Origin of the sequence: Moraxella sp. CTOTU48717 (genome assembly GCF_032057165.1) — a bacterium.
Lineage (GTDB): Bacteria > Pseudomonadota > Gammaproteobacteria > Pseudomonadales > Moraxellaceae > Faucicola > Faucicola tetraodonis.
Window position 1 is genome coordinate 1 of sequence record NZ_DAMBBC010000009.1, and the last position, 57,671, is coordinate 57,671.

Below are 57,671 nucleotides of genomic sequence, written 5' to 3' on the forward strand. Positions count from 1 at the left end.
GGCATGGTGGTATTGGTTTAAAATGCTTATTATATTACAGTTTTAACTATAAGTTAAAAGGCAGGTTAAAAGATAAGTTAAAATTTAGGTTAAAAGTTAGGCTAACAGGCAGTGGGTAAGCGAATCTCAAGAAAATTTTTATATCCAACAAGGCTTTTGACGGGTTTAGACTTCTTTGTCGACACAAAAATCGCTACAATGGCATCTTTTGAAAATTGAACACAAGATGTACCTCATGAGCCAACTAGCTACTGCAACTTTATTGATTAAATGCCAAGACCGCGCAGGTATTGTGCAAGCTGTATCCGAATTTTTTTATCGTTATGGCGCCAATATTATCAGCCTTGACCAATACTCGACTGAACCCGAAGGTGGTCAATATTTTATGCGCCTTGAAATGGCTATCAATGATTTAGACAATATCATCGACAACATGAAAGGCAGTTTTGAGCATACCGTCGCTCGCATCTATCAAATGGAATGGAAACTATTTGACAACAGCAAACGTAAAAAAGTGGCAATTTTGGTGTCCAAATACGACCATGCGCTACTTGATTTGCTATGGCGCTGGCAACAAGGGCAACTAGATTGTGAGATTACCTGTGTCGTCAGTAATCACCATGATTTGCGCCAAGCGGTAGAAAATTTTGGTGTGCCATTTCATCAAGTGACTGTAAGCAAAGACAACAAAGTACAAGCAGAAGCCGAGATTCAAGCGCTGGTAAAAGACTGTGATTTGTTGGTGCTGGCGCGCTATATGCAGATTTTGTCCGCTGAATTTACCGCCGCTTGGCACATGAAAATTATCAATATTCACCACTCATTCTTGCCAGCCTTTGTCGGTGCTGATCCATACCGCCAAGCGTATGAAAAAGGCGTCAAACTGATTGGCGCCACCGCGCATTATGTCACAGCTGACCTTGACCAAGGACCGATTATTGAGCAAGACGTGCACCGTGTCAGCCATCGCCACCATGTGGCAGAATTGCGGGCGATTGGACAAGATGTCGAGCGTAGCGTGCTGACCCGTGCCGTGCGTTGGCATCTACAAAACCGGGTGATTGTCACAGGCAATAAAACGGTGGTATTTAACTAATTTTTCATCTGTTATTTGTTGTCATTGCAACTTATCTTGTTATTAGGGCGTAGGTTTTACGCCCTTCTCATTATAAAAATAATCTACCTGTGGTAGTCCTATGCCGTTATCAAAGTCGCCAGCGCCACGATCCAACACTCGTATGACCCACTATAAAACCTTGGGCTTACTGCTCACCTTATACTTGGCTCAAGGCTTGCCCGCAGGATTTATCACCCAAGCCTTGCCAGCGATTTTACGTGAATACAAAGTCTCACTGGTTGCCATTGGTTGGTCAGGGCTGATTTTGGTACCTTGGGGGCTTAAATTCCTGTGGGCTACTGTCGTGGACGGCTATTATTCACAGAAAATCGGACGCGCCAAAAGTTGGATTTTGCCGATGCAAGGGCTGTCAATCGTCATCCTAATTGCGGTGGCGTTTTTTGAACCGCATAATTTGGCACAAACCAGTTCGGTGATGACGTTGTACGGGATGTTATTTACCTTAAGCCTCATTGGGGCGACACACGATGTGGCGACGGATGGGCTAGCAACCCGTTTGCTTAAAACGGCTATTGCGCCCAAAGAACCGCTGACCCATGATATGCCTGCACCTACTCTTGATTCGGTGAATCAAACGACCAATCACCATCATCGCCAAAGCCAAGGCAATGCCGTACAAGTCATCGGCTATCGGCTGGGGCTGATTATCGGTGGCGGTGTTTTACTGATGCTGTTAGAACAATGGGGCTGGCGTAATAGTTTTCTTGCCATGGCGGCTTTGGTGGCAATGAATACCGTGCCCATTGTGTTTTTTAAAGAGCACGCCAACACCTCGGTTATACCTTCCAAAAAACAAGTACAGGCAGAAAAATCTGGCAGTTTTAAGGCACTAAAAAATTACCTGAGCCACCATTATCAATATTTTTGGTCATCGCGGGAGATGCTGGCTTGGCTAGGGGTGTTATTGACCTATAAAATTGCTGATGGCATTTCAAGCGGCATGGTCAAACCGATGATGGTCGATGTCGGACTCAACTTGCAGCAAATTGGCTTTTGGGCAACTATTTTGGGCTCGGCTGCCTCAGTCGCTGGGGCAGGGGTCGCCACAATTTTGATGAAACGACTCACTCGCTTTACGTCCCTGCTGTATTTTAATCTTGCCCAAGCGCTGACCACAGGGTTATATGGCTTGGTGGCTTATGGGTTTTATCATCAGTTACTGACGGATTTTTTGTGGCTCTATGTCGTCAATGCACTGGAGCATTTTTGTGCATCGTTGGCGCTGATTGCGATGCTCACGACCATTATGCATTATTCACGCCCTGCCAATGCGGGGAGTGATTTTACCGTGCAGGTTTGTCTATTGACGGTGTTGGGCGGCTCAGCGCATTTTGCCAGCGGCTATATGGCGCATTTTTTGGGCTATCAATGGCATTTTTGGGTGAGTATGCTAATTGGTTTTGTTTGTCTTACACCAATAATTTACTGGCATAAATTACAAAGTAATGAGAAATAATTTCATTTTTAATTGATTTTTGATATTTTTGACCATATTATCTATTTATATGATAAATTAGAAAATATAGATAGAGCGGAGGGGATATGGCAAAAACATTTTGGCTGAACCAAAAATTTAATATCAATTTACCCATTTGGACGTTATTGTCGCCAAGTATCGCCGCTTTAGTGCTTGCGGTGCATTTGATTTGGCATCCTTCGGGTATCATCATGAATACCGTGACGGCGATTTTTTTGATGGGGTCAGTTTTTGCTGCCGTACATCACGCTGAGGTGATTGCTCACAAAGTGGGGGAGCCTTTTGGTACGTTGGTTTTGGCATTGGCGGTCACTGTGATTGAAGTGGCACTTATTTTGGCACTCATGAGTAGTAGCACACCCACCGATGCCGCGGTGCTTGCCCGTGATACGGTATTTGCAGCAGTGATGCTGATTTGTAACGGGATTATTGGTATTTGCCTGTTGATTGGTGGTATCAAAAATTACGTACAGCGTTATAGTTTGCATGGCAGTAAAGCGGCAATTAGTGTGTTATTGGCGATTGCATTAATCGTATTTATTTTACCCAATTTTACCACCTCTGCCGCAGGCGGTTTTATGATTGGCGCTCAGCTGCTGTTTGTAGCGATTTGCTGTTTGATTTTGTATGCCGCCTTTATCTTTACCCAAACCATTCGTCACCGTGATTATTTTATTGCCGACGGGGAAGAAGACCTGCATCACAGTGATAATGCGCTAACCACGGCGATGAGTGTAGGATTTTTGTTTTTCAGTTTGGTGACGGTCGTGGGTCTTGCTAAGATGTTGTCGCCTGCGATGGAAGCGGCGCTGCTGGCGATGGGTATGCCAAAAATCGTGTTAGGGATTATCATTGCTGCTTTGGTACTGTTGCCTGAATCTATTGCTGCGGTAAAAGCTGCCTACAACGACCAACTGCAAAACAGTTTAAATTTGGCGTTAGGCTCGGCTTTGGCGTCCATTTCGTTGACAATTCCTGTTATCGCGCTTTATTCAATGTTCACAGCAACGCCCGTCATGTTTGGGTTGTCCGCCAAAGAAGGGCTAATGCTGGTTATTACGCTGATGATAACCATCAATACTTTAAGTACCGGGCGCACCACTTTTTTACATGGCATCATCCATTTGGTCATGTTAGCCACTTTTGTGTTTTTCTCCATTATTCCCTAACCCTAAAGGAATAAATGGCATAGAAAATTGGCGTAATAAATGACGTAATAAATAAATGAAAGGATACTTGCAATTAGTAACATTCCTTTACTAAATACTTATGCTCATTAATTTAAGTTTTTGATAATCTAGAGGGCAACTAGAATAACGCCATACTTAACACGATTATCGTTGTAGTGATTAGAGGTCATTCTATTCATTTGAGGTGTTGAAACGATCATTTAAGAGTTTCAACGAACCATACATTAAAAATTGTGCATTAAAATATTACAACATAAGGAAAAACAAATGGGACTATTTAGCTTTGCAAAAGACATCGGTGATAAAATCTTTCATCGTAACAAAGACGCTGCGCCAGCATCGACACCCGCATCAAACGTTGCACCAACCGCAACGCCTGCAGCTTCTACTGAGCCATCTGCACAAGAGATTGCAAACTTATTGATTCAGCGCATCCAACAAAATGCCAAAATTGACAATCTATCAGTCAACTATGACGGTAACACTGACAAAGTAACTATTAATGGTTCTGCTGCTAACCAAGCAGAGCGCGAAAAAGCCATTCTAGCGGCAGGTAATGTACAGTATGTTGCACAAGTGGAAGACAACATCACGGTTGCGACGCAAGAGCCAGAATCTCGTATGTACACAGTGAAATCAGGCGATACGCTGTCAAAAATTTCAAAAGAAGTGTATGGCGATACCAACCAATACAACAAAATCTTTGAAGCCAACAAACCATTACTCTCTGACCCAAACAAAATCTATCCAGGTCAAGTGCTTCGTATCCCAGCTTAATTTTTACCTTAAGCCTTTTAAAAAACCAGTGACTCCTGTCGCTGGTTTTTTTATAAAAAAATTTGCATATCGATAAATAAAGTTTTAAGGATAAACCATGAAAAACCAAAAACAATTAATTAAATTGGGCGAGCAACTGGAGAAAAATCCGTCAATCGCTCAATCCAATTTGGCTGTTAAACCCCGTAATTACTTGGCGTTAAATCCGCTTTTGCAAAAAGGCGGACTGCATGAAAAAGACGATGTCGAAATCGCCCGCAAAAAACAGCGGCGACAAACCAAGCAGGATTTGCGAAAACAAGTTTGGCGACAGGAAGCGTAATAACCAAACACCCCAGATTTTGGGGTGTTTAGTTGACGCCTATACAATATAAACTTATTCAAATACCACGTCTGCGCCATCGGCTATCGTGCCATACAGACTTAGCGCATCCCAATTGGTCAAACGCACACAACCGTGTGATTTTTGCGCGCTGATTAACTCAGGCTCAGGCGAGCCATGAATACCATAACTCCGTTTTGATAACCCAATCCAAGCACGCCCCACAGGGTTGTTGGGTCCTGGTGGTAGCCACTTTTCTTTGGAAGAAAAATCAGTATTATAGGTGGGGTTTAATACCCGATTTTTAACTTTTAAGGTGCCAGAGGGTGAGGGGGTGTAATTAGAGCCGACTGTTGTCGGGTAGCTTGCAACAAGCTCACCACTAGCAGCATAGGCGTACAAGATATTTTTCTTTTTATCGCTCACAACCTTAGTCACTTCCGTCATATTGGGCTGATAAGGATTGTAGACGGTGATAATATTACCCGCTTTGAGTGGCGTGGTGGGGTTTAATCGACTTACCAGCTTTTGGCTCATATGAAATTTTTCAGCTACCGCTTCACGCGCTGATTTGTATTGCATGTCTCTGGGCACTTTGGTAATCACCAAATCATCGCGCGTTAGCTGATAATTGATAAAAATCGGCTGCTTATTTAACGTCTCGTTGCTGGTTAACGCTGACCAAGTGGCTTCATTCATCGTGGTGGTTACGGGCAGATTGTGTTTTTGCTGAAAAATCTGCATCGCTTTGATGGTATTTTTATTCATTATTCCTGTCAGTGCACCCACACTATGCCCATGCCAGTTAAGCAGGGCTTGGGTCTTAAATACCAGCAGTTCATCAGGTTTAATGGACACTTGTTTTGATGGTAACGCGTCTTTGTTAGCCACGGATGACGGATTGTCATTAGCCGATTGTTTGAGCGCAGCATAGTCAATAGTTGATTGAAAACCCGTCACAGATGGGGTCGCTGAGGCAGGCGGGGTTGATGCGGCTTGTGACGCCACCACCGCAGAGGCAGGCATGGTTTTTAATTCAATAGCGCCTTTGGGTGACCAACTCACTTGGTTTACTTGCTGGGCAATCATCGGTAAATTATCAGTGGTATAGGCAATCTCTGGCAAGGCTTGTTTCAGTCGTTGCTGCACCAAGCTTGTGCCAATAAACTGTTGACTGACATTGGCTTTTAGCGTTGGGGCAGGCGAAGAGGCAGCGACACTTGCGGTTGTACTGGCTGCAGTACTAGCTGTAGTACTTGCTGTCGCAACTGTGGGTACATCCATAGCTTGATTGGGTGACTGTTGACAGGCAGATAAACTGATAGCAAGTAGTAGGCTTGTAAAGCAAGGTAATATTTTATGATAAGAAGACATAGTCATTGAAATTTAAGAAAAATTTAGCAAGGGAGGATGGAAGGTCATCGAGGTTTTAGAGAAACGATAATGGCATACTATAGCAAAACTCGGTTGAAGATAAGCAGGATTTTACAAATTTTTCAAAAAAATGTTGGTAAAAATGCCATAGAAAAAGGCAGGTTAGACCAGCTAACACTGCCTTTCACGCAAGATAAAAATTAGGCTAATCAAAGATTATAAGTTAGCGATGACCGCATCACCCATGTCTGAACAAGAAACCAGCGTGGTGCCTTGTTCAAAGATATCGCCTGTGCGTAACCCTTGCTGTAATACTTTTTGCACCGCTTGCTCAACTTGCGTGGCACGGGCTTCATCATTGAGGCTATAACGTAACAGCATCGCCAATGACAAAATGGTTGCCAATGGATTGGCTTTATTTTGACCGGCGATATCAGGGGCAGAACCATGCGATGGTTCATATAGCCCTTTACCTGTGTCATTTAAGCTCGCGGATGGTAGCATACCAATAGAGCCAGTCAGCATTGAGGCTTGATCTGACAAAATATCGCCAAAAATATTGCCTGTGGCAATCACATCAAACTGTTTTGGGGCTTTGACCAGCTGCATCGCTGCATTGTCGACATACATGTGAGTCAATTCAACATCTGGGTATTCGGCAGCGACTTCGGTGAAAATCTGCTTCCAAAACTCTGTGGTCTCAAGTACGTTGGCTTTATCAACTGAGCAGAGTTTTTTACCGCGTTTTTGTGCCGCTTCAAAAGCGACTTTGGCAATACGGCGAATTTCTGATTCGCTGTATTTCATGGTGTTATAGCCTTCTTTCTCGCCGTTTTCAAGCGTGCGAATACCGCGTGGTTCACCAAAATAAATATCGCCGGTGAGCTCACGGACAATCAAAATATCTAAGCCAGATACCACCTCAGGTTTTAAAGTTGAGGCATTGGCAAGCTCTGGATAAAGAATGGCTGGGCGAAGATTGGCAAATAGATTTAAGTCTTTACGAATCGCCAGTAATCCACGCTCTGGGCGCACTGAGCGTTCAAGGCTATCATACTGTGGGCCGCCGACAGCACCGAGCAATACCGCATCAGCCTTGCGGCACAGGGTTTGGGTAGCTTCTGGATAGGGTGAGCCATGCGCATCATACGCTGAGCCACCTAACAGCCCATACTCATAGCGAGCGTCTAAGCCTTGCTCGATTAATTTGTCCAATACTTTGACAGCTTGTCCAATGATTTCAGGACCAATACCATCACCTTGTAATACGGCGATCTGTTTTGTCATGTTACTTCCTTCACGTTAATCCACAACTTTTTGCTGACAACGCAGCTTTTAAAATTTTGTTAGTTTCTAAAAAATAATCGAATCAGGCATTATTGAATGACGCTTTTTTGCGTCACGCTTTAAGGCGCATCTATAAAGCAATCTTTACAAATTCATTCGATAAAGCGCCTTGCTGATTAGGTTTTTTACACCATTGATTGGTAAGTTTGGCATTTTCATACAAATCAATACACAGGGGCGTTGGGGCAGACTGCGCTAGCAAACTATAATCGGTCTTTTGAATTTGGCGGTAGGCTTTGAGCTCATAGCGTTTACCGCTTTCAAAACGATGGATAAAACTAAAACTTTCAACCGTCGTCAAATCCTCATCCAAATAAAAACGGGTGGCAACCACGTGCTGACCACTGGGAAAACTTACCAAGTAATTTGGTATAGTAGATTTGCTCTGCGGCTTACTCATCAAAGGTGTGACGGTCACTGGGCTAGTCTCTTGGCTATGGTTGCCAAGTGTAGCGCTCGGGGTGTGAGTCGATTGATTAATAACTGACAACGTGCCAATACGATTGATTTCACAGGCATAAATGCCGGTACATTTTAGGGTGCTTTTGCCTGCAGCAATCGGTTGCGGCGCTGTTACCACTGAGGGTTTGGCGCGTGCGCTTGGCTGCTTTGTCATTGATTGACAGCCAGATAGCGCCACTGCCGAACAAATCGCAATGGCTATACCTACAACAGGCAAACAGTCAGGGCGAAAAAAGCGCTTCGTAAACATCATGGTCGTTATTCCCTCAAATCAAAAAAGGCAACTAAAATATTGCAGTAACAGGGTGGCTGCCATAGTTAGACGATGATAATTATGGCGGATGATGCCATGATTTAAACACAGTCATAGGCACGCTAAAATGTGACTAACATAACCAATATGCCAACCTTTGTCAAAAAATGCCTTTTTAGACACGGCTTATACGCAGGATGGGATACATGATGGATAAACTATCAATGATAAATCATCAATGATGAAACGCTACTAACAGTGGACATTTACCTAACCAAGCAGCATTTTAAGCCGCGCCTGTGCCAAATACCCAAGGGCGTGATTGTTTGGCGTTCTCTTCATACGCTTTGATGCTATCAGCTTGCTGTAAGGTAAGACCAATATCGTCTAAACCGTTGAGCAGACAGTGCTTACGAAATTCATCGACGTCAAACGCATAGCTTTTACCTGAGGGTGAAATCACTTGCTGTTTTTCTAAATCCACGGTTAATTGGTAGCCATCTTGGGCAAAACATTCGGCAAACAATTCACTGACCGCATCTTCGCTTAAAATCACTGGCAACATGCCGTTTTTAAAGCAGTTGTTGTAGAAAATATCGGCAAAACTTGGCGCAATCACCGTGCGAAAACCGTATTCTTCGAGCGCCCAAGGGGCATGCTCACGGCTTGAACCACAACCAAAGTTTTTACGCGCAAGCAAAATGTTAGCACCTTGATAACGGGGCTGATTCAAAATAAAATCAGGGTTAATGGGGCGTTTGCTATTGTCTTGACCAGGATAGCCTTCGTCCAAATAACGCCATTCATCAAATAAATTGGCACCAAACCCCGTGCGTTTGATAGATTTCAAAAACTGTTTTGGAATGATTTGGTCAGTGTCCACGTTTGAGCGATCTAGTGGGCAGACAATGCCCTGCTCAAGGGTATATTTTTTCATAGTTCTACCTTAATAATTTCTCACGTCAACAAAATGACCGGCTAATGCGGCAGCGGCGGCCATGGCAGGGCTGACCAAATGGGTGCGTCCGCCATTGCCTTGACGACCTTCAAAGTTACGATTCGAGGTACTGGCGCAATGTTCTTTTGGCTGCAATTTATCCGCGTTCATGGCGAGGCACATCGAGCAGCCTGGCTCCCGCCATTCAAAACCCGCTGCGGTAAAGATTTTATCTAGCCCTTCGCTTTCTGCTTGTTGTTTAACCAACCCAGAACCAGCTACCACAATCGCTTCTTTGACGCTATCTGCGACTCTGCGACCTTTGATAACCGCCGCCGCCGCGCGAATATCTTCAATACGTGAGTTGGTACAAGAGCCGATAAACACCCGATCGACTTTGATGTCAGTGACCGGTTGGCCTGCGGTCAAACCCATATACTCATAAGCGCGTGTCCAAGCGTCTTTTTGGACGTCATCTTTTGCCGCATCTAGGGTAGGGACGTGCGCGCTGATATCCACCACCATCTCAGGGGAAGTGCCCCATGATACTTGGGGGGCGATGTCCGCGCCTGCCATCTCAATGACGGTATCAAACACGGCATCAGCATCTGAATGTAGGGTTTGCCAGTAAGCCACGGCTTTATCCCACATTTCACCGGTAGGCGCATAGGGACGACCTTTGACGTATTCAATCGTGGTGTCATCAACGGCCACCATACCAACGCGCGCGCCCGCTTCAATCGCCATATTACACACGGTCATACGTCCTTCCATGCTCATGTCACGGAACACATCGCCTGCAAATTCAATGGCGTAACCTGTCCCGCCCGCGGTGCCGATTTTTGCAATAATCGCTAGTACCACGTCTTTGGGGGTGACGCCTTCACCCAATTTGCCATCGACTTTGATAAGCATATTTTTCATCTTGGTTTGCACAAGACACTGCGTTGCCAATACATGCTCAACCTCACTGGTACCGATGCCGTGGGCAAGACAGCCTAACGCACCATGGGTTGCGGTATGTGAGTCGCCACACACCACCGTCATCCCAGGTAACACTAAACCTTGTTCTGGGCCTACCACATGCACAATGCCTTGGCGCACGTCATTGATGGTAAATTCAGTGATGTTAAATTTGGCACAGTTTTCATCGAGTGTGGCTACTTGCAAGCGAGAGACATCATCTTTAATGCCTGCCACCCCTTCTTTACGTTCGCTTGCCACTGTTGGAACATTATGGTCAGGGGTGGCGACGTTTGCTGACAAACGCCAAGGGTCACGATTTGCCAATGACAAGCCTTCAAATGCTTGTGGGCTTGTGACTTCGTGTAATAAATGACGGTCGATATAGATAAGACTCGAACCGTCGTCTCGTTGATTGACTAAGTGGTCTTGCCAAAGTTTATCATAAAGCGTTTGTGCTGCCATGACACACATCCTATGGTTTTTTTATAAAAGGGCGTAGTAATCGGGTAAACAATAACGACATTATAACAAAGAAAAATGATAATTTTAATTGATGATTTTTATATTTTATAAAAATTTTAGGAATGTATTGGGCGATTAAATAAATTGTATTTGGGCAAACGTTATCTTATAATCTTATTTAATATATTTTTTAAAGAATGAAACTTTTATTTATATCAAATGGTAGGGTTTTAGTTTTGGGGGAAAGATGAATACCACAAATTTAAATACTTTTTTAGCGGTTATGCAAACAGGTAGTATCTCGCAGGCGGCTGATAAACTATTTATTACACAGCCTGCAGTAAGTAAGCGTATCAAAAACTTAGAAGACGAATTTGATGTCACCCTTTTTGATACTGTGGGTCGTGGTATTATCCCAACCCAAGCGGCGCATGACTTGATACCCCATGCCAAACGCTGGCTAGATGATTACGATAATCTAAAAATTAATCTTAAAAACCGCCAGCAAACGGTATCAGGCAAACTGATTATCGGTACCAGTCATCATATTGGCTTACATCATCTGCCAGCTGTCCTCAAACAATTTATCCAAAGCTATCCTGCAGTACAGCTTGAAGTGCATTTTGTCGATTCCGAGCAAGCGCATAAAGCAGTCCTTGATGGCGACTTGTCATTGGCTTTTTTAACGCTACCCCCTGTGTATGATAAACGTCTAAATTATCATATGCTATGGTCAGATCCGCTGCATTTTGTGACCGGCATTTTATCGCCACTGGCGCATAAAATGAACGTGACGCTTGAGCAATTGGCGAATTATCCAGCGATTCTACCCGCCGCCAATACCTTTACCAGCCAAATCACTTTAGCTGAATTTGCCAAATATAACTTAAAACCGTATGCCACGATGAGCACCAACCCGCTAGAGTCGATTCGTATGTTGGTGTCGGTTGGGCTAGGCTGGTCGGTGTTACCACAAACGTTAGTCAATCAAGATTTACAGCCGATTAATATGGATACCCCCGTTGAGTTGCAACGCTATTTGGGTTTGGTTACTAACCCAAATATCACGGTATCTGCAAGTATGGCAGCCTTACTTGATATGTTAGGATTAGAGGTGGATGGTAAACATCGCGATTAATGGATCGATATAAAAAAAAGCCTATCGATGTGATAGACTTTTTTTATGAGACTTACTTTTTCTGATAAGTTAAACGCAGCCCATAAATCCAAGCATCGTTGTTTTGGAAATCACCCACTAAGTCGCCATTGGGGATTTTTGATTTGGCATCGCCAAACATCAAATATTTCACGCCTGCCGACACGGCAACTTCGGGTGTAACATTGTACTTGGCGCCTAGACCCACATTCCAATGACCTTCCACAGGTCCTAAGGTGGTGGTGGGATCACCCGCGCCGCTATCCCAGCCCACTGAGCCTGATACCGCCCATTGATTACTTAATTTTTTACCCAAGCCCACTTCTGCTGCCCAGCCATCATCTGAGTAATCAATCAAGTTTAAACCATTGGGATATAGGGGTTTAAAATCCGCGCCGGTGGCTTTTTTAGTCGTTGCATTATACAGAGGCGGTTTGATTGAAAAATCACTCCAAGGTACCCAGCGCAGTTTTGCGGTCAATAGGGTGGTTGGATTAAGACCTGTTTGAAAGTCAACATTCACGGATTTTGGGGTAGTGATGGTCATGTCATAACTGCCGGATTCGCCAGTTGCAGGCATGGACTCATACGCTACAGTGTCATGATCAATTTCAGAGCGATAAGTCAACGCCGCTTTAAGCGCAATCTCAGGTTTGCTATAGGCTAAACCTGCCATCCAACCATAACCATTCGATTGGGCAAAGATACCATCATAACCTTGAGTAGAATTGTAGGCTTTACCTCGTAAATGCACTTCACCTTCTAATTTTTGTAATACCGGCCCGCCATATACTTGCCAGTTATTTTTTTCGCCAAATTTGACCCCCACCAAACCCGTGAAGTTTTTACTATCAACGGAGGCATTGGTACCTTCGTTGGGATGCTGAGCGATATTGCTTGCTAGATTGTAGGCTGCCCCTGCTTGCTGTGCGGTTTTAACCGCGTTAGCTGCATTATAAGCGAGTGTTTGGTTGGTTGGATCTGCTTTTGCAGCGGCGGCGGCGGTTTTTGCAGCTATGGCGGCTGCTTGCGCCGCTTGTCCTGCACCAGCAACCTGCTGCGCGCTGACTGTACCATTGACAAAGTTATTATTGCCTGTGAACTCAACATCCGCGCCCCACGGTTGGTCAAAAAACACACCCACACTGACTTTATCATTGATGTCTGCTTTTGCCCCATAATTGATAAAATTATAGTTTAGCGCCATGTTGTTGGTATCGCGACCTTCTTCGTACGTGGTTGGCGAAGGGGTGGTGGCTGCATTGTCTTTGCCACTAATCGATGGGTCAATGGTGATTCGTTCAATGTAGGCAAAAGTGCCATCTTGCGTAAACCCCCAACTTGGCTGAGTTGAGCGGTCGAGCCCTGCGGCTTGGGCAGCGCTAGCAAATGAAATGCTGGCAATAGCGAGTGTTAAGGATTGCAATCTTAATGACATGAAATACTCCCTTTTACATGGATATTGATAAAGTGCGAATTGGAGAGCTTGCTAAAGGTTGCTAAAAGGTATGAAAAACTTAGACAGGATAGTGAGGCCTTCCAATGGACCCACAAAGAATAGTTAAAAACTTACGCCTTGACAACTTATGGCTTACAAAAATGACGCCAATTTCTGACCTGATAAGTCACTAATAGCGTATTTACAGTGACATAAACATAAAAAAACACCGATTAATATAATCGGTGTTTGAGTCAAAGCATGACAAAGTATTAATTTACTCTAGCCAGATTCATTTCCATTTTTTTACCATCATTGTTTTGAACGACTTTAACAGGTAGATAATCAAGTTTTGGGGCTAACCAAAAACTGGTTTGACGGTCTTTATCATCATGCACGCGATCGATACGCACCACGTCAAAAGTGCCCGCTGGCACGGTAATGCGAGTCATGGCAGATTTTTTGAAGGGCACTGCTTCAACTGTATTGCGATCTGCCATGTAATAGTTACCACGGAATTTGCCTGCTTTTAAATCTTCCCGAATTTGAATTTCCAAACTTAAATCATCATAGGCAGGCTGTGGCAAAGCAATGACTTTGTTTTGACCTTTATAATTGGTAACCAGTTGTTTTTTTGCATTATTAAAGTTCAAGGTGGTAGTTCGACCCGTCCCCAAAATTTTGTATTGTGTTAATGCGCTCACCGGTAAGATAGCGCCATTGGCATTGACAAAATTGGCGGTTTGCTTGGCACTGGCTAATTTACCGACACTTGCATTAACGTTATAAAAATACTGATTGCCAGTTTGGGTCAATACACGGCTTGCGGTACCATTGTATTTGCCTTCAATATTAAAATTATAGGTTGCATTAAAAGGGGCAACTGCCGCATTCGCTATAGAAGTGATAGCCATCGCTGACACGAGTGAAGTACTTACTAATAGTTTTTTTACTAAAGAATTTTTCATGTTTCATCCATCAAATAACGTTCATCAGATAAGGTTAAATCTATTTGGTATGCATACAGTAGTATTGATGGCAAGCAAATACAAGCCAGTTAACAAAAGATTGTGATTGTGCAATAAACGACAGTCTTTATGAGGTATTTGGGTGAAGGGGTTAAAAAATTGACAACAAATTGCAAAATTTCGTAATTTTCTGCTTGAACAAATTGGCATACATCCCCACTGTTAGACAGTGAATTGATAACATGTCATAAGCATATGATTATTTATGCAAACAGATAGTTATCATCTTTTTGTGGTCGGCAAAATAGAGGGGGTCTTTTGAGCCAACCTCTGAGCTGATCACAGCTTTCAAAGCTAACTACGGCTTTCAAACAATAATTTAACAGTTAATTTATGGAGTAGATTATGGCAATTCGTCCTTTACATGATCGTATCGTCGTGCGTCGCAGCGAAGAAGAACAAAAAACAGCTGGCGGTTTATTGCTAGCAGGCGGCGCCCAAGAAAAACCGTCTCAAGGTGAAGTCATTGCAGTAGGTAATGGTCAAATCCGTGAAAACGGTGATGTACGTGCGCTCGATGTCAAAGTCGGCGACAAAGTACTCTTTGGTCAATATGCCGGCTCAACGGTTAAAGTAGATGGTGAAGAATTATTGATTATGAAAGAAAGTGATGTATTAGGTGTGATTGAAGGTTAATCAGTCATTACTTTAAACAATCGTTTTTTACCCAAAAGCTAATTTACTTAGTCTTAATTTACCTGGTCTTAATCTAACTGGTTAAGTACTTGGTAAAATAATTGATAGCAACCGTGGTAGCAATTTGGACTACCTTATACAAATAAAAATTTATAATTTGGAGAATTTAACATGGCTAAAGATGTAAAATTTGGTATTGATGCCCGTGCAAAAATGATTGATGGCGTCAACGTATTGGCAAATGCGGTTAAAGTGACATTAGGCCCTAAAGGTCGTAACGTGGTTATCGACAAATCTTTTGGCGCACCCACCATCACTAAAGATGGCGTATCAGTGGCTAAAGAAATCGAACTTGATGACAAATTTGAGAACATGGGTGCACAGCTGGTCCGTGAAGTTGCAAGCAAAACCAATGATGTTGCAGGTGACGGTACTACCACAGCGACTGTTTTAGCCCAAGCGATTTTGCAAGAAGGCATGAAATCAGTTGCCGCTGGCATGAACCCAATGGACTTAAAACGTGGTATCGATAAAGGTGTACGTGCTGTTGTTGCACAAATCCACGCGTTTTCAACCCCAGCCAATGACACTAAAGCCATCGCACAAGTTGGCTCTATCTCAGCTAACTCTGACCAAACTATCGGTGACTTAATCGCTCAAGCGATGGAAAAAGTGGGTAAAGAAGGCGTAATCACAGTTGAAGAAGGTTCAGGCTTTGAAGATACCCTTGAAGTCGTTGAAGGTATGCAATTTGATCGTGGCTACATCAGCCCATACTTTGCCAATAAAGCAGATACGTTGACCGCTGAACTAGAAAACCCATTAATCTTGTTAGTCGACAAAAAAATCAGCAATATCCGTGAGTTGATTCCACTGCTTGAAAACGTGATGAAATCTGGTAAAGCCTTACTGATCATTGCTGAAGATGTTGAAAACGAAGCCTTGGCAACTTTAGTTGTGAATAACATGCGCGGCGGTTTAAAAGTTTGTGCTGTCAAAGCCCCTGGTTTTGGTGACCGTCGTAAAGCGATGCTTCAAGATATCGCAATCTTAACGGGTGGTACAGTTGTATCAGAAGAACTGGGCATGAGCTTAGAAACTGCGGATTTATCAGTATTAGGTACTGCCAAAAAAGTGACGGTTGGTAAAGAAAACACTGTGATTGTCGATGGTGCCGGTCAAAAAACTGAAATCGATGATCGTGTTGCCTCTATCCGTCGCCAAGTGGAAGAATCAACCTCTGATTATGACAAAGAAAAGCTACAAGAGCGTATTGCTAAACTCGCAGGCGGTGTGGCAGTTATCAAAGTCGGTGCGGCGACTGAAACTGAAATGAAAGAGAAAAAAGACCGTGTGGATGATGCCTTGCATGCAACTCGTGCTGCCGTCGAAGAAGGCGTTGTAGCAGGTGGTGGTGTGGCATTGGTTCGTGCTATCTCTGCGCTTGACAATGTCAATGGTGACAATGACGACCAAGCCGCGGGTATCAACATTTTACGCCGTGCGATGGAAGCACCACTTCGTCAAATCGTGACCAACGCAGGTGATGAAGCATCTGTGGTGGTAAACCAAGTCAAAGGCGGTCAAGGTAACTACGGTTACAACGCAGCGACTGGTGAATATGGCGATATGCTTGAAATGGGTATCTTAGACCCAGCCAAAGTCACTCGCTCAGCGCTTGAAAACGCAGCATCTGTGGCAGGCTTGATGCTTACGACAGAAGCAATGATTACTGACCTGCCAAAAGACGACGCTGGCGCTGCTGCCATGGGTGGTATGGGCGGCATGGGTGGTATGGGCGGCATGATGTAATCTAAAGATTATATCCTACTCAAGCCATTTAGCTAAAATTAAAACCCTATTAAACTTCAGTTTAATAGGGTTTTTTAATTAGGGAAATTATCACAACCATGACGATGGAACTACCGACCGCTTCACTACCACAAGCCAACACCATCGGTGTATTCAATAAAAATGTGTTAAAAGATAGTATGAGTGTGGATTTATGGGCGAATATTTTGCGTTAAATGGCGGCGCAGTTAATCATTATCCCGTCTAAAAACATACTCAGTTGAGCTTGAAGCATTTTCAACAAACTGATAGCCTTCCAAGTTAAAGTCTTTTAACTGTTGCGCGGTTGTCAGCTGATTTTCAGCGGCAAAACGCACCATCAAGCCGCGTGCCTTTTTGGCATAGAAACTTACCACTTTATATTGACCATCTTTGCCGTCTTCAAAACGGGGCGTGATAATATCCGCGCTGATTTTTTTGGGATTAACCGCCTTGAAGTATTCGTTGGAAGCCAAGTTTACCAAAACTTTGTGTTTATTTTCTGCCATGCGTTGATTGATGAGATTGGCAAGCGTATCGCCCCAAAATTGATACAAATTATCGCCTCTAGGATTTTTTAGTTTTGTGCCCATTTCCAAGCGATAAGGTAGCATCAAATCAAGCGGCTTTAACAAGCCGTACAACCCAGACAATATTCCTAATCGCTCATTGACATAATGGACTTGTTGTTCAGTCATTTGCTTCGCTGCCAAACCTGTATAGACATCACCATCAAATAAATACAGCGCCGCTTTAGCAGGTATGTCAGCATGATCGGTACTAAATGGCTGGGTAGTATCCCATCGCCAATTTTGGTTGCGCACGGCATTTAATTGCCCAAGTTTAGCTGAGATACTCATCAACGCCGACAAATCGGTTGGCGCTAATGTTTTTAATTCACTCATCAATTCGCAAGCGTGCGCCATCAAAGCAGGCTGGGTGTAATGTTGACTAAAATCAAAAGGTAAATCATTTTTTTTATTCAGATTTTTGGCAGGCGAGAGCACAAAGTACATGGGGTATGTTCCGTTTACTTTATCGGTTAAGAATTAGAGCGGTTAAGATAATGATAATGGCAGCGCAGGGCGCAAAGATAACGCCCAAGCCACATAGACTAGGCGAGTTTGATTTTATCGGTTAACAAAAATTCCATCAATGCTTTTTGGGCATGCAGACGATTTTCGGCTTCATCCCATACCACAGCGCGCGGATCCTCAAGCAAATCATAGGAGATTTCTTCGCCGCGGTGGGCAGGCAGACAATGCATAAATAATACGTCTGGATCGGCTTTATCCAGTAATGAGCGGGTCACCATATACTGGGCAAATCGCCGCGCACGAGTATTTTGCTCGCTCTCTTGCCCCATACTTGCCCATACATCGGTGGCGACCAAATGCGAGCCTTTGACCGCCTCATTAACATCTTCGACCAGCTCAACACAGTGCGAATACTGCTTGATGAGGTCGGCATTGGGTTCAAACCCATAAGGCGCGGAAACCCGCAGTTGAAAGCCAAATTGATGCGCAGCATGGATAAAAGAAGCGCACATATTATTGCCATCCCCAATCCAAGTCACTGTTTTGCCTTCGATGCTACCACGGTGCTCTATAAAGGTTTGGATGTCGGCTAGTAGCTGACAAGGATGCTGTTCGTCAGTGAGTGCATTGATAACAGGCACTTGTGAATACTGGGCGAATTTTTCAACAATACTGTGTTCAAAGGTGCGAATCATGACGATATCGACCATGCGTGAGATGACACGTGCTGAATCTTCAATCGGTTCGCCACGACCTAGCTGGGTATCGCGAGGTGATAGAAATATGGCATGACCGCCAAACTGTCCCATCCCTGTTTCAAACGAAATACGGGTACGGGTACTCGATTTTTCAAAGATCATCCCCAAGGTACGACCGACAAAAGGCTGATAAATAACCCCTTCATGCTGCATCAAACGCAGTTCACTGCCACGTTTAATCACTTGCATTAATTCTTCTTTGCTAAAATCCAATAACGTCAAAAAATGGCGGGTACTCATTGCCTGTCCTACATCCCAATTTTGTCAATAAACATTACAGTAAACTATCAGTATAGCGGATTTATCCAAACTGTCTAGCAAATTGACGCATTTGTGTCACTTTAACATCCGTCACATAGTTAACAGTTATGACTGATAAATCCATGTTGGACGTCGGGTGACCACACTTAACAGCTCATAGCTAATGGTATCATTCCAGCCACCCACCTCATCAATGCTCGGTGCATTACCCCAAAGCTGGACAGGGCAGTCAAGGTTTACCCCAGTGGTATGGGTCAAATCAACCATCAACATATCCATCGCCACCCGACCGATGATAGGCGCCTGTTGACCTGCGGCGACGACATACGCATCATCGCTAATCACCCTTGGATAGCCATCGGCATAACCCACACTGACAATGCCGATGCGCGCTGGGGCTCGGGCAGTCCAGCGACTACCATAACCCACGCTATCGCCCGCTTTTAGCGTATGAATTGCCATGATACTGGCGTTAAAATGCATGACGGGTTGCAGATTTAGCTGTTTGGCAGTGGCATGATTTACAGGCGTTGCCCCATACAAGATAATGCCTGGGCGCACCCAATCATAATGGCGGTCTGACCAGTTCACAATCCCTGCTGAATTACACAATGAGCCTTTAATCGCTGGGTTTACTTGGTCACGTAGCATTTGTAGGGTTGAATCAAATAACTCAAACTGTTGTTGGTTATTGGGATGATCGATGGCATCAGCGTTGGCAAAATGGGTGGTCAAAACAATCTCATAGCCTGAGCTAGTTAATTGCTGGGCGATTTTCTTGATTTCACCCGATGTAAAGCCAAGGCGGTTCATGCCAGTGTTTAGTTTTAGCCACACGGTTGCGCCCGCTTTTGCAGGCTGCTGCAACGCCCAGTCTAATTGGCGTTGGTGGTGTACCACGCACTCGATTTGATGCGCTATACAATATTGCCATTCTGCTAACGAAAACGCGCCTTCAATCACTACCATTAGTTTTTGCCAGCCAGCCTGTTGTAGTTCTATCGCTTCTTGCAAACAAGCGACACCTAAGGCATCGGCTTGTGCGACGGCAGGTAAACAGTTGACTGCGCCATGCCCGTAGGCATTGGCTTTCACCATGGCTAATACCTTGGCGGTCGGGGCATAATCTTTGACGCGTTGTAGGTTATGGGTAAGCGCTGCTAAATCGATGGTGATGCTGGTTTGACGCACAATCTTGACCTTGTTGCAGTGAAATTTTTATTCATCAGGTTCGCTAAAGGAAGCGGTTTGGTAAAATTCAGGGGTTAGGTTACCAAAACGGGTAAATTGCCCTTCAAAGGATAGGCGCACTGTCCCAATAGGTCCATTACGCTGTTTACCGATAATGATTTCAGCTGTGCCTTTAGCATCGCTATTTTCATTATAAACCTCATCACGATAAATGAACATAATCAAATCGGCATCCTGCTCAATTGCACCCGACTCCCGTAAGTCCGACATAATCGGGCGTTTGTTGGGTCGATTTTCTAAACTTCGATTGAGCTGTGATAAAGCGACCACAGGGCAATTCATCTCACGGGCAAGCGCTTTTAAGCTTCGAGAAATCTCCGAAATCTCACCCACGCGGTTGTCGCCTAAGCCTGGCACTTTCATCAGTTGTAGATAATCGACCATTACCATGCCAAGTTTGCCATCATTGTCTTTGGCAATACGGCGACAGCGCGAACGAACCTCAGATGGTGGTAGCGCGGTACTGTCATCGATATACAGTTTTTTAGCATGCAGATGAGCGATGGCATTGGAAAGTTTACCCCATTCATCTTCGTTCATTTGACCTGACCGCAAATGCGTTTGGTTGATAGCCCCCCAAGAGGACAATAGACGCATCACAATTGACTCAGCAGGCATTTCCATTGAAAACACCACCACAGGTAAATCGGTATGAAATAAAATACTCTCTGCCAAATTCATCGCAAATGTGGTTTTACCCATCGAAGGACGCGCTGCCACAATAATGAGATCGCCCGCTTGTAGCCCTTGGGTTTTGTTATTGAGTTCTTCAAACGGGGTCTTAAGCCCAATCATGCCTTCAGGATGGTCTTTAAGTTCTTGGATATTGTTGACGACATTGGTGATAACATCGCTTAGTTGGGTAGGACCCTTGTGTTTTGAATGGCGGCTATGGGTTTCATTGATGGCAAAAATTTCGCTTTCAACGGTGTCTAAAATATCACTTACACTTTGATTTTTTGGGTCAAAGGCAAGCTCTAGCATATGACTGCCGGCTTTGATGATTTGGCGTAAAGTCGAAAATTCCCTGACCCGCTGCGCATAAGCAGTCAAGTTAAACAGCGTCGCTGGGCTTTGTGATAGGATATCGCCTAGATAATCGCTACCACCTGCAGGTTCAAGCAGTTTTTGCATATCGAGCCAGTCCATCACCATGGTGGCATCATACGGCTCATTGGCATTGGCAAGATGAGAGATAGCATCAAAAATATATTGATGGCGCTGTGCATAAAAATCATATTTGGTAATAATATCTGAGATGCGATCAAACGACTCTTCAAGGCTCATCAGCGACGCTAGGACGGACTTTTCTAAGTCCATACTGTGCGGTTGATGCTGCGTCAGCGAAGTATTCTTAAGATCGTTCTCTTTGGTTTTATCGTCTGCCATGATGACCTGTGATAAAGTTATTTTAAATAGTTTGAAAGGGCAAAATTTTGCTAAAAGTTATCGGTTGCAAATGGTGAGTCTAACACACGCATCAAAATAGAACAGTCAATATACCGAAAAAACCATCCAAATTCTAATGAGAAAAATATAAAAAAACGGCAATTTTTTTGAATGAAATCAGCTTGAATTTTAGGCTTTCTTGTTGAATTTTTACGCCGCAAACAATAAAAAAAAGAGACAGCAAAGCCATCTCTTTTTTAAAGTAAACTATCAATTAAGCAGCTGAATCTTCTGCCAAGATAGTGACTTGAATGTTGGTCATTACATCGTGATGTAATTGAATGTCAACATTGTATTCGCCAATTTGACGTAATGCACCTTCAGGCAATTTAACTTCTGAACGGTCAACAGGTAAACCAGATTTAGTTAAGGCATCGGCGATATCGCGAGTACCGATAGAGCCAAATAGTTTGCCTTCATCACCTGATTTTGCACGGATGATAACATTGACGTCTTGTAGCGCTTCAGCACGGGCATTAGCAGCGGCTAATTCATCAGCTTCTACTTTTTCAAGTTCTGCACGGCGTGCTTCAAATTTTTCGATGTTAAAAGCAGTAGCTGGTAATGCTTTACCTTGTGGTACAAGGAAGTTACGGCCATAACCTGCTTTTACATTAACAGTATCGCCTAGTTTACCTAGGTTAGCGATACGTTGTAATAAAATAACTTGCATATATCACTCCTCGGTTTATTTTTGGCTGTCAGTGTAAGGAACCAACGCAAGATAACGCGCTTGTTTGATTGCTACAGCCAATTGGCGTTGATATTTGTTTGAAGTACCAGTGATACGGCTTGGTACGATTTTGCCACTTTCAATGACATACTGTTTTAGGATTTCGATATCTTTATAATCGATATGGGTAATGCCTTCAGCAGTAAAACGGCAAAATTTACGGCGGCGATAAAAACGTGCCATGATTAGTCTCCTTAATTATTCGTCGTTGTTGTCTTCAGCATCAACTTCTGACTCATCATCATTTGATTGATAGTCATCTTGAGCTGTATCGTTACGGCGTGAAGCTTTACGAGCACGTTTTTCTTCAGCACTTTTTGCTAATGGTGATTCTTCAGTAATCGCTTCGTCACGACGGATAACTAAGCTACGGATGATAGCATCGTTATAACGGAATAATTCTTCAAGCTCATCAAGCGTTTGTTGACCCGCTTCAATGTTTAATAGCACATAGTGAGCTTTGTGAACTTTGTTGATTGGGTAAGCTAATTGACGACGACCCCAATCTTCTAGGCGATGGATAGCACCACCTTGTTCTTTTACTAAGTTGATATAACGCTCAACCATGCCAACCACTTGGTCGCTTTGGTCTGGGTGAACCAATAATACCAGTTCATAATGTCTCATAAAGACTCCTCACGGATTAAACAGCCGTTGACCCCGTGTCAACAGCAAGGAGATTGAATGCACCTAAGTTAGAATCATCTAACTATATTGGTATAAACAAGGTGCGCCATTATATAGTAGCACACACTCAGTAGCAAGTTAATATTTACTTAACAAATTCGCCCACGCATTGCTGTAAGGTATTCGATACGGCACGCGCCACAATGACATTGCGCGCGGCCGGGTCGACTGCTGCTGTGGTCAAATCGACAATGGTGACGGACTGCGGGGCTTTTTCGCTGACGCAGCTACAGACATTGCTCGCTACCTCTGCTTGCTTCTCGGAAGTCATCAATACACTGCCCAAGCGCCAGTATTGGTTATTTTGTAATTGAGCTTGGCATTGTTGATTCACTGCGGCTTTAAATATCGCCATGCCGACATTGTTGGCAGCGCCGATGGTGCTATTAGCATCCATCACACCGGTACCAGTGGTAGCGGCGCAGCCGCCCAAGGCTAGGGCTGAGCCAATCACTGCAGCGGCACTTCCTATGCATTTAGTAGCTTGGCGTTTATTAGCTAGGCGTTTAGTAGATAGCCTAATAGCGGCGAAAAAAGAAAATTGTTGATGCATATCAAATACTCCTGTCCTTTATTGTGTTAAACAATTGATAAACACCGCTAACATAGCAGATTACAGAAGATTTCTTTACCACAATTTTTTAACCAAGTCATGTTATTGGGTCATAGTTATTAAAAATAGTTACTAAAAAATATGCCATCAAACTTAAAAAACTGGGTGGGATTTTTTTTCATCAATGTTTATAAAGCCAATTAAATTCCTCGACCTCAGTGATATTAATCGGAAAAAAACACGGATTTTTTGGATTTTTCGATAGATTTGATTCAAATTAAACCTTACTAAAAATGTGGGATTGATAACCAATTGTTTTAGGTTGCGCATTTGTTTAATCTTTTTTTCCCTTGTATTGAGTGTGGGATTGGATTATAACTATACGTAACAAATACATCTATTTACACAATAATAAGGAATTGTTATGAACTGGCAATTATTTAGCGTAATTTTTACAATCGCTTCTGGTGTGACTATCGGTGTTTTAATGACCATTGCGCTGGTAACTGGTTTTGACCAAATTCCACACATTATAGCCACAGCGATTGTCGGTTTAATCCTATCTATTCCAATTGCATGGATTGTCGCCAAAAAAATGCAAACACTGACTACTGCCAAAACCCCAGTTGCGCGATAACAAAGTACGCTAGATAAATAACTAAAACCGCTAAAACCGCTTAACTAATAATAGCTAAGCGGTTTTTTTATGGCTAATAAGGTTAAAAGTGTATAGCACTCACGCTAGACTACGGTGCTAAACGCTGTAGCTCAACAGCTACTGTAAATCTACCTTGGTACCTGTATCAACATTGGCATACACTTCAAGCACATCCCAGTTGGTTAAGCGAACACAGCCGTGCGAGGCTTGACGGCTAATGCCTTCAGGAACGGGCGAGCCATGAATCCCGTATGAGGGTTTACTCAGTCCCATCCATACCACACCGACTGGACTTTTGGGTCCTGGCGGCAACATAAACACTTTTTTATCTTTGCCTTCACCGCTACTGGCGCGGTACCAAGGGTTTTTAACACGATTGACAATACTAAAGGTACCCGTAGGAGACGGTGTATCACTACTACCGACCGTGGTAGGATAAGTGGCAATTAATCTATCGCCATTATAAGCGTATAAGATATTGTCGGCTTTTTTGGCAACCAAACGGGTGATTTTCTCATTGAGCGGCGCGCCTGGGTTAAACACGGTGATGGTTTCACCCACGGTGAATTTTTTATCGCTATTAAGCTTTTTAAGATAGCGAATATCCATGTGGAAACGTTCAGCCAACATTTCTTGGACGTCTTGATAGTATAGACCTTTCATTTTAGATTTGGCTTCACTACCACTCGGTGTTGGCTGATACGGACCTTTGATATCTTCTTGCGTCAAGGTATAACCGACCAACACAGGCTGATTGGCAGGAATTTTTTCATTTAACAGTTTCCAAACTTCCGCGCTCATACGGCCATCTTGGGGTAGTCCATGCATGGCTTGGAAATTTTTGAGCGCTTTTTTGGCATTCATACCCCAACCGCCATCAATTGGACCCGGTGAAGCATGATTCCAATCTAACAAGGCTTGAAGTTTTAAGGTCGTTGCTGAGTTAACATTTTGACCAGGTTTCCAGTCGGCACTATTGACTAGCTGTGCGTAGTCAGACAAATTTAGGGTAGAAAAACTGGCAGGTGTTGTTGCTGTTTTATTGTTACCCACTGTTGTCGGGTCAAAATTTGGCGCAGCCGTTGTGGTATTGTTGACTTCTTCAGAGCTCGCGCCTGCGACACCTTCACCCGAAGTATAGTCACTATCGATACCTGTTTGGGTGGCATCTTCTTTAATGCCTAATGCCGTGGTGGTGGCTGGGATTGCGGTTGCTGCTGCCGTTGGTTTTGCCGCCGTCACCGCAGTAGCCGAGGCGAGTTTCGGCGTGGTGGTAGATTGTGTGACGCTAGCTGCGGACTTGGCTGGTTGCGATTTTTTAGCCGTTTTACTATCGGTAGTAGTTTCTTTAGCAGTCGCAGCTGCGGTAGAGGCGCTGGCCGCTTTAGTTGTGGCAGTTTTAGTTGTGGCAGTTTTAGTTGTGGCAGTTTTAGTCGTTGTCGTTGTTTTGGTAACAGCTTTGGTGGCGGGTGCCGTTTTGGCGGTAGTGGTGTCTGAGACCGTGTTGGTGGCTGCAAATGCTTGATTGGCAATCAGACAAGCTAGGGTAGATAATACAAATTTTTTCATAGATTGACTCAATAATCGGCAATAACAAATAAAAATAAGGGACAATATAAATAACGTACAATAAAAGCATAAATTGGCAGCAATTATACTATAAAAACCAACTTTTCAGGCAATGGCTCATTTGTTAGCTGCACGACAATCTAAGTAGCGTTTGCCAAGGCGTTTAACAACCTTGCGCTATTAAACCTCGCTGCACACTTAATTTTTACGCCGTTAAATTGTTGTATAGATAAATTGTCCCAGAGGCGAATTTACATGCTTTAAGTCTAACATTAACAAATCGCATCATAGACAATGGTAAAATTTTTTAACCAAGCGGTATTTTTATAGCAAGGTTAAGGCAAAAAAGGGTTTAAAACATTTAGACCTGCGAGCAACATTTATTTTTACCATGTTTATTGAACAGCTCGATGATGAAAAATTGAATTGTGCAAATCTGTGACCCTTTAGCTTGTTAAATAACTTTAGCTCGTTAAATAATTTGTAAAAAAATCAAAGTATATTATAATTTTAATTCAAAATTTTTTAGGTTAACCACTATGTCATCATCGCCATTTGCATCAGCCAATGTTTCTCATACGCCATCTTTTGACCAAAATCAAGATTCACAAAAGTTTGATGACTTGCAAATCGATTTGCAAGCACTTGATATGGATGAAGAAACCGAGTCAGATGACATTTTTGACACCATGCAACAAGAGTTTGCTGAAGCCCACCAAACCCTAAAAACGATTCGCGATTTTATCCGTTTTGGGGTCAGTAAATTACGCGAGTATGATGTAGTAGTCGCGCAAGGTACTACAGATGAGTTTGCTGAGGCTTCGGCTATTGTGCTACAAACCTTGTCACTTGATTGGTCTGCCGATGAGCAAATTTTAGATTGTCGCCTGACCAATAGCGAAAAATCAGAAGTATTGACATTGCTGCAGCGCCGTATCGTAGAACGCAAACCTTTAAGTTATTTAATTAATTTATCTTATTTTTGCGATTTGCCATTTTATGTGGATGAACGGGTATTGATTCCACGTTCACCAATTGCTGAGCTGATTCGCCAGCAGTTTTATCCCTATTTTGAGCCGAATGATTTGGTTGAAAAAATCAGTGGCACTACTAATGACAAAAAATTTCATGACCACGGATTGTATGATAAGCAGTTAGCACAACCAGAGCGTATGCTGGACTTGTGTACAGGGTCAGGGTGTATTGCCATTGCCTTGGCAAGCCGTTTCCCTGATGCAATGGTCGATGCCAGTGATATCGACAAAAACGCGCTAGAAGTGGCAGCGGTCAATGTGGATCATCACCACATGAACCATCAAGTCAATTTGATTGAGTCAAACTTATTTGAAAAAGTACCTGCAGAAAATCAATATGATTTGATTGTAACCAACCCGCCGTATGTCGATGCCGCGACGATGGCAGATTTACCACCCGAGTTCTTGCATGAGCCAGACCACGCGTTGGCAGCGGGACAAGATGGCTTGGATTTGGTGCATCATATTTTATACAACGCCCCAGATTATCTGACTCGTGACGGCTTGCTGGTGTGCGAGGTGGGGGATAGTGAATGGGCACTGCGTCAAGCCTATCCTGAAATTCAGTTTGATTGGTTAACCTTTGCACATGGCGGGCATGGGATTTTTGCCATGGATTATGATGAATTGATGGAAAATCGGGCATATTTTGAGCAGTATGTGAGTGTTTCTTAGTAAGCGCTTGTTTAGGGTTACTATCTTTAACTTGTTGATTGGGCTTGTTGATTTAATAAGTTGGATAATGGTTAAAAAAAGCAATATATCAACAGGGTGCAACAAACCTATTATTTGATTTGTAAGTATTGATGAAAAATCAAGCGGAGCGTAAATGGCAGGCAATACCATCGGGCAAGTTTTTACCGTCACCACCTGTGGCGAATCACATGGCGCAGGACTTATGGCAATCGTTGACGGTGTGCCACCAGGGTTGCCTTTAACCGAAGCAGATCTGCAAATAGACCTGGATCGCCGCAAGCCTGGTACCTCAAAATTTGCGACCCAGCGCCGTGAAGACGATGCAGTTGAAATTATCTCTGGCGTGTTTGAGGGTAAAACGACAGGTACGTCTATCGGGCTTTTGATTCGCAATACCAACCAAAAATCCAAAGATTATAGCGATATTAAAGACACCTTTCGTCCCAACCATGCCGATTATACTTATAGCATGAAATATGGGTTTCGCGATTATCGTGGCGGTGGTCGCTCATCAGCGCGCGAAACGGCAATGCGAGTGGCAGCGGGCGCGATTGCCAAGAAATATTTGAAACAACGGCTAGGGGTAGAAGTTCGCGGTTATGTGACCCAGATTGGTGATGTGGTTGCCAAACAAATACCTGAAAATATGATTGATTGGGAATTTGTCAACAGCAACCCATTTTTTTGTGCGGATATAGATGCCTTGCCAAAGTTTGAGCAGCTGATTACCCAATGCCGTGAGCAAGGGACAAGTTGTGGCGCAAAGCTTACCATATTGGCATCGGGTGTGCCTGTGGGATTGGGTGAGCCTGTGTTTGACAGACTTGATGCGGATATCGCGCATGCGATGATGAGCATCAATGCGGTCAAAGGCGTTGAAATTGGCGATGGCATGGCAGTGGCGGGACAGTTTGGGCATGAATCTCGCGACGAGTTAACCTTGGACGGCTTTAATGCCAACCATGCCGGGGGAATTTTAGGGGGGATTTCATCGGGTCAGACGATTGTAGTAAGTATTGCGCTAAAACCTACTGCCAGTATCACCACGCCGGGTCAAAGCATTGATGTTCACGGCAATGCCGTAGAGATGCTAACCAAAGGGCGCCATGACCCTTGTGTCGGTGTGCGTGCTACGCCGATAGCAGAAGCCATGCTTGCCATTGTGCTGTTAGACCATTATCTGCGTCATCGTGGGCAAAATGCAGATGTCACTATGCCGCTCACCCCGATTGTATAATTTTTTAATAGGGGTATTTGGTTGCTATAAGGTTGCTACAATGCGTTGCCCCATTCAACTTGAGTTAACATTGGTATGACTGTGCCTGACCTTACCCTTGATGAGCAGCAGTACGATGCCTGGCAAAGCGAAATACTGGCGCAGATGGGTATTACACGTTGGGTGCGCCAAGATTGCCCTGTCAAAACGTTTGCTAATCTAGAAGATTTTGAGGTTGTTTCTTCCTATCAAGCGGTTGAGACGCTTGCTGCCATGCCACAGCAGTTACCACCAGCTCAAACTGGGTTAACGAGCGAACTTGCGCCCATTGATACAACGCCAGACTTCAATCATCCTGTTATTGCGGATGATGCCGTTGATAGCGCAGTAGAATTATCCCCAGCGAATCTGGCAAATTTTCAACCCCATGATGTAGCTTTACTCAATCATTTATCTTTACTGCATGATTCATCTTTACCCCATCATTCACCTTTAAAAGTTTACCCGGCGCCAAATAATGATAGGTACAGTAATCCCGGGCAGAGTGATGAGCTATTCAATAATGAACAGATCAATGATGAATTGCTCACTGCCAGTTTTGATGTGCAGGCGATAGTGGGGGGTGAGTGGACACTGGTGGTTGACAGTCGTTTTTTGCAGACGGACAGCCGCCAACACCAGTTATGGCAACAAATCATCGGTGGGTTAAAAGCGTCCCCACATTTTTTTAACTTTCCTTTGCTCACCGATAGCCAACATTTACCCAAAGCCACGGTGCAATTAATGAGCAGCTACCCGATGGCAGTCGCAGGGTTTTCAGGATTTTTATATCGTATTAATCAAGGCAATCCCAAGGTGGGGGCATTGACGCCATTGCCTGACTGTCTAGATGAACAACCCATACAGCGTCTGCCGTATCTGGTAGATATGCTTGATGATTATCGCTTAAAACGCCAACTTTGGCAGTTGCTATCAAGTTAAGCTTAAAAGCTGCCGATTGATGCCGCATCTTTATGATTCATCGACTAGCCATATTGTGGTAAAGTATTTTTTTATTTCACACGATAACATTTCACACGATAAAAAGGAACGTGCTATGAGTGTCAGCTTTGATCAACGTGTTGCTAACTTTTGTGCAGGCCCAGCATCTATGCCGACTGCAGTGCTGCAAAAAGCGCAAGCCGAATTGTTAAATTGGCAGGGCTCAGGCATGTCGGTGATGGAGATGAGCCACCGTAGCAGTGAATTTGTGGGCATTGCCTCAAAAGCCGAGCAGGATTTGCGCAAGCTGATGAACATTCCTGACAATTATAAAGTGCTATTTTTGCAAGGTGGCGCAAGCTTGCAGTTTTCAGCCATTCCATTGAATTTACTCAAAGGGGAGGCTGATTATTTAGACACCGGCATTTGGTCTAAAAAAGCCATCAGCGAAGCCAAACGCTATGAGCAAGCGGGGCTAGGCAAAATCAATGTCGTCGCTTCTGCCAAAGACAGCAACTATACTATTGTCCCTCCACGTGATAGCTGGCAACTTAATGACAACGCCGATTATTTCCATTATTGCCCCAACGAGACCATTAATGGCTTGGCGATGTTTGATGTGCCAGCGGTCAATGTACCCATCGTGGCGGATATGTCATCTTGCATCCTATCTAGCCCAATAGATGTATCAAAATTTGGACTGATTTATGCAGGTGCACAAAAAAATATCGGTCCTGCGGGTTTGACGCTTGTGATTGTCCGTGATGATTTGATCGGTCATGCCAACTTAGTTTGCCCAAGTATCTTGGACTATAAAAACCAAGCCGATAATGATTCGATGGTCAATACCCCAGCAACTTTTTCTTGGTATTTGGCAGGTTTGGTGTTTGAGTGGTTACTTGAGCAAGGGGGTGTCGAGGCAATCTATCAACAAAATTTGTTAAAAGCGCAAAAGCTGTATGAATTTATCGACCAAAGCGATTTTTACCAAAACCCTGTCAACAAAGACAACCGCTCAATCATGAATGTACCCTTCACCTTGGCAGATAGTCAACTTGATAAAACCTTCTTAGCTAAAGCCGACGAAGCCGGATTGTTGAATCTTAAAGGGCACCGTACAGTGGGCGGCATGCGCGCCAGTATTTATAACGCGATTGATTTGGCGACCATTGAAAAGTTAATCAAATTTATGCAGCAGTTTGAACAAACTAGCGTATAAAAAGATTTAATAATCGTGCTACATTAAGACTTAACAGCTAAAATGCTTGTTAAGTCTTTTTTATAGTTAGTGGGTGTGGGGCATATGAGAGATAACAGCTAGCAATACCAAGGGTTTTTGAAAAATAGTTGAAGGGGTTATGGGGATGCAAGTGAAAAAAGACAGGATGATAAAACCAGCCCACTGGATGAGGGCAGTCACTCGCCAGACATTTGGCAAAAAATACTGGGTGCTGGGCTTATTAGTGGTCGCGTCCGCTGCCAATACCGCTATCATCACTGGTACGTCTATCGCTCACAACAGCACCGCGCAATTTGCCCATGTTTCTCATTTACCCTATGCCAATCCCAACGCCCCCAAAGGCGGTGTGTTAAGCCTATCTGCCATCGGCACCTTTGACAGCATTAATAAATGGATCGATGTCGGTACGCCTGTGACCGGCACCGATTATTTGTTTGAAAGTTTGATGACAGGCTCGCTGTCTGAAGCGTTTGTGCAGTACCCACTACTGGCGGATAAAGTCACTTATGACCCAGATGACCCAAGCTGGGTTATCTATCACATCAACCCCAAAGCCTATTTTTGGGATGGCACGCCTGTGACGGCGCAAGATGTCAAAGCCAGTATGGATGCACTGCTCACAAAAGGCGTGATGAGTATGCGTAGCTATCTATCCGATGTCAAAGAAACCCAAGTGATCGATCGACAAACCGTCAAATTTATTTTTAAATCTAAAGACAACCAAGAAATCAAACTGACCGTCGCGCAAATGCCGATTTGGTCAAAAAAATCGATTGATGGCTATTTTGATAAAGTCGGACTGACGCCACTGATGGGCAGTGGCGCGTATAAAGTCGGCACAATCGATGCAGGACGCGCCATTACCTATGTGCGTGACCCCAATTATTGGGGCGCCAAACCTGACGCGGGCGTGGTGGTAAATGTCGGTCGGTATAATTTTGACCAAATTAAGTATGTGTATTATCAAAACCCCGAAGTGGCATTTGAAGGCTTTAAATCCGGCGAATATTTTTTCCGTGCCGAAAGCAAAGCGCGGACATGGGCAACGGGTTATAACTTTCCTGCCGTCAAAGCAGGCATGATCACCAAAGCGCAAATCGCCAATAACAACCCGGTACCGATGCAAGCGATTGTGATGAATTTGCGCCGACCGATTTTTCAAGATATTCGGGTGCGCCAAGCGATGACACTGGCGTATGATTTTGAATGGCTCAATAAAACCATGTTTTATGGCCAATATGAACGTTTGCAAAGCTTTTTTCATGGGTCAGCGCTTGCCGCAACCGGCACGCCAACGCCACAAGAACTGGCAGTTATCAATCCGCTATTATCTGACCTTGAGCCCATTCAAAGACAGGCTGTTTTAAGCGATTGGCAAGCCCCCAAATCAACTGGCGATGGATTTAATCGCGACAATTTATTAAAAGCGCGTGAATTGCTGCTGCAAGCGGGTTTTAAATACCAAAATATGAAGCTATATCAGCCCAATGGTCAGCCCGCCAAACTGGAATTTTTATCCGCCGATGACAAGAATGCGCGCATTGTGTTGCCTTTTTTACGTAACCTGCAGCGGCTCGGATTTGATGCCAGCTTTCGCCAAGCCGATGTCCCCCAGTACTTAGAGCGCACTCGCAGATACGACTACGACATGATTGTCGATATGTTTGCCCAAAGTTTGTCACCGGGCGCAGAGCAAACCTATATGTGGGGCTCACAAGCCGCAGAAGAAAAAGGCAACCAAAACTCGGCGGGTATCAAAAACAAAGCCATTGATGCGGTGATTGCCAAACTCATAGTGTCGAAGAATCGTGACGATATTTTGCTGTACAGCAAAGTATTAGACCGTCTGCTACGGGCGGGCTATTATGTCGTGCCGACTTATGGCAAGCATACTGACAATGTGGCGTATTGGAAATTTTATGAACATGGGCCGCTGCCAAGCAATGCCATCGGCATCGATTATTGGTGGGCGAACAAAGACAAACAAGCACAAGTCATGCAGTATTTAGGAAAATAATAAGGAATAAAACAATGCTAAAAATCCACCCAATCCCGGCCTTCACTGACAACTATATTTGGGCAATTATCAATGATGAAACACACGAAGTGATTATTGTTGATGCTGGCGATGCTGAGCCTGTTTTAGAATTTGTAAACCGTGAAAATCTCACCATCACCCAAATGTGGGTGACCCATCATCACACCGACCATATCGGCGGCGTAACAGCATTGGCAAATGCGTTTCCAAACGCACAGATTTTTGCCCATGCCAATATTCACCCATTAATCAATGCCACGCATTTAATCCCTGTCGCTGAAGGGCGCGAATTAACCGCTTGGGGCAGTCCTGTGCAGGTGTGGCAGGTGGCAGGGCATACCGAAAATCATTTAGCGTATTTAGTGACGCTTGATAACCGTCTGCATATTTTTTGTGGAGATACGCTATTTCGCGCAGGTTGTGGCCGTGTTTTCACCGGCACGATTGAGACGTTGTTTGAAAGCTTTGACCGTTTTGCGCAGTTACATGACGATGAAACGCTATTTTATCCTGCTCATGAATATACCTTATCAAATCTTAATTTTGCCCAGTTTATCGAACCCAATAATCCAGCCATTGCACAGGCAATAGCGCATGACAGTGAATTACGCCAACAAAATACGCCAACCTTGCCGACCTCGTTAGCCGATGAAAAAGCCATCAATCCATTTATACGTGCGGTGATTGCACCCAGTGATGAGATGATAAAAACCGTACAAACGCAGACAGGAATTGAAGATGACAGCCCGTTTGAGATATTTAAAGCCTTACGCCAACTAAAAAATAACTTTTAAGGCTAACAGTTAACGGTAACCATTAAGGCTAATAATGAGAGATAACAATGAGGGATAACCATGGGCAAATATATTGTTAAACGGCTGTTATTAATCATCCCTACCTTGTTTTTGATTCTGCTCACCAATTTTGCCATTGTCCAATCGGCGCCGGGCGGTCCTGTCGAGCAAAAAATATCCCAAATTGAAGCAGAACAAAAACAGGGCGCCACCCAAACCCAACTGTCAACGACCACTTATCAAGGCAGTCGCGGTTTATCGCCAGACATGGTCGAGGCTATTAAAAAACAATACGGCTTTGATAAATCCGCGCCCGAGCGGTTTTGGCTCATGTTGACAAGCTATGCCAAAGGCGATTTTGGTACCTCGTTTTTTAAAGGCAAACCTGTGGCGCAGCTGATTTTGGATAAAATGCCCGTGTCGATTTCGCTAGGGCTTTGGAGTACGCTACTGATTTATTTAATCGCTGTGCCGCTGGGGATTGCCAAAGCCAGACGCCATAATTCACTGATGGATAAAACCACCGCATTGCTGCTTGCGGTGAGTTATGCCGTGCCTGTGTTTGTGCTTGCGGTAGTGTTACTGGTGATGTTGGCAGGGGGGAGTTATTGGCAAATTTTTCCGCTACAAGGCTTGGTGAGTGAGAATTTTGATAAACTGTCCACGTTTGGCAAAATCAAAGATTATTTTTGGCATTTGACATTACCCATCACCGCAAGCACGATTGGCGGGTTTGCGGGACTCACGTATTTGACCAAGTTTAGTTTTATGGAAGAGCTCAACAAACAATACGTGCTGACGGCTCGCAGTAAAGGGTTAAGCGAAAAAAAAGTGCTATACGGTCATGTATTTCGCAATGCGATGATGATTATTATTGCAGGCTTGCCGTCGGCGATTGTAGGAATATTTTTTACCGGCAATTTTTTGATTGAAGTAATTTTTAACTTGGATGGTTTGGGACGACTGGGGTTTGAAGCGATTGGACAACGCGATTATCCGGTGATTTTTGGCACGTTGTTTATTTTTACCTTGATGGGGCTGATTTTGCAGTTGATAAGTGATGTAACTTATCATCTCATTGATCCCCGTATTGATTTTGAGGGTCGCTAATGCTGATAAAACATCCTGTTTGGCAAGCCCGCATTCACCGCTTTCGGCGTAATCGGTTGGGATTTTTTTCGCTCATCATGTTTAGCCTGATTTTCCTTGCCTGTATGGGGGCAAACCTTATCGCCAATGACAAGCCCATACTGGTCAATTACCAAAATCACTGGTATTTTCCCATCGTCAAGTCTTACCCCGAAACCACCTTTGGCGGTGTGTTCGAGACCGAAACCAATTACCAAGACCCTGTGGTCAAAGACCTAATCAACCAACATGGCTATATGATTGAGCCTGTGATACCGTTTGCTGACCAAACGCCTAGTGTGAGTCGTGATGTGCCGTTTCCTGCGCCGCCAAATAGCGAGAACTGGCTCGGTACCGATGACCAAGGTCGAGATGTGCTGGCAAGGGTATTGTATGGCTTGCGTGTATCGCTATTATTCGGGTTGGCATTGACGGTGGCAGGGTCAATCATTGGCATTGCGGTGGGGGCGGTGCAAGGGTATTTTGGCGGCTGGACAGATTTGGTGGGTCAGCGGTTGATGGAAGTGTGGGGCGGTCTGCCACAGCTGTTTATGATTATTATTTTGGTCAGTCTGTTTAGCCCAAGTGTGTTTGTGTTGTTTGGCTTGATGCTGCTGTTTGGCTGGATGGGGCTCGTTGGTCTGGTGCGTGCCGAGTTTTTGCGAGCGAGAAATTTTGATTATGTGCGGTCGGCAAAGGCGATGGGGGTGTCAGATGCCAAGATTATGTTTCGCCATATTTTGCCCAATGCGATGTCGTCGAGTCTGTCGCAGCTGCCGTTTATTTTGACGGCGAATATCACGGCACTCACCACGCTTGATTATTTGGGCTATGGCTTGCCTGCGGGGTCGCCGTCTCTGGGGGAATTGATTTCGCAAGGCAAGGATAATTTGGATTCTCCGTGGCTGGCGCTTGCCGGATTTTTTAGTCTGACGATTGTGTTGTCGCTGCTGATTTTTATTGGGGAAGCGCTGCGAGATGCGTTTGACCCACGGCAGTCTTGAATTAACTAAAATTTAATGCAGCAATCAACCCAAAATGCTGAGTAAACGGAATAAAATCCCTATCGCAAAATAACAGAGGTAATTGATGTTCAACGCAAAAACTAGCAATCATCACATCATTGGCTTTACGAATGGTAATGCCTTGCTTGCGTAATTGGCGGTAATAATCAGCGTACTTAATCGCATTTTGTTGGTTTAAAATATCGTAACATAATAAACTATCAAGGGCATTTTTGGCTTGATTGTAGTCTGTATCAAGGCGAAAACCTTGCAAGATTTCCATCAAAATCACATCAAAAATCGCCACATTACTTGCCTCAAGCTGCGTGTCCAAAAAATCGGTGTGAGGTGTTGAATGACCGTTAAAATAGTCTATCCAAACGCTAGTATCAGCGATGATAGGCAAGTTCACGCTTCGACACCTGTTTTACGTATTTCGGATAAGTCGCCTTCCCAATGCAGTTTGCCCCGTAAGTCACGGATTTTTTGTTGTTGGCTTTTTTGCAAGAGTAGCTTTAGCCCTTGTTCGACGGCTTCTTTTTTAGTTTTAATGCCTGTGGCTTGTAGGGTCTGTTGCATTAGATTGTCATCTATTATGATGTTAGTTCGCATATCATTTCGCCTTTGTGTATGATTCTTTGATATTATACACATTTTAATAAATAGTTAAAAGGATAAAAATATGAGTTCAGGTTTTGTGGCGGGGACGCTCGTGCATACGGATAAAAGTTCGATCATTCAAGGAAATGATAAATGAACGAGTTACTCAAAGTCAAAAATCTAACCATTAAATCCGCCACCCAAACGCTGGTCGATAACCTATCCTACACCCTGCACACAGGCAAAACCCTTGCCATTGTGGGTGAAAGTGGCTCTGGTAAATCCATCTCAAGCCTTGCTTTACTCGGACTGCTACCAAATAGCCTAAGTATCACAGGACAAGCCACTTTAACTGATGTTAGCGATACGCAAAACCCCAAACCAATCATTTTACCGATTGAAAAAAATAGCCTAAGCAAAGATAACCAAAACGTCTTTCGCCAAATCCGTGGCAAACGTATCGGCATGATTTTTCAAGAGCCGATGACTGCCTTAAACCCCTTGCACACGGTGAGCAAACAAATCGCCGAATCGCTTGCTATGGCTGGCGTGGCAAAAAAACACTGGCGACAGCGTACCCTAGAGCTGCTTTCCCAAGTCAATATTGCTGACCCTGAAAGCAAACTTGCCCGCTATCCGCACGAGCTCTCGGGTGGGCAACGACAGCGTATCATGATAGCGATGGCACTGGCGCAAGACCCTGACATTATTATCGCAGACGAGCCAACCACCGCCCTAGATGTCACGCTTCGCCATGAGATTTTGCGGTTACTGCATGGGCTAAAAAACGAGCGGGGCATGGCGATGATTTTGATTAGCCATGATTTAAACCTTGTCAAACGCTACAGCGACAATCTCATCGTCATGCAACAAGGCAAAGTCATGGAGCAGGGGGCAACCCAAGCGATTTTTGACCAGCCGCAGCAGAGTTATACTCGCTCATTGATTTATCAAGATTTTGGACAAAGTTTGCCCATCATTGACAATTCACCCAGTGTTTTGGAAGTTAAAGCGTTAACCATTGCTTTCCCCCAAAAAAACAATATATTGGGTCAAACCACCCAATGGTTTGAGGCGGTCAAAGGGTTAAATTTGACCCTTACTCAAGGGCAATCCTTGGGTATAGTGGGCGAGTCGGGGTCTGGCAAAACCACCACGGCTTTGGCACTCATCAAATTATTGGCTAATGCTATCAAGGTGCAAGGTCAGATTTTGCTGTCAGCCAATGCTCACATGACGGACGTTTTAGCGTTGTCGAATAAAGCCTTTTTGCCGTATCGCTCGGATATGCAAATGGTATTTCAAGATCCATATGCCAGTATCAACCCACGATTTAGTGTGTTTGAGATAATTGAAGAAGGGCTAACCATCCAAGGTATGGCAAAAACGGAGCGTGAAAAAGCGGTATTAGCAGCCTTAGACACGGTGCGGTTGCCACGAGATTTTGTCAGCCGTTATCCGCATGAGCTTTCAGGCGGCCAGCGTCAGCGGGTGGCACTTGCGCGAGCGTTGGTGATGAAACCCAAAATTTTGTTACTCGATGAGCCCACATCGGCGCTTGATAGCAGCACCCAAGTGGCAATGGTCAAGTTATTGCGAGATATTCAAGCAAAATTTGGTTTAAGCTATATTTTTATCAGCCATGATTTGCAGGTGGTTAAGGCATTGTGCCAAACGATACTGGTATTGAAAAATGGCGAAACACAAGCGTATGATACGACAGACAATATCTTCACCCAACCACAAAATCACTATGTGACTGCCTTAATTGCGCACAGCAGTGAAAACTAGCGGGTTTGCTGTCAAAACATTAGAAAGTTAACAATTATTGTGAAACACGTTGTTACGTAAGTTTGCTTGGTTATAGCCAATTTATCCTAGTCATTTAACCTTAGTGATTTTATTACAAGCACTTATATAGCCACTTGATTACAAGCACTTATATAGCCACTTGATTACATGCACTTCACTACAGCCCCTTTAGCAATTGTTAAAAGTTAACCATGCCAAATTCCATCATTACCGAAGACAAAAAGCCACAGCATGACCTATTTGTTATAGCAGCCTTGACCCCCGCGCAAACCAAATATTTGCCAATCGTGGTGGCAATCGCCTTGTTTATGCAAATCTTAGACTCAACGGTGCTCAATACCGCTTTGCCTGCGATGGCGCATGATTTGAATCAGCCTGCGTTATCAATGCAGTGGACAGTGATTAGCTATGCGCTCACCTTAGCAATTTTTACCCCGATTAGTGGTTTTATTGCCGATAAGTATGGCACTAAGACCACCTTTATGGTGGCGATTGGCGTGTTTACCGCAGGCTCGATGATGTGTGCGGTGTCACCAACGCTCAATAGCCTAATTTTTTCTCGCGTGGTGCAAGGATTGGGCGGTGCGATGCTGATGCCCGTGGGCAAGTTAACGCTGATTAAAAGCTATCCGCGAGAACGTATGCTATCGGTGATGAATTATGCGGTGATGCCTGCGATGATTGCGCCAGTGATTGGACCTTTGGTCGGGGGGTATTTGGTAGAGCTTGCAAGCTGGCATTGGATTTTTTTGATTAATATTCCCATGGGGGCGTTGGGGATGTGGGCAGGGTGGAAACTGATGCCCAACTATCTACAGCGCAATCCTAGCATGGATTTGCTTGGATTTTTGCTGTTCGGTGGCGCGATGGCAAGCTTTACCTTTGCGCTCGAATTTGCCAATAACATTCATGCCGATAATCTGGCTTCAGCGGTTTTTCCCGTGATGGTTGCTTTATTGGCGATTATGCTGCTTATTGGCTATTATTATCACGCCAAATACTCAGAATCGCGTAATGGACAACAACCGCTATTTGGCTTGGATTTGTTTCAAGTGCGTACCTTTCGCGTGGGCATCGTTGGCAATTTGCTAACCCGTTTGGGGATGAGTGCGATTCCTTTTTTACTGCCGCTACTGCTACAAGTGGTGCTGGGCTATTCGCCGTCACAAGCGGGTTGGATGTTGGCACCGATTGCGGTGGGCGCGCTGTTGACCAAGCCGCTAGTCACGCGTATTGTGAAGCAATTTGGCTATCGTAAAACATTGGCGGGCAATACCTTGTTGATTGGCGTTAATATCATGCTGCTATCACAACTCAATCAAACCACGTCGATTTGGTTAAGTGTGCCATTTTTGACTTTTATGGGGGCGTGTAATTCGCTACAATTTAGCACGATGAATACCATCAGTATCGCACGGCTTCGCCCAAGTCAAACCAGCAGTGGCAATAGTTTATTGTCCGTTAACCAACAATTAGCGATTAGTTTTGGGATTGGCTTTGGGGCGATGCTGCTACATTTACTGACGCCCGCTCGCGCCTCGCTGGCACAGACGCAAACCGCGTTTTCATACAGTTTTATCATTTTGGGTATCATGACGATTTTATCTGGGTTGTATTTTTTACGGTTGCACCGATTTGATGGCAAAGGACTATACCAGTAGTCGCCCTTATATTCTTGCCCATATTGTTGATACTATATTGTCATTGTCGATATAGAATGCCAAGCCATACTGATGGGTAGCGTGGTGATTCATTTCACTCAATTTTATGATAATTTTAATCCTTTAACCTGATTGCCCCTAATGGCTATTGGCGCAATCGTTTTGGAAACCCTATGCTCTCCAATGCTTTTTCAATGATAATTGATACCCGTTGGTGTCTTGATGAACTGCTAAAAGATGGCATCATTGACCAACGTGATTATAATTTGGTGATGACCCATAACCGTAAAACCTTGCATCCCCTGCAAGTGATTGCAGGCTTTCATCTAGTCGATAAAACCACGCACATGGCGCTCAGTCTTGACCAGCTCAATCGCTGGTTGGCACAAAAAGCCGGCGTTGATTATGTACGTATTGACCCGCTGAAAACCGATGTGCCCTCAGTGACATCGATTATGTCATTTGAATATGCGCGCTCGCAGCACATTTTGCCAGTCGCCGTCACCCAAGATACGGTGGAAATCGGTACTGACCAGCCGTTTTATCAAGATTGGCAGCTCAATATTCAGCATATCGTGTCGCCCAAAAAAATCAAAACCGTATTAATTAGTCCCGAACAAATCAACCGCTATCGCCAAGAATTTTATCAAGTCACCAAAGCCATTGCGGGGGCAAACCATCAGCAAAAACGCGCGGATGCCGATATCACCAATGTCGAAGCGTTGTTACAACTGGGCAATGCCGCCAATATTGAAAATCCCGATGCCAATGACCAACATATCGTCAAAATTGTCGACTGGCTATTACAGTACGCTTTTGACCAGCGTGCCAGTGATATTCACTTAGAGCCGCGCCGAGATAAAAGCAACGTGCGTTTTCGTATCGATGGTATTTTGCATACGGTTTATCAAATGCCGACTGGGATTATGACCGCGGTAGTGGCTCGGATAAAAATTTTAGCAAGACTCAATGTCGCTGAAAAACGTAAACCGCAAGATGGACGGCTTAAAACCCGTACCCCCAAAGGTCAAGAAACCGAGCTGCGGTTATCGACACTCCCCACTGCGTTTGGCGAAAAATTGGTGATGCGGGTATTTGACCCCGAGGTACTGGTGCGCTCTTTTGAACAGTTGGGGCTGACAGGGCGGGATTTACAAAAATGGGATGACATGACCGGTAAAGCCAATGGCATTATTTTGGTCACAGGTCCGACAGGCTCGGGTAAAACCACGACGCTGTACAGTACCCTCAAAAAACTGGCGACAGAAGAAGTCAATGTCTGTACCATCGAAGACCCCATTGAGATGGTGGAGCCGTCATTTAACCAAATGCAAATTCAAAACAATATTGATTTGACCTTTGCTGACGGTATTCGCTCGTTGATGCGTCAAGACCCCGATATCATCATGATTGGCGAGATCCGCGATACCGAAACCGCAGAAATGGCGGTACAAGCCTCGCTGACTGGGCACTTGGTGTTATCGACCTTACATACCAATGATGCACCCAGTTCGTTGACGAGGCTACATGATTTGGGCGTGGCGCCGTTTTTAACCTCAGCGACTATCTTGGGCATCATGGCACAGCGTTTGGTGCGTACCCTTTGCCCGCATTGTAAATCCAATAAGCCCATGAATGACATTGAGCAGCAGACTTGGCAGGCGTTAGTCAGTCCTTGGAAAGCGGTAGCCCCAGATACCATCAATCATGCCGTTGGCTGTGAACACTGCCGTAATACCGGGTATCTTGGGCGAGTGGGGTTGTATGAAATCATGGTGCTCAGTAATGAGGTTAAAAAATTGATTAGCGAAGGCGCTGACTTGTCGCAAATCGCGCAAAAAGCCTACCAAGATGGGTTGCAGCCGTTAAGACTGGCAGGCGCGAAAAAAATTGCTGAAGGGGTGACGACGTTTGAAGAAGTGATGAGAGTGGTGCCATTGACTTAGGCAGCGAGACATTATTTGAAACACAATAAGTAAAAGTTAAAAAATAACCAGCAACAAAAAAGCCTAAACGTAAAAGTTTAGGCTTAATCAATGGTGCCCGGGGCCGGACTTGAACCGGCACGCTCGTAAGAGCGAGGGATTTTAAATCCCTTGTGTCTACCAATTTCACCACCCGGGCAGGGTAGTCACAGCACTGACGCTTGGCGTCGTGTGGTGTCTGTGTCAGAAGTGGGTGCTATTATAATTGGTTTTGTTAACTTTGCAAGCAATTTTTTACGATATTTTTTCGCGTTTATCGCTGACTCATAATAACAAAACACCCATAATAACAAAATAATGGCACCGCAAAATGAAAATGGAGGCTGAGGCCGGAATCGAACCGGCGTCCGCGGATTTGCAATCCGATGCATGGCCACTGTGCTACCCAGCCATTTCATTTAGGTTTGCTATGATAGCAAAAATTTTTAAAAGTGCAAGGACTTTTTTAGCCATTTGAGCGATGTGATGAAGGATGGTGAAGGGTATTTGAGCGATAATCTAGCGGTTAAACATTTTCAATGGATGTTATCACGCCGTAAAATCGGTTAAAATAACGCAAATTTTTTGTTAACCGACTTTTTGTTGACCGATTCGTTATTGATTGAGGAACCACCATGACTGCGACAGTGTTAGATGGCAAAGCGTATGCCAAACAAATGGAAGCTGAACTTGCCGAGCGGGTTGCCAAGTTAAAACAAGACTCTGGACGCACGCCGATTTTGGCAACGATTTTGGTGGGCGATGACCCTGCCTCCGCAACTTATGTCAAAATGAAAGGCAATGCCTGTCAACGTGTCGGTATGGATTCGTTAAAAGTTGCCATGCCACAAGCCACCACCACCGAGCAGCTATTGGCAAAAATTGCCGAGCTTAACAAAAATCCAGATGTGCATGGGATTTTGCTACAACACCCTGTGCCCAGCCAAATTGATGAGCGTGCCTGTTTTGATGCCATTGCACTGGCAAAAGATGTGGATGGCGTGACTTGTTTAGGCTTTGGCAATATGGCGATGGGCGAGCCTGCGTATGGTTCTTGCACCCCGCAAGGCATTATGTATTTATTAGAAAAAAACGGCGTTGAACTTGCTGGTAAGCATGCGGTGGTCGTGGGTCGTAGCGCGATTTTGGGTAAACCGATGGCGATGATGCTATTAAATGCCAACTGTACCGTGACCATTTGCCACTCACGTACCCAGAATTTGGCAGAATTGGTCAAACAAGCGGATATCGTGGTGGGTGCTGTGGGCAAACCAGAACTTATCAAAAAAGATTGGATTAAATCGGGCGCCGTGGTGGTCGATGCAGGGTTTCATCCGCGTACCCATGCGGATGGCACGAACGGTGGTGTGGGTGATATTGAGCTGACAGGTATCGAAGCTATTGCCTCAAGCTATACCCCAGTGCCCGGTGGCGTAGGTCCAATGACCATCAATACACTCATCCGTCAAACGGTAGAAGCGGCAGAAAAAGCAGCAGCAAAATAATGAGTTTGAATTAAAAAAGGAAGTGTTTAAAGCTTCCTTTTTTTTGTACATTTTTTTTGTATTCATTTTTTACCATGACTGGAAATCTTTACGTGACTGTTGTTAAAACTTCCGCTTATAAAACTTCCCCCTATAAAACTTCAATGCCATCAAATGCTTCTGGCTCATCAGCCGTTTTTCATCAACTAATTACCGCATTGCAGCAAGTGTTGCCTAGCGCTAATCTTGCCAAGACATACGTGCCATTATTATCTAAGCCAAATCAACCTTTTTATTTATGGCTCATTGATGCAGATTTTTGTCATGAAGATTTGACGCTAGCGGTGATAGAAAATCTGTGGAAGAATTGTCCATATTGGGTGTTTGCATGGGCGTCCGGGCAAGTATTGGCGCAGTATATTTTGCAGCAGCCACAGATGGTGCGCAATAAAGTGGTGATGGATTTTGGCGCAGGGTCGGGGATTGTCGGTATTGCCGCAAAAATGGCGGGTGCAAAACGGGTCATTTGCTGTGATATTGATAGCGTGAGCCTGACTAGTTGCCGAGCTAATGCGCAATTAAATGGGATAACGGTTGAACTGCTAGATAATTTATTTGAGTTAAAACAGCAATTGGGCATGGATAAAGTCGATGTGCTGTTGGTCGCGGATGTGCTGTATGACAAAGCCAACTTGCCGTTATTAGATGTGTTCTTACAATACGCGCATGATGTTTGGGTGGCTGATAGCCGCGTCAAAAACTTTGCTCACCCGCGCTACCACAAGGTAACGACGTTGGATAACACAACCACCTTGCCCGATATGGATGAAGCCAAGCAGTTTAACCAAGTGGTAATTTATCGCGGCACCGATTGACTGAGAAAGTAGCAGGGGAACAGCAGTATAGGTAGTATATGCTCGCAAAAAACCCTCACCTTTGTTTTCTGTACCTTTAAGGCTATGAAATAATTTGTAACATAGTTATCGCATTATCGCTATTTTCAAGGCATAATAAGCCACACCCCTATTTTTAATCATCTGTTTGTTCAATACCATCCCCGATGGCATGCATCGCGGCATTATTATTGATAACAACAGCTAGATGATTACCTTGCCGTTTTACGTTTAGAAAAGGAATCCTAATATGAGTATTTGTATCACTGCCACAGGATTATACACCCCGCCTTACAGCATCAGTAACGAAGAGTTGGTCACTACTTTTAACCAATACGTTGACAACTATAATGCCAAAAATGCCGATGCCATCACCCGTGGTGAGAAGACGGCACTCGTGCATTCGACGGCTGAATTTATCGAAAAAGCCTCAGGTATCAAATCTCGCTATGTGATGGAAAAAGACGGAATTTTAAATCCAGATATCATGGCGCCTGTGATTCCTTATCGCAAGCTTGGCGAAGAGATGTCCATCATGGCAGAAATGGGTCTAGATGCACTCAAACAAGCACTGGACAATGCAGGTCTACAAGGTAAAGACTTAGACGGCATTATTGTTGCTTGTTCAAACTTTCAGCGCGTGTATCCTGCCATCGCCATCGAAATCCAACAATACATTGGTATGCAAGGCGGTTTTGGCTTTGATATGAACGTCGCCTGTAGCGCAGCAACCTTTGGTATCGCCCAAGCGGTCGGTCTGATTAAAGCTGGCACTGCCAAACGTGTCGCTATGGTCAATATCGAAATCACCTCAGCGCACCTCAACTGGCGCAACCGTGACAGCCACTTTATCTTTGGCGATGTGGCAACCGCGACGATTATCGAAGAGATTGACGAAAAAACAGCCACACCCAAAGGCTATGAAATTTTAGATAGTCATCTGTTTACCCAGTTTTCAACCAATATTAAAAATGAATACGGCTTTTTGGATCGCAGTGAATTCTTAGCCGCTGGCACACCGATGTATCCTGATATCGACGCACCTGTGACCGACAAATTGTTCTTGCAAGAAGGTCGCAAAGTATTTCGTGAAGTATGTCCTGCCGTGTCCAATTTAATCCTTGAACTGCTCCATAAAAACCACATTGAGCCCAAACAGCTCAAAAAAATGTGGCTGCACCAAGCCAATGCCAACATGATTGATTTGATTTTACGCACCGTATTGGGCAAAGAAGCGGATAAATCGATTGCGCCTATGGTGTTAGCAGAATATGCCAATACCAGCTCAGCCAGCCCTATGATTGTGTTTCATAAACACCAAGAAAATATGCAGTCAGGTGATTTGGGTGTGATTTGTTCATTTGGTGCCGGGTATTCGATTGGCTCAGTGATTGTCAAAAAAGTCTAAGCTTTTTATTGCCTCTCACGAAACCCATGCAAATCCCCCCAAAATGTGGCAAAATATCCGATTATTTTGCCATTTTTATTTTTAAGCCCTAAATTAAGCCAAAACTTTTAAGCCATTATTTTTAAGCCATCATTATGAAAGAATCTTTACGTTTTCGCCTTGACCAAATGTCTGACCGTTTCGAAGAAGTCACCGCCATGCTGTCTGAGCCAGAAACCATGAATGACAACAAAAAATTCCGTGAATTATCGGTTGAGCACAGTGATTTATCCGCATTGGTCGATGTCTGGGGCAAATACCGCCAAGCGGAAGAAGATTTGGCAACCGCTGAAGAAATGTTGTCAGATTCAACGGGTGATGGCGACATGAAAGAAATGGCGCAAGAAGAAATCCAAGCCGCCAAAGACACCATCAATGAGCTTGAAGACGTGCTCAATGTGATGATGCTGCCTAAAGACCCGAATGATAAAGTGCCTGCCTTCTTAGAGATTCGAGCAGGGACGGGCGGCGATGAAGCGGCAATTTTTAGTGGCGATTTGTTTCGTATGTACGAGCGTTATGCGGCAACCCAAGGTTGGACAGTGGAAGTATTGTCCGAGAATGAAGGTGAGCATGGCGGCTATAAAGAAATCATCAGCCGCGTATCGGGCACGGGTGTGTATGGCCGCTTAAAATTTGAGTCGGGCGCACACCGGGTGCAACGGGTGCCAGAGACTGAAAGCCAAGGACGGGTGCATACTTCGGCTTGCACGGTCGCGGTGATGCCAGAGGTTGAAATTGATGATACCGTGGATATCAACCCTGCCGACTTGCGTATCGATACTTATCGTGCCAGTGGGGCAGGTGGTCAGCATATCAATAAAACCGACTCTGCGGTGCGTATTACCCATATCCCAACAGGCACGGTGGTCGAGTGTCAGCAAGAGCGTAGCCAACACGCCAACCGCGATAAAGCCATGAAAATGCTGGTATCCAAAATTCAGCAAGAAAAAGTGCAAAAACAAATCGATGCGTCAAGTGATATGCGTCGCAATTTGGTCGGTAGTGGTGACCGCTCGGAGCGCATTCGCACTTATAATTTTCCCCAAGGGCGTATGACCGACCACCGTATTAATTTAACCTTGTACAAACTCGATGCCATTATGCAGGGTGACTTAGATGAGCTTCTCGACAGCCTATTGCGTGAGCACCAAGCTGACTTGATGGCATCGGTGAGTGGGGAAGAATAAGATGGCAAAATTTTTAAATACCAGTGGTACTACTTACCATTTGGAAGAACTCATCAAAAAGTCATCTGACCGTTTAATTTTAATTAGCCCTTATCTTAAATTAAATGAACGAATTAAAGAGTTACTTGAAGATAAAAATCGTTTAAAAATTGATATTCGTATCGTATATGGTAAGAGCGACTTGCAACCTGAAGAAATTAATTGGCTCAAAAATTTAACGTTCATTCGAACCAGTTTTTGCAAAAATTTGCATGCCAAATGCTACATGAACGAGAATGAATGCATTATCACAAGTTTAAATTTATATGAATTTAGCCAAATCAATAACAATGAAATGGGCATTTTAATCGCTCGTGATGCAGATAATCAGCTATATAGCGATGCATATGAAGAAGCACAGCGTATTATTCGTATTAGTGAAGAAGTGAGAATGTCAGTTGACAAGGTAAATGAAATGTCAACGACATCAGAAAATAAAGAGTATGGCAAAATAACGATTGCTAAATTAGCGAGTCAGTTGGGTATGAAAACCCCAGAACTCTCTGCCAAAATGATTGAAAATGGTTATTTACAAGAAATTGCAGGCGAATTGCGTTTGACTCAACTTGGTAGTGAAAAGGGTGGTGAAGAAAAACGCGGCAAGTTCGGTATTTTTACCATTTGGCATAAAAATTTTAACTTTTGATAGCGTAACTAAAATTGTGGGAAAACATCATGTCACAGCAAAACCAAACTGAAAATGCAGCAACCGAAGCGCATGTGGAAGACATCCAAGACGTCAACGAACTTATCAAACAACGTCACAGCAAACTTGATTTAATCAAACAAGCAGGCAAAAACCCTTACCCAAACCAATTCAAACGCAAAGAATACGCCCAAGACTTGCAGCAGCAATTTGCTGATAAAGACAAAGAAGCATTGGCAAACAGCGATAAAGTCATGGTGACAGTCGCCGGTCGTATCATGCTCAAACGGGTGATGGGTAAAGCCAGCTTTGTGACCATTGCCGACATGACAGGTCGTATCCAAGCCTATGTCAGCAAAAACGACTTGGGCGAAGAGATTTATAATGACTTTAAAACATGGGATATCGGAGACATTATTGGTGTGACAGGGTATGTATTTCGAACCAACACCGGTGAATTATCTGTGCATGCTACCGAAGTACAATTATTGACCAAATCATTACGCCCACTACCAGACAAATTCCATGGGTTAAGCGATACGGAGGCTCGCTATCGTAGCCGTCATCTTGACCTGATGACCAATGAAGACAGCCGTAACGCCTTTATTATCCGTAGTAAAGTCATTGCAGGGATTCGTGAGTATATGCTTAACGAGCGTTACATGGAAGTTGAAACCCCGATGATGCACGTCATCCCAGGGGGCGCTGTGGCTCGCCCATTTGTCACCCATCATAATGCGCTTGATATGCCGCTTTTTTTACGCATTGCGCCAGAGCTGTATTTAAAACGTCTAGTCGTGGGTGGTTTTGAGCGTGTGTTTGAAATTAACCGTAATTTTCGTAACGAAGGGGTGTCGGCGCGTCACAACCCAGAATTTACCATGATTGAGTTTTATCAAGCGTATGCCGATTACGAAGATTTGATGAAACTAACCGAAAATATGTTTGAAAAACTGGCAAACGATATTTTAGGTACCACAGAGATTGATTATCAAGGTGAAGCAATTAGTTTTAAAGCACCTTTTGAACGCTTGCCAATGACCAAAGCGATTGAAAAATACGCGGATAATTTTGACATGAGCAAAATCGCAGACCGTGATTATCTAGCGGATTATGCCAAAAATGTACTCAAACAAGACGTTAAAGATATCTTTGGGATTGGCAAACTGCAAACCATTATCTTTGAAGAAACCGCAGAAACCAAACTGCGTCAACCAACCTTCGTCACAGAATATCCTGCCGAAACCTCACCGCTAGCACGCCGTAACGATGACAACAGCGAAATTACTGACCGTTTTGAACTGTTTATCGGCGGGCGTGAGATTGCCAACGGCTTTAGCGAGCTCAATGACCCAATCGACCAAGCCGAGCGGTTTAAACAACAAGTGGCTGAGAAAGACGCAGGCGATGATGAAGCGATGCATTATGATGCAGAGTTTATCGAAGCATTGTCCTATGGCTTGCCACCGACTGCAGGCGAGGGCATCGGTATTGACCGTTTAGTGATGTTATTTACCAATGCACCAAGTATTCGTGATGTGATTTTGTTTCCGCATATGCGCCGCAAAGACGTTTAAAAAATGCCAATATAGCATTAATATAGCGATAGCTTTCAAAACCGCAGTCACCATAATGACTGCGGTTTTTTTATGATAATCCAGTCCTCAACAAAGCCAGCCATCATTGAATATAATAATGAAGCCAGTAATATCAAAGATATCTTTTGAAACAAAACTAATAAAAAATCGGCTCAACTCACCAAATAATCAGTGTTAGACTAAACTGTATTTTTCGCTCAAACCCGTCTATTTTCTGACCTATCGTTGAGAAACGTTGACTATGACAGACCCCCGTTCAGACAAGCCTTTGGAAACCCCACCTGTTTTGCCGCCTACGTATCGTAAACCTAACAAATTTACTCTAATACTACCCTGGATTTTGTTACTGCTAGTGCTGTTGGCGGGTTTGTGGATGATGACCAAGCCACAGCTGCCTTGGCACAAAAATCAAGCGATGGTAGCCAGTCAGACCAGTTGGCAGCCGCCCAAATCTGAGCCTGTCGATACCAAAAAACTCGGTGACAATCCAAATGCTGCGGTGGCATCTTATCACAATGCTGTCGCAGTCGCTGCCCAGTCAGTTGTCAATATCTATACCACGCAAAAAATCGAGGAGCATCCCTATATGAATGACCCGATGATGCGCCGCTATTTTGAATATCACGGTATCCCTAATGGCGAAAGCGATAATACCAATTTAGGCTCGGGGGTTATTATTTCGCAAGATGGCTATATTGTCACCAACTCGCATGTGATTTCTAAAGCCGATAACATTATCGTGATGCTCAATGATGGTCGCAAGGCAACGGCAAAAGTCATCGGCAACGATGTGGAAAGTGATTTGGCGGTGATTAAGGTTGATTTGACAGGGCTGAAACCCTTAGGATTTCGTGAACAGTCGACCCAAGTGGGCGATGTGGTGTTGGCAATTGGCAACCCGTTTGGGGTCGGTCAAACCGTCACCCAAGGTATTATCTCGGCAACGGGGCGCACGGGACTGGGTATCAACACGGTGGAAGATTTTATCCAAACCGATGCCGCTATCAATCCCGGTAACTCAGGGGGTGCGCTGGTCGATGCTTATGGTCAGCTGGTTGGTATCAACACCGCGATTTTTTCACGCTCGGGCGGCTCGATGGGGATTGGATTTGCGATTCCTACCGAGATTGTTAAGCTTGTGATGAATGGCATTATTAAAAATGGTAAAGTGCACCGCGGCTGGCTTGGGATTGAATTACAAAGTTCGATGAAAGACCCAACCAAACTCAGTGATGACACGCAGGGCGTTGAAGTGATGAACGTGATGCGTGATGGTCCTGCTGCCAAAGCGGGCTTGCAAAAAGGGGATATCATCACCGCAATGGATAATAAACCTGTCAATGATGCCAATACACTGATTCAAATGGTCGCACGTAAAGCCCCCAACAGTGTGGTTAATCTACAAGTGATGCGTAATAAAGCGCAAAGCAGCGTCAATGTGACCCTAGGTGAAAGACAACCCCAAGAGGCTTTGACCGAGCTACCCACGTCACAAAACTTTGACCAAAACAATGACAGCGCTAATCAAAATGGCGCCAGCAATGAGGATGACATTCCAGCAGAATTAATGGAATTACTCAAAAAACATCATTAAACGTTATTCAAAACTTCAAAAGTTTGATGCGCTGCGGTTAGTCAGGTGCTTTACTTGCTCTGGCTGCCGGCTGTGATTAGCTGTTTTCATTGCCTGCTTTCGTTACCCGCTAAGGTCAAACTACGACCGCCATCCACGGCAATAATCTGCCCTGTGATATACGGGGCAGCTGCCAAAAATACCGCCACTTGCGCGATATCTTGCGGTGTGCCAATTCTTTTTAACGGTACGGCATGGCAGATTTTTTCAATCGTTTGGGCGGTGAGCGCTTGCTCAGAGCCCTCCATGGGTAAAATGTTAATACCCGGCGCGATACCATTGACGCGAATATCGGGCGCTAGTTCGATTGCTAGCGACTGCACCATCATTTGGTGCGCGGCTTTTGCCATGTTATAGACTGTATAACCCCCAAATGGCTTGCCATTGGCGTGAATGTCCAAAATGCTTATAATGCAGCCTTGCGATTTTTTTAGATAAGGGTATAAATATTGGCTGATAAATAACGGGGTTTGCGCATTGGTCAAAAATAAATTTTGCCAGTCTTGCTGAGAGATTTGACCAAAGGGCGTCGGGTAAAACCGTGAGGCATTATGAACTAGACAATCCAATCGACCAAAACTGTTGACTATTTGCCAAGTCAATTGTGGCAAAGTTTCAAAGTTCTCTAAATCCCCTTGCACGCTTTTTGCTGACTGTGGGCGAATGGCATTACAGTAATTAACAAGTTCGATGGCTTCTGATTCACTGGTATGGTAATGGATAATGATATTATAATTGGCTTGGTGCAGTGCCAGCACAAGCGCCCGACCAATTCGTTTGGCGCCACCTGTGACACACGCCACACGGCACGGATTGGATACTTCGCTCATCGCGGCTGGATTCAACATCATTTGCTACCTATGTCTATTTGATTAAGCGTTTATTTGATTAATCGGTTTGTCGTTTTAATCATTCATGCTTTAATCCATATGAGCCCAATTGGTTGGGATTGGAAAACCCCATGATTATCACACACCTTGAACGAGCGACACAACTTTATCAAGCGCTGCAGGATTATCAGCAAAGCACCCATGCCTTTAGCCAGACGTCACAGCGGCAATTGACCGCTTTTGCTAATCATTTGGTCGCTAGCGAACGGCAAGCACAGTATTTGACCGCGTTAGCCAAGCGTACACTAGTTACCCCCACTTATTGGTCAACGCAGCGAGCCAATCCCAATAGCGCGTTTTTTGACCCTGTCAAAGCCATATTATATTGGCAAAGTATCGATATCGCCGAGTCGCTTTGGTTGGCTTTTTTACTCATTCATGTCGGTGATAGCCCACAGTTACAGGGCAACCGTCAATCTCAATGGCAATATTTACGCCTGTTGTATGGCAATTTTAGTGGTGCTGACGAACCTAGTAAACCCTTACTAAGTTGGGCAACGATGACCGCCAACCCTCAAGTAATCGTAGAGTGGGTTCGTGAGTGTCAAAGTCATCAAATAAGCTTTAAATTCGGTAAACATCGCAAATATGAGTCAATCAAACAGCTGCCCCAAGTAGTGGATAGTTACGGGCATTGGCTTGCTGATATAGGTGGGGTAGCAAATTTAACCAATGGAGGGATACAACAAGATTTGAGCGCTGAACAACGCTTTGCCCACTGGTATAAAACCCTAAACATCTATCGATTTGGACGATTAGCCAAATTTGAGTTTTTATCGCTACTTGGCTATCTTAAAGTTTTAGCCATCAAAGCCGATCACTGCTATTTGACTAAAGCCACAGGCCCAAAACGTGGCGCAAAATTGCTATTTGGTCATTACACCACAGACCCTCAGTTAGAGCGTTTGGCGGTACAAACGGCAGAGGCAATTGGGGTTGACTATGCTGTATTTGAAGCAGCGTTATGTCATTGGCAAGCATCACCAAATGGCGCACCAAGTCCTAACGATTTACCTTAAATTTACATAAAAAAAGAGCAGGGCTTAGCCTGCTCTTAATTTTTGACACTTAAAAATTAGTTAGCTTTAAAATAGTTAACTTTAAAAAAATTAGTTACCTTGCTCAAGCGTTTGTTGATAGGCTTGGTCAAAATTGACTGGCGCAAGTAACAATTGTGGGAAACTACCACGGGTCACAATGTCACTGACCACTTCACGGGCATAAGGGAACAATACGTTTGGACAATACGCACCTAAAATTGCGCCCAATTGTTCTTCAGGGATATTTTGCAACATAAAGATGCCCGCTTGGTGTACTTCTGCGATAAACGCGGTTTCCCCACCGTTATTGGCAGTCACATTAACGGTTAATATTACTTGGTAGTGGTCATCGTCCAATTTTTCAGCGGCACTTGATAGGTTGATATCAAGCTCTGGTTGCCATTCACGGGTAAATACCTCTGCACCCGGTACTTCTAATGACATATCTTTAACATAGATACGTTCTAGCGCCAGTTGTGGTAAGTTTTGTTCGTCTGCCATGATAGTGTCCTCAATTAACTGTTTTTACGGGAATTATAACAATATGACAGCTTTAAATTTTTCTAAAAACTAGTCTAAAAACTATCAACTGTATTTATAATGGGCATTATTTATCTAGTAAAGTTCTAGTAAATTTTTTTAATCTGCGAACGATTAATCCGCTAATAAACCATCAAGTTTGCCTTGACGCTCAAGACCAGCGAGTTGGTCATAACCACCAATGAAATTATCACCAATAAAAATTTGCGGTACTGTGCGATAATTATTGGTTTTTTGCGCCAATGCCTGACGTTCTTCTGTGGTCACATCATACATGTTAACTTCTTCAAATGCTTGACCTTTGTTTTTTAATAGCATTTTAGCTTGCATACAGTAGGGGCAAGTCGGTGTGGTATAAATTTTCACCATAGCCATAACAATCTCCTTATTTCTGGATTTTTTAAAATGGGTTAAAAGCTTATTATCAGATACCGATGAGATAATAAAGCGTTATTGATGGTTATGGGGCTTGGCGATTCAAATTTCAAATTGTGAACAGCCAACCAGTCTTATTTGGTTTTGCCGGACACGGTTTTTTCTACCACTAAAGGTAAACCTGCGGCTTGCCAATTGGTAATACCACCATCGAGACGATAAACGTTGTCGTTACCAATCATTGCCACTGCGGTACCTGCAGTCATACCCATTTGGCAAACGATGATAATAGGATGGTCAGCACTACGAAGTGCGTCAACGTGATCTTTTAGCTCAGTAAACGGGATATTGCGGCTGCCTTTGATATAGCCTTTTTCAAAATCTTTTCGTGGGCGGATATCAATCAGCTGAGCGTTTTGGTTGTTAACCATCAAGCCCACTGCATTTGGATTGATTTTTTTGCCGCCGCGTTTGTTCTCAAGCATAAAAAATAGCACAATTAGCACAAACATGGTGCCAAATAAAAATGGGTGATGACCCATAAACTCAAACCAACGTTCCAAGATATCCTCCACAGGGGCATTGCTTCAAAATTATCGTTTGATTGCCCATAAAAAATTGACTGTATTATAACGGTAGTTGTCAATTTTAAGAAACTTTTATTTAGTCTAATATTTAGTCTAAAATCGCAAGCTTAAAAATCCTGCGAGGCCGCTTCTTGTTGCAGGAGTACCAAATTCTCCACCCGCCTTGCTAGCACCTGTCCGTCTGCTACTGCCTGCCACATCGCACAATTGGGCGTGGACTCGGTATGTTTGCAATCGCGAAAACGGCAGTAGGGGGCAAGCGGCGCAAGCTCGATAAAGCCTTGTAAAATATCATCAGGGGTCAAATGCCAAAGCCCATATTCGCGAATACCGGGCGTATCAATAATGGCACCTTTGCTGAGCGCCATCGGGTCAAACGCTAAAAATCGGCTGGTAGTGGTGGTATGTTGACCCAACTGTGAAATGGTTGAAATTTCATTGACTGATTGTCCCGCGGCAGGCAATAACTGATTGACCAAGCTGCTTTTACCAACCCCTGATTGACCAGCAAAAATCACATTCTTGCCGGCAACGGTGTTTTTTAGGTGGGTTAAGTCACCACTCGATTGGGTCACCAAGGTGGCGTAGCCAAGCTGTTGATAGGCTGACAGTAGCTCTGTCACCTCGCTATGACTACCATCTGCCAACAAATCGGCTTTATTTAAAATCAGTAATGGCGTGATGTCTGAGTGATGGCAAGCCACCAAATACCGATCAATCAGCTGGGCAGACGGCAGCGGCAGCGGCGCAAATACGACTGCTAAAATATCGACATTGGCGGCGATGGGTTTGAGCTTGTGGTAACGGTCAGGGCGGTAGATGATGCTTTGTCTATCATAAATCGCTTCAATGCGTCCAAGCCCTGTATTTGGGTCAGCGACAAAGCGGACTTTATCCCCAGTGGCAATCAGTGGCAAGTTGGTACGGGTGTGACAACGCCAAACACTGTGCAGGGTGATGGGTTGCCAAAACGGCTCTGGCTCGTCAGCGGCGACAATCGGTTTTTCAGGCAGGGTTTGCGGTAGGCTAGTGGCTTGGACTTCAAGCTGCTTGCCAAAGTTTGCGACAACAATGCCATCCATCAGCTGGGCATCGTCCAGCACTTGCTGGGATTTTTGCTGTTTTTGGATGCGGCGGGTTTGCTGGTCAGTGAGTTTACGTTTACGGATTAACGCCATACGCTATCTACTACCTCAGCCACTAGGGGATTTTTTACCATACTAACACCTTATAAAATTTTACAATACTTTTGGACTCGCTACATGGGCAGGCATGAGCAATCGCCAACAAAACCGATATTTTACCTGTAAAATCTGCTAAGATGGCGGATTATTTGTTAAAGCGTATGAAAAGGCAGCAGTATGGCGGTTGATAAAAAACATCTGATTTGGATTGACCTTGAGATGACAGGTCTAGATACCCTCAACGATACCATCATCGAGATAGCGACGATAGTGACTGACAGTGAACTCAATATCCTAGCCGAAGGTCCTGTGTTTGCCATCCATACGCCTGACATCGTGCTCAACAGCATGGATGATTGGAACACGCGCCAACATGGGCAATCGGGACTGATTGACCGTATTCGCCGTAGTAATGTGACGATGGCTCAAGCAGAAAGCGAAACCATTGCATTTTTGAGTAAATATGTCGAATCAGGACGCTCACCGATGTGTGGCAATTCGATTTGCCAAGACAGACGGTTTTTGGCACGTCAAATGCCAACGCTTGAGCGGTTTTTTCATTACCGCAACTTAGATGTGTCAACGGTCAAAGAGCTGGCTTATCGCTGGCGCCCCGATATTTTGTCAAGCTTTGAGAAAAAAGGAAATCATTTGGCACTTGATGATATCCGTGATTCGATTCGTGAACTGCGCCACTATAAAGCGCATTTTTTTAAATTTATTGGTTAACAGTAAAATTTTTAAAACGATACAATTCATATCATAATACTTGAAATTGTCCAAAATTTTAGGCATCATAAGCTGACAAAAGGAATTTGTTAGCTTGACTTGAGACAAGTAAATCGAGATACAAATAAATCAGCGTGAGTGTAAATCGGCAATAGTTGTGAGCCCATCGTAAAAAAACTGGTTGTATCAACTCAAATTTATTCCAAGCCAGATTTATTTCAAGTCAGCGTTATTTTAAGCTAGTGGGTGACCGTTGACACTGGCACTTATTCCTATCTCATGGACGACATTAGGAGCCTGTCATGGACAATCTTGACACCCAAACCCCGCAATCTGTTTATTTCTTTGGGGGTGAAAAAAGGCGATCGGGTATCAACCATGCTGCCCCGTACACCGACAGCCATAACCGTGAAAAATTTAATCACATAAACCCACTGCTTTTAACACCAACAAAAATAACAGGTTAACGGAAAAACAATGCAAGTACAAAATAATACATTTTTGGTCACAGGCGGCGCGTCAGGTCTAGGTGAGGCGACAACCCGTTATTTGGTGGCGCATGGCGCAAATGTTATCATCGCCGATCTGAACCAAGAAGCCGGTGAGAAATTAGTGGCGAAATTGGGCGACAACGTGATTTTTGCAAAATGTGACATCACCAGCGAAGCGGATGTCAAAAATGCGATTGAGGCGGGTGTGAACAAATTTGGTAAATTATCAGGGTCAATCAACTGTGCCGGTATCGTGGTGGTGCAAAAATTACTGGACAAGGAAGGCAACCCAGCCGATTTAACCACCTTTACCCGTGGTATCCAGATTAACCTCATCGGCACTTTCAATGTGGTGCGACTGGCAGCGGCGGCGATGGCAAAAAATACTGCAGATAATAATGAAGATAAAGGTGTGATTATCAACACCGCTTCAATTGCCGCATTCGATGGTCAGGTCGGGCAGGGCAGTTATTCGTCATCCAAAGCAGGTGTGGTGGGCTTAACCTTACCACTCGCGCGTGAGCTGCAGCGTCATCAAATACGTATCATGACCATCGCCCCAGGGGTGTTCGGCACACCGATGATGGCAAGCCTGCCAGAAGCTGCCCGTACCAGTCTTGAGCAAGCCGTGCCTTTTCCCAAACGTTTGGGCAATCCAGAAGAATTTGCTAAATTGGTGGCACACATCATCGAAAATAGCTATCTCAATGGCGACGTTATTCGTTTGGACGGGGCTATTCGCATGGGTTAATTCAGTTGATTGTTGCCAGTAACTGCGCACAGTGACTAGCAACAGTAAATATCAACTTAGTCCTCTAAAAAAGCCACTCTCAAGAAGATTGGCTTTTTTTATTAACAATTTCACAATTTCACCGGGACTATTTGGTAAGTCACTATTTGGTGAGTATTAGGCGGTTATTACGGGTCAATCGAAGACGGTATTCTTCGCCGTCATGCTGAATGCGAATCTCTTTGGTCAGCGCAAATA

The 57,671-nt window shown here is 44.2% G+C and carries 55 protein-coding genes and 2 tRNA genes (1 of these 57 running past the window's edge); 31 read left to right on the top strand and 26 right to left on the bottom strand.

The features are described from left to right. Positions 1-235: 235 nt before the first annotated feature. From purU to RT084_RS06695, 5 genes are all read left to right on the top strand, one after another. Positions 236-1,096: a formyltetrahydrofolate deformylase gene (gene purU / locus RT084_RS06675; RefSeq protein ID WP_065252963.1), complete on the top strand. Its 861-nt coding sequence runs from the start codon at positions 236-238 to the stop codon at positions 1,094-1,096. A 100-nt stretch (positions 1,097-1,196) separates the two neighbouring features. Then, a complete protein-coding gene (locus RT084_RS06680) occupies positions 1,197-2,594 on the top strand; it encodes an MFS transporter (RefSeq protein WP_313098502.1) in 1,398 nt (465 codons plus the stop codon). Positions 2,595-2,680: 86 nt separating this feature from the next. Beyond that, positions 2,681-3,784, top strand: coding sequence for a calcium:cation antiporter (locus RT084_RS06685; RefSeq protein ID WP_313098506.1), 1,104 nt, complete (start codon positions 2,681-2,683; stop codon positions 3,782-3,784). Positions 3,785-4,072: 288 nt separating this feature from the next. Continuing rightward, on the top strand, positions 4,073-4,582 hold the full coding sequence (lysM, locus tag RT084_RS06690) for a peptidoglycan-binding protein LysM (protein WP_050325039.1): 510 nt from the start codon (positions 4,073-4,075) through the stop codon (positions 4,580-4,582). Between the two features lie 97 nt (positions 4,583-4,679). Next, a complete protein-coding gene (locus tag RT084_RS06695) occupies positions 4,680-4,904 on the top strand; it encodes a hypothetical protein (RefSeq protein ID WP_050325040.1) in 225 nt (74 codons plus the stop codon). 54 nt (positions 4,905-4,958) lie between these two features. Here RT084_RS06695 and RT084_RS06700 read toward each other — a convergent pair whose 3' ends face one another. The 5 genes from RT084_RS06700 to leuC all read right to left on the bottom strand — a co-directional run bounded on the left by RT084_RS06700 (position 4,959) and on the right by leuC (position 10,705). Continuing rightward, entirely contained in the window at positions 4,959-6,278 is a 1,320-nt protein-coding gene (locus RT084_RS06700; protein ID WP_313098512.1) for a L,D-transpeptidase family protein, read from the bottom strand. Positions 6,279-6,494: 216 nt separating this feature from the next. After that, positions 6,495-7,565, bottom strand: a complete 1,071-nt coding sequence (gene leuB / locus RT084_RS06705) for a 3-isopropylmalate dehydrogenase (RefSeq protein WP_060994371.1) — start codon at positions 7,563-7,565, stop codon at positions 6,495-6,497. Positions 7,566-7,695: 130 nt separating this feature from the next. Next, the gene (locus RT084_RS06710; protein WP_313098517.1) at positions 7,696-8,340 is read right to left on the bottom strand and encodes a hypothetical protein; all 645 of its coding nucleotides are present in this window, start codon (positions 8,338-8,340) and stop codon (positions 7,696-7,698) included. A gap of 286 nt (positions 8,341-8,626) precedes the next feature. Continuing rightward, the gene (gene leuD / locus RT084_RS06715; protein ID WP_007114912.1) at positions 8,627-9,277 is read right to left on the bottom strand and encodes a 3-isopropylmalate dehydratase small subunit; all 651 of its coding nucleotides are present in this window, start codon (positions 9,275-9,277) and stop codon (positions 8,627-8,629) included. A 9-nt stretch (positions 9,278-9,286) separates the two neighbouring features. Continuing rightward, positions 9,287-10,705, bottom strand: coding sequence for a 3-isopropylmalate dehydratase large subunit (gene leuC / locus RT084_RS06720; RefSeq protein WP_065252956.1), 1,419 nt, complete (start codon positions 10,703-10,705; stop codon positions 9,287-9,289). Between the two features lie 247 nt (positions 10,706-10,952). On the opposite strand from leuC, the gene RT084_RS06725 reads away from it, so the two are divergent. Beyond that, positions 10,953-11,843 carry a LysR family transcriptional regulator gene (locus tag RT084_RS06725; protein ID WP_065252955.1) on the top strand — a complete coding sequence of 297 codons (891 nt, stop codon included), beginning with the start codon at positions 10,953-10,955 and terminating at the stop codon, positions 11,841-11,843. 52 nt (positions 11,844-11,895) lie between these two features. Here RT084_RS06725 and RT084_RS06730 read toward each other — a convergent pair whose 3' ends face one another. Beyond that, on the bottom strand, positions 11,896-13,299 hold the full coding sequence (locus tag RT084_RS06730; RefSeq protein WP_313098523.1) for an outer membrane protein transport protein: 1,404 nt from the start codon (positions 13,297-13,299) through the stop codon (positions 11,896-11,898). Positions 13,300-13,571: 272 nt separating this feature from the next. Continuing rightward, positions 13,572-14,267 carry a DUF3108 domain-containing protein gene (locus RT084_RS06735; RefSeq protein WP_219334320.1) on the bottom strand — a complete coding sequence of 232 codons (696 nt, stop codon included), beginning with the start codon at positions 14,265-14,267 and terminating at the stop codon, positions 13,572-13,574. Positions 14,268-14,669: 402 nt separating this feature from the next. Here RT084_RS06735 and RT084_RS06740 point away from each other — a divergent pair, with 402 nt between their 5' ends. Together RT084_RS06740 and groL are read left to right on the top strand one after the other, a co-directional pair. After that, on the top strand, positions 14,670-14,963 hold the full coding sequence (locus RT084_RS06740) for a co-chaperone GroES (RefSeq protein WP_197931485.1): 294 nt from the start codon (positions 14,670-14,672) through the stop codon (positions 14,961-14,963). 171 nt (positions 14,964-15,134) lie between these two features. Continuing rightward, complete coding sequence (gene groL / locus RT084_RS06745; protein WP_007114919.1) at positions 15,135-16,775, top strand: chaperonin GroEL; 1,641 nt, start codon at positions 15,135-15,137, stop codon at positions 16,773-16,775. Positions 16,776-17,002: 227 nt separating this feature from the next. On the opposite strand, the gene yaaA is transcribed toward groL, so the two are convergent. From yaaA to RT084_RS06785, 8 genes are all read right to left on the bottom strand, one after another. Continuing rightward, positions 17,003-17,809 (bottom strand): peroxide stress protein YaaA, encoded by an 807-nt coding sequence (yaaA, locus tag RT084_RS06750; protein ID WP_096489139.1) that lies wholly within the window; start codon positions 17,807-17,809, stop codon positions 17,003-17,005. A gap of 98 nt (positions 17,810-17,907) precedes the next feature. Then, positions 17,908-18,828 carry an ornithine carbamoyltransferase gene (argF, locus tag RT084_RS06755; RefSeq protein ID WP_096489138.1) on the bottom strand — a complete coding sequence of 307 codons (921 nt, stop codon included), beginning with the start codon at positions 18,826-18,828 and terminating at the stop codon, positions 17,908-17,910. Positions 18,829-18,954: 126 nt separating this feature from the next. Further along, positions 18,955-20,040 (bottom strand): alanine racemase, encoded by a 1,086-nt coding sequence (gene alr, locus RT084_RS06760; protein ID WP_312384144.1) that lies wholly within the window; start codon positions 20,038-20,040, stop codon positions 18,955-18,957. Positions 20,041-20,067: 27 nt separating this feature from the next. Beyond that, the gene (gene dnaB / locus RT084_RS06765; RefSeq protein WP_007114924.1) at positions 20,068-21,489 is read right to left on the bottom strand and encodes a replicative DNA helicase; all 1,422 of its coding nucleotides are present in this window, start codon (positions 21,487-21,489) and stop codon (positions 20,068-20,070) included. 274 nt (positions 21,490-21,763) lie between these two features. After that, a complete protein-coding gene (gene rplI / locus RT084_RS06770; protein WP_060994380.1) occupies positions 21,764-22,222 on the bottom strand; it encodes a 50S ribosomal protein L9 in 459 nt (152 codons plus the stop codon). Positions 22,223-22,237: 15 nt separating this feature from the next. Beyond that, positions 22,238-22,465 carry a 30S ribosomal protein S18 gene (gene rpsR / locus RT084_RS06775; RefSeq protein ID WP_313098543.1) on the bottom strand — a complete coding sequence of 76 codons (228 nt, stop codon included), beginning with the start codon at positions 22,463-22,465 and terminating at the stop codon, positions 22,238-22,240. 15 nt (positions 22,466-22,480) lie between these two features. Continuing rightward, complete coding sequence (gene rpsF / locus RT084_RS06780; RefSeq protein WP_007114929.1) at positions 22,481-22,909, bottom strand: 30S ribosomal protein S6; 429 nt, start codon at positions 22,907-22,909, stop codon at positions 22,481-22,483. Between the two features lie 145 nt (positions 22,910-23,054). After that, positions 23,055-23,522 (bottom strand): hypothetical protein, encoded by a 468-nt coding sequence (locus RT084_RS06785; RefSeq protein WP_257619723.1) that lies wholly within the window; start codon positions 23,520-23,522, stop codon positions 23,055-23,057. A gap of 424 nt (positions 23,523-23,946) precedes the next feature. Here RT084_RS06785 and RT084_RS06790 point away from each other — a divergent pair, with 424 nt between their 5' ends. Next, the gene (locus RT084_RS06790; RefSeq protein WP_309576718.1) at positions 23,947-24,159 is read left to right on the top strand and encodes a hypothetical protein; all 213 of its coding nucleotides are present in this window, start codon (positions 23,947-23,949) and stop codon (positions 24,157-24,159) included. Positions 24,160-24,297: 138 nt separating this feature from the next. On the opposite strand, the gene RT084_RS06795 is transcribed toward RT084_RS06790, so the two are convergent. Further along, positions 24,298-25,749: a L,D-transpeptidase family protein gene (locus tag RT084_RS06795; protein WP_313077984.1), complete on the bottom strand. Its 1,452-nt coding sequence runs from the start codon at positions 25,747-25,749 to the stop codon at positions 24,298-24,300. A gap of 650 nt (positions 25,750-26,399) precedes the next feature. Here RT084_RS06795 and prmB point away from each other — a divergent pair. The 8 genes from prmB (at position 26,400) to RT084_RS06835 (ending at position 35,880) form a co-directional block, all read left to right on the top strand. Further along, positions 26,400-27,458 carry a 50S ribosomal protein L3 N(5)-glutamine methyltransferase gene (prmB, locus tag RT084_RS06800; RefSeq protein ID WP_313098701.1) on the top strand — a complete coding sequence of 353 codons (1,059 nt, stop codon included), beginning with the start codon at positions 26,400-26,402 and terminating at the stop codon, positions 27,456-27,458. A gap of 154 nt (positions 27,459-27,612) precedes the next feature. Continuing rightward, the gene (aroC, locus tag RT084_RS06805; protein ID WP_312116309.1) at positions 27,613-28,716 is read left to right on the top strand and encodes a chorismate synthase; all 1,104 of its coding nucleotides are present in this window, start codon (positions 27,613-27,615) and stop codon (positions 28,714-28,716) included. Positions 28,717-28,791: 75 nt separating this feature from the next. Continuing rightward, the gene (locus RT084_RS06810) at positions 28,792-29,676 is read left to right on the top strand and encodes a hypothetical protein (protein WP_313098550.1); all 885 of its coding nucleotides are present in this window, start codon (positions 28,792-28,794) and stop codon (positions 29,674-29,676) included. A 115-nt stretch (positions 29,677-29,791) separates the two neighbouring features. After that, entirely contained in the window at positions 29,792-30,895 is a 1,104-nt protein-coding gene (serC, locus tag RT084_RS06815; RefSeq protein WP_312177290.1) for a 3-phosphoserine/phosphohydroxythreonine transaminase, read from the top strand. A gap of 145 nt (positions 30,896-31,040) precedes the next feature. Next, a complete protein-coding gene (locus tag RT084_RS06820) occupies positions 31,041-32,933 on the top strand; it encodes an extracellular solute-binding protein (RefSeq protein WP_313098556.1) in 1,893 nt (630 codons plus the stop codon). Between the two features lie 14 nt (positions 32,934-32,947). Next, positions 32,948-33,748, top strand: coding sequence for a hydroxyacylglutathione hydrolase (gene gloB, locus RT084_RS06825; protein WP_313098559.1), 801 nt, complete (start codon positions 32,948-32,950; stop codon positions 33,746-33,748). Positions 33,749-33,808: 60 nt separating this feature from the next. Then, on the top strand, positions 33,809-34,858 hold the full coding sequence (gene yejB, locus RT084_RS06830) for a microcin C ABC transporter permease YejB (protein WP_313098562.1): 1,050 nt from the start codon (positions 33,809-33,811) through the stop codon (positions 34,856-34,858). Further along, a complete protein-coding gene (locus RT084_RS06835) occupies positions 34,858-35,880 on the top strand; it encodes an ABC transporter permease (protein WP_313098564.1) in 1,023 nt (340 codons plus the stop codon). The genes yejB and RT084_RS06835 overlap by 1 nt, the downstream gene beginning before the upstream one ends. A 1-nt stretch (position 35,881) precedes the next feature. Here the strand turns inward: RT084_RS06835 and vapC are convergent, their stop codons facing one another. Both vapC and RT084_RS06845 read right to left on the bottom strand, forming a co-directional pair. Beyond that, positions 35,882-36,292, bottom strand: coding sequence for a type II toxin-antitoxin system VapC family toxin (vapC, locus tag RT084_RS06840; RefSeq protein WP_007114941.1), 411 nt, complete (start codon positions 36,290-36,292; stop codon positions 35,882-35,884). Then, a complete protein-coding gene (locus RT084_RS06845; RefSeq protein WP_060994389.1) occupies positions 36,289-36,492 on the bottom strand; it encodes a type II toxin-antitoxin system VapB family antitoxin in 204 nt (67 codons plus the stop codon). The genes vapC and RT084_RS06845 overlap by 4 nt, the downstream gene beginning before the upstream one ends. 141 nt (positions 36,493-36,633) lie before the next feature. On the opposite strand from RT084_RS06845, the gene RT084_RS06850 reads away from it, so the two are divergent. The 3 genes from RT084_RS06850 (at position 36,634) to tfpB (ending at position 41,899) form a co-directional block, all read left to right on the top strand. Next, on the top strand, positions 36,634-38,271 hold the full coding sequence (locus RT084_RS06850; RefSeq protein WP_313098569.1) for an ATP-binding cassette domain-containing protein: 1,638 nt from the start codon (positions 36,634-36,636) through the stop codon (positions 38,269-38,271). 212 nt (positions 38,272-38,483) lie between these two features. After that, a complete protein-coding gene (locus RT084_RS06855; protein ID WP_313098572.1) occupies positions 38,484-39,953 on the top strand; it encodes a DHA2 family efflux MFS transporter permease subunit in 1,470 nt (489 codons plus the stop codon). A 173-nt stretch (positions 39,954-40,126) separates the two neighbouring features. Then, on the top strand, positions 40,127-41,899 hold the full coding sequence (gene tfpB / locus RT084_RS06860; RefSeq protein ID WP_313098575.1) for a type IV pilus assembly ATPase TfpB: 1,773 nt from the start codon (positions 40,127-40,129) through the stop codon (positions 41,897-41,899). Between the two features lie 91 nt (positions 41,900-41,990). On the opposite strand, the gene RT084_RS06865 is transcribed toward tfpB, so the two are convergent. Further along, a tRNA-Leu gene (locus tag RT084_RS06865) sits at positions 41,991-42,077 on the bottom strand. A gap of 178 nt (positions 42,078-42,255) precedes the next feature. Continuing rightward, positions 42,256-42,329: transfer RNA gene (locus tag RT084_RS06870), tRNA-Cys, on the bottom strand. A gap of 223 nt (positions 42,330-42,552) precedes the next feature. Here RT084_RS06870 and folD point away from each other — a divergent pair. The 7 genes from folD to RT084_RS06905 all read left to right on the top strand — a co-directional run bounded on the left by folD (position 42,553) and on the right by RT084_RS06905 (position 50,808). Then, a complete protein-coding gene (folD, locus tag RT084_RS06875) occupies positions 42,553-43,422 on the top strand; it encodes a bifunctional methylenetetrahydrofolate dehydrogenase/methenyltetrahydrofolate cyclohydrolase FolD (RefSeq protein WP_313098579.1) in 870 nt (289 codons plus the stop codon). A gap of 143 nt (positions 43,423-43,565) precedes the next feature. Continuing rightward, positions 43,566-44,276, top strand: a complete 711-nt coding sequence (locus RT084_RS06880; RefSeq protein ID WP_313098706.1) for a class I SAM-dependent methyltransferase — start codon at positions 43,566-43,568, stop codon at positions 44,274-44,276. A 268-nt stretch (positions 44,277-44,544) separates the two neighbouring features. Next, positions 44,545-45,702 (top strand): beta-ketoacyl-ACP synthase III, encoded by a 1,158-nt coding sequence (locus RT084_RS06885; protein ID WP_313098583.1) that lies wholly within the window; start codon positions 44,545-44,547, stop codon positions 45,700-45,702. A 134-nt stretch (positions 45,703-45,836) separates the two neighbouring features. Next, positions 45,837-46,931, top strand: a complete 1,095-nt coding sequence (gene prfA, locus RT084_RS06890; protein ID WP_060994394.1) for a peptide chain release factor 1 — start codon at positions 45,837-45,839, stop codon at positions 46,929-46,931. Between the two features lies 1 nt (position 46,932). Further along, positions 46,933-47,616 carry a phospholipase D family protein gene (locus RT084_RS06895; protein WP_076774067.1) on the top strand — a complete coding sequence of 228 codons (684 nt, stop codon included), beginning with the start codon at positions 46,933-46,935 and terminating at the stop codon, positions 47,614-47,616. 29 nt (positions 47,617-47,645) lie between these two features. Next, positions 47,646-49,193, top strand: coding sequence for a lysine--tRNA ligase (lysS, locus tag RT084_RS06900; RefSeq protein ID WP_312384113.1), 1,548 nt, complete (start codon positions 47,646-47,648; stop codon positions 49,191-49,193). Positions 49,194-49,455: 262 nt separating this feature from the next. Next, entirely contained in the window at positions 49,456-50,808 is a 1,353-nt protein-coding gene (locus tag RT084_RS06905; protein WP_313098592.1) for a S1C family serine protease, read from the top strand. An 86-nt stretch (positions 50,809-50,894) separates the two neighbouring features. Here RT084_RS06905 and RT084_RS06910 read toward each other — a convergent pair whose 3' ends face one another. Then, positions 50,895-51,698: a pteridine reductase gene (locus RT084_RS06910; RefSeq protein ID WP_312539209.1), complete on the bottom strand. Its 804-nt coding sequence runs from the start codon at positions 51,696-51,698 to the stop codon at positions 50,895-50,897. 110 nt (positions 51,699-51,808) lie between these two features. On the opposite strand from RT084_RS06910, the gene RT084_RS06915 reads away from it, so the two are divergent. After that, the gene (locus RT084_RS06915) at positions 51,809-52,756 is read left to right on the top strand and encodes an alpha-glutamyl/putrescinyl thymine pyrophosphorylase clade 3 protein (protein WP_312384110.1); all 948 of its coding nucleotides are present in this window, start codon (positions 51,809-51,811) and stop codon (positions 52,754-52,756) included. A 90-nt stretch (positions 52,757-52,846) separates the two neighbouring features. Here RT084_RS06915 and secB read toward each other — a convergent pair whose 3' ends face one another. The 4 genes from secB to rsgA form a co-directional block, all read right to left on the bottom strand. Then, positions 52,847-53,278, bottom strand: a complete 432-nt coding sequence (gene secB, locus RT084_RS06920; protein WP_050325070.1) for a protein-export chaperone SecB — start codon at positions 53,276-53,278, stop codon at positions 52,847-52,849. A gap of 153 nt (positions 53,279-53,431) precedes the next feature. Further along, positions 53,432-53,692 (bottom strand): glutaredoxin 3, encoded by a 261-nt coding sequence (gene grxC / locus RT084_RS06925; RefSeq protein WP_036589920.1) that lies wholly within the window; start codon positions 53,690-53,692, stop codon positions 53,432-53,434. A gap of 134 nt (positions 53,693-53,826) precedes the next feature. Continuing rightward, positions 53,827-54,255, bottom strand: a complete 429-nt coding sequence (locus RT084_RS06930) for a rhodanese-like domain-containing protein (protein ID WP_007114958.1) — start codon at positions 54,253-54,255, stop codon at positions 53,827-53,829. A 131-nt stretch (positions 54,256-54,386) separates the two neighbouring features. Further along, positions 54,387-55,457: a ribosome small subunit-dependent GTPase A gene (gene rsgA / locus RT084_RS06935; protein ID WP_312384106.1), complete on the bottom strand. Its 1,071-nt coding sequence runs from the start codon at positions 55,455-55,457 to the stop codon at positions 54,387-54,389. A gap of 183 nt (positions 55,458-55,640) precedes the next feature. On the opposite strand from rsgA, the gene orn reads away from it, so the two are divergent. From orn to RT084_RS06950, 3 genes are all read left to right on the top strand, one after another. Beyond that, positions 55,641-56,192, top strand: a complete 552-nt coding sequence (gene orn, locus RT084_RS06940; RefSeq protein WP_138017988.1) for an oligoribonuclease — start codon at positions 55,641-55,643, stop codon at positions 56,190-56,192. Positions 56,193-56,494: 302 nt separating this feature from the next. Beyond that, on the top strand, positions 56,495-56,659 hold the full coding sequence (locus RT084_RS06945; RefSeq protein WP_157819377.1) for a hypothetical protein: 165 nt from the start codon (positions 56,495-56,497) through the stop codon (positions 56,657-56,659). A gap of 10 nt (positions 56,660-56,669) precedes the next feature. Continuing rightward, positions 56,670-57,434: a 3-hydroxyacyl-CoA dehydrogenase gene (locus tag RT084_RS06950; RefSeq protein WP_312384102.1), complete on the top strand. Its 765-nt coding sequence runs from the start codon at positions 56,670-56,672 to the stop codon at positions 57,432-57,434. Positions 57,435-57,576: 142 nt separating this feature from the next. Here the strand turns inward: RT084_RS06950 and hemP are convergent, their stop codons facing one another. After that, a protein-coding gene (gene hemP, locus RT084_RS06955; RefSeq protein WP_007114963.1) for a hemin uptake protein HemP crosses the window boundary here: on the bottom strand, positions 57,577-57,671 show its 3' portion. Its footprint extends 70 nt past the window's final position; 95 of the gene's 165 nt are visible here — the last part of the coding sequence; its start codon lies beyond the right edge, outside the window; it ends in the stop codon at positions 57,577-57,579.

Excerpts from the sequence above, each read along its gene's own strand:
- RT084_RS06915 (WP_312384110.1), top strand. The coding sequence starts at position 51,809 with ATGATTATCACACACCTTGAACGAGCGACACAACTTTATCAAGCGCTG.
- rplI (WP_060994380.1), bottom strand. The coding sequence starts at position 22,222 with ATGCAAGTTATTTTATTACAACGTATCGCTAACCTAGGTAAACTAGGC.
- argF (WP_096489138.1), bottom strand. The coding sequence starts at position 18,828 with ATGAGTACCCGCCATTTTTTGACGTTATTGGATTTTAGCAAAGAAGAA.
- RT084_RS06680 (WP_313098502.1), top strand. The coding sequence starts at position 1,197 with ATGCCGTTATCAAAGTCGCCAGCGCCACGATCCAACACTCGTATGACC.
- groL (WP_007114919.1), top strand. The coding sequence starts at position 15,135 with ATGGCTAAAGATGTAAAATTTGGTATTGATGCCCGTGCAAAAATGATT.
- RT084_RS06735 (WP_219334320.1), bottom strand. The coding sequence starts at position 14,267 with ATGAAAAATTCTTTAGTAAAAAAACTATTAGTAAGTACTTCACTCGTG.
- RT084_RS06895 (WP_076774067.1), top strand. The coding sequence starts at position 46,933 with ATGGCAAAATTTTTAAATACCAGTGGTACTACTTACCATTTGGAAGAA.
- dnaB (WP_007114924.1), bottom strand. The coding sequence starts at position 21,489 with ATGGCAGACGATAAAACCAAAGAGAACGATCTTAAGAATACTTCGCTG.
- prfA (WP_060994394.1), top strand. The coding sequence starts at position 45,837 with ATGAAAGAATCTTTACGTTTTCGCCTTGACCAAATGTCTGACCGTTTC.
- serC (WP_312177290.1), top strand. The coding sequence starts at position 29,792 with ATGAGTGTCAGCTTTGATCAACGTGTTGCTAACTTTTGTGCAGGCCCA.
- yaaA (WP_096489139.1), bottom strand. The coding sequence starts at position 17,809 with ATGTACTTTGTGCTCTCGCCTGCCAAAAATCTGAATAAAAAAAATGAT.
- grxC (WP_036589920.1), bottom strand. The coding sequence starts at position 53,692 with ATGGCTATGGTGAAAATTTATACCACACCGACTTGCCCCTACTGTATG.
- RT084_RS06845 (WP_060994389.1), bottom strand. The coding sequence starts at position 36,492 with ATGCGAACTAACATCATAATAGATGACAATCTAATGCAACAGACCCTA.
- RT084_RS06850 (WP_313098569.1), top strand. The coding sequence starts at position 36,634 with ATGAACGAGTTACTCAAAGTCAAAAATCTAACCATTAAATCCGCCACC.
- RT084_RS06685 (WP_313098506.1), top strand. The coding sequence starts at position 2,681 with ATGGCAAAAACATTTTGGCTGAACCAAAAATTTAATATCAATTTACCC.
- rpsR (WP_313098543.1), bottom strand. The coding sequence starts at position 22,465 with ATGGCACGTTTTTATCGCCGCCGTAAATTTTGCCGTTTTACTGCTGAA.
- orn (WP_138017988.1), top strand. The coding sequence starts at position 55,641 with ATGGCGGTTGATAAAAAACATCTGATTTGGATTGACCTTGAGATGACA.
- RT084_RS06820 (WP_313098556.1), top strand. The coding sequence starts at position 31,041 with ATGCAAGTGAAAAAAGACAGGATGATAAAACCAGCCCACTGGATGAGG.
- RT084_RS06695 (WP_050325040.1), top strand. The coding sequence starts at position 4,680 with ATGAAAAACCAAAAACAATTAATTAAATTGGGCGAGCAACTGGAGAAA.
- RT084_RS06855 (WP_313098572.1), top strand. The coding sequence starts at position 38,484 with ATGCCAAATTCCATCATTACCGAAGACAAAAAGCCACAGCATGACCTA.
- secB (WP_050325070.1), bottom strand. The coding sequence starts at position 53,278 with ATGGCAGACGAACAAAACTTACCACAACTGGCGCTAGAACGTATCTAT.
- folD (WP_313098579.1), top strand. The coding sequence starts at position 42,553 with ATGACTGCGACAGTGTTAGATGGCAAAGCGTATGCCAAACAAATGGAA.
- prmB (WP_313098701.1), top strand. The coding sequence starts at position 26,400 with ATGGATGAAGAAACCGAGTCAGATGACATTTTTGACACCATGCAACAA.
- lysS (WP_312384113.1), top strand. The coding sequence starts at position 47,646 with ATGTCACAGCAAAACCAAACTGAAAATGCAGCAACCGAAGCGCATGTG.
- RT084_RS06790 (WP_309576718.1), top strand. The coding sequence starts at position 23,947 with ATGAACTGGCAATTATTTAGCGTAATTTTTACAATCGCTTCTGGTGTG.
- yejB (WP_313098562.1), top strand. The coding sequence starts at position 33,809 with ATGGGCAAATATATTGTTAAACGGCTGTTATTAATCATCCCTACCTTG.
- RT084_RS06905 (WP_313098592.1), top strand. The coding sequence starts at position 49,456 with ATGACAGACCCCCGTTCAGACAAGCCTTTGGAAACCCCACCTGTTTTG.
- RT084_RS06700 (WP_313098512.1), bottom strand. The coding sequence starts at position 6,278 with ATGTCTTCTTATCATAAAATATTACCTTGCTTTACAAGCCTACTACTT.
- RT084_RS06880 (WP_313098706.1), top strand. The coding sequence starts at position 43,566 with ATGCCATCAAATGCTTCTGGCTCATCAGCCGTTTTTCATCAACTAATT.
- purU (WP_065252963.1), top strand. The coding sequence starts at position 236 with ATGAGCCAACTAGCTACTGCAACTTTATTGATTAAATGCCAAGACCGC.
- aroC (WP_312116309.1), top strand. The coding sequence starts at position 27,613 with ATGGCAGGCAATACCATCGGGCAAGTTTTTACCGTCACCACCTGTGGC.
- RT084_RS06835 (WP_313098564.1), top strand. The coding sequence starts at position 34,858 with ATGCTGATAAAACATCCTGTTTGGCAAGCCCGCATTCACCGCTTTCGG.
- leuB (WP_060994371.1), bottom strand. The coding sequence starts at position 7,565 with ATGACAAAACAGATCGCCGTATTACAAGGTGATGGTATTGGTCCTGAA.
- rsgA (WP_312384106.1), bottom strand. The coding sequence starts at position 55,457 with ATGGCGTTAATCCGTAAACGTAAACTCACTGACCAGCAAACCCGCCGC.
- leuC (WP_065252956.1), bottom strand. The coding sequence starts at position 10,705 with ATGGCAGCACAAACGCTTTATGATAAACTTTGGCAAGACCACTTAGTC.
- leuD (WP_007114912.1), bottom strand. The coding sequence starts at position 9,277 with ATGAAAAAATATACCCTTGAGCAGGGCATTGTCTGCCCACTAGATCGC.
- RT084_RS06785 (WP_257619723.1), bottom strand. The coding sequence starts at position 23,522 with ATGCATCAACAATTTTCTTTTTTCGCCGCTATTAGGCTATCTACTAAA.
- RT084_RS06810 (WP_313098550.1), top strand. The coding sequence starts at position 28,792 with ATGACTGTGCCTGACCTTACCCTTGATGAGCAGCAGTACGATGCCTGG.
- RT084_RS06730 (WP_313098523.1), bottom strand. The coding sequence starts at position 13,299 with ATGTCATTAAGATTGCAATCCTTAACACTCGCTATTGCCAGCATTTCA.
- rpsF (WP_007114929.1), bottom strand. The coding sequence starts at position 22,909 with ATGAGACATTATGAACTGGTATTATTGGTTCACCCAGACCAAAGCGAC.
- gloB (WP_313098559.1), top strand. The coding sequence starts at position 32,948 with ATGCTAAAAATCCACCCAATCCCGGCCTTCACTGACAACTATATTTGG.
- RT084_RS06910 (WP_312539209.1), bottom strand. The coding sequence starts at position 51,698 with ATGATGTTGAATCCAGCCGCGATGAGCGAAGTATCCAATCCGTGCCGT.
- RT084_RS06885 (WP_313098583.1), top strand. The coding sequence starts at position 44,545 with ATGAGTATTTGTATCACTGCCACAGGATTATACACCCCGCCTTACAGC.
- tfpB (WP_313098575.1), top strand. The coding sequence starts at position 40,127 with ATGCTCTCCAATGCTTTTTCAATGATAATTGATACCCGTTGGTGTCTT.
- RT084_RS06945 (WP_157819377.1), top strand. The coding sequence starts at position 56,495 with ATGGACAATCTTGACACCCAAACCCCGCAATCTGTTTATTTCTTTGGG.
- RT084_RS06710 (WP_313098517.1), bottom strand. The coding sequence starts at position 8,340 with ATGATGTTTACGAAGCGCTTTTTTCGCCCTGACTGTTTGCCTGTTGTA.
- RT084_RS06950 (WP_312384102.1), top strand. The coding sequence starts at position 56,670 with ATGCAAGTACAAAATAATACATTTTTGGTCACAGGCGGCGCGTCAGGT.
- RT084_RS06795 (WP_313077984.1), bottom strand. The coding sequence starts at position 25,749 with ATGAAAAAATTTGTATTATCTACCCTAGCTTGTCTGATTGCCAATCAA.
- lysM (WP_050325039.1), top strand. The coding sequence starts at position 4,073 with ATGGGACTATTTAGCTTTGCAAAAGACATCGGTGATAAAATCTTTCAT.
- RT084_RS06725 (WP_065252955.1), top strand. The coding sequence starts at position 10,953 with ATGAATACCACAAATTTAAATACTTTTTTAGCGGTTATGCAAACAGGT.